50 protein-coding genes (1 of these 50 running past the window's edge) are annotated in these 57,671 nt (G+C 54.1%); 28 read left to right on the forward strand and 22 right to left on the reverse strand.

All coding sequences use genetic code 11. The features are described from left to right. Window positions 1-348 precede the first annotated feature (348 nt). Both AB9F29_RS10350 and AB9F29_RS10355 read left to right on the forward strand, forming a co-directional pair. Window positions 349-645, forward strand: coding sequence for a hypothetical protein (locus AB9F29_RS10350; RefSeq protein ID WP_369755615.1), 297 nt, complete (start codon window positions 349-351; stop codon window positions 643-645). Between the two features lie 29 nt (window positions 646-674). Continuing rightward, complete coding sequence (locus tag AB9F29_RS10355; protein ID WP_369755616.1) at window positions 675-1,310, forward strand: DUF3047 domain-containing protein; 636 nt, start codon at window positions 675-677, stop codon at window positions 1,308-1,310. Between the two features lie 425 nt (window positions 1,311-1,735). Here the strand turns inward: AB9F29_RS10355 and AB9F29_RS10360 are convergent, their stop codons facing one another. The 3 genes from AB9F29_RS10360 to AB9F29_RS10370 all read right to left on the reverse strand — a co-directional run bounded on the left by AB9F29_RS10360 (window position 1,736) and on the right by AB9F29_RS10370 (window position 3,787). Beyond that, complete coding sequence (locus tag AB9F29_RS10360) at window positions 1,736-2,227, reverse strand: fasciclin domain-containing protein (RefSeq protein ID WP_335586885.1); 492 nt, start codon at window positions 2,225-2,227, stop codon at window positions 1,736-1,738. A 290-nt stretch (window positions 2,228-2,517) separates the two neighbouring features. Further along, window positions 2,518-3,300 (reverse strand): tyrosine-type recombinase/integrase, encoded by a 783-nt coding sequence (locus tag AB9F29_RS10365; RefSeq protein WP_369755617.1) that lies wholly within the window; start codon window positions 3,298-3,300, stop codon window positions 2,518-2,520. Continuing rightward, the gene (locus AB9F29_RS10370) at window positions 3,233-3,787 is read right to left on the reverse strand and encodes an Arm DNA-binding domain-containing protein (protein ID WP_369755618.1); all 555 of its coding nucleotides are present in this window, start codon (window positions 3,785-3,787) and stop codon (window positions 3,233-3,235) included. The genes AB9F29_RS10365 and AB9F29_RS10370 overlap by 68 nt, the downstream gene beginning before the upstream one ends. Window positions 3,788-4,466: 679 nt before the next feature. On the opposite strand from AB9F29_RS10370, the gene AB9F29_RS10375 reads away from it, so the two are divergent. Continuing rightward, on the forward strand, window positions 4,467-5,141 hold the full coding sequence (locus tag AB9F29_RS10375; RefSeq protein ID WP_369755619.1) for a gamma-glutamylcyclotransferase: 675 nt from the start codon (window positions 4,467-4,469) through the stop codon (window positions 5,139-5,141). Window positions 5,142-5,296: 155 nt separating this feature from the next. Here AB9F29_RS10375 and AB9F29_RS10380 read toward each other — a convergent pair whose 3' ends face one another. Both AB9F29_RS10380 and AB9F29_RS10385 read right to left on the reverse strand, forming a co-directional pair. After that, window positions 5,297-6,073 (reverse strand): methyltransferase domain-containing protein, encoded by a 777-nt coding sequence (locus tag AB9F29_RS10380; RefSeq protein WP_369755620.1) that lies wholly within the window; start codon window positions 6,071-6,073, stop codon window positions 5,297-5,299. A 3-nt stretch (window positions 6,074-6,076) separates the two neighbouring features. Beyond that, complete coding sequence (locus AB9F29_RS10385; protein WP_335586890.1) at window positions 6,077-6,376, reverse strand: hypothetical protein; 300 nt, start codon at window positions 6,374-6,376, stop codon at window positions 6,077-6,079. A 592-nt stretch (window positions 6,377-6,968) separates the two neighbouring features. On the opposite strand from AB9F29_RS10385, the gene AB9F29_RS10390 reads away from it, so the two are divergent. Continuing rightward, on the forward strand, window positions 6,969-7,415 hold the full coding sequence (locus AB9F29_RS10390; RefSeq protein ID WP_369755621.1) for a hypothetical protein: 447 nt from the start codon (window positions 6,969-6,971) through the stop codon (window positions 7,413-7,415). Between the two features lie 262 nt (window positions 7,416-7,677). Here the strand turns inward: AB9F29_RS10390 and AB9F29_RS10395 are convergent, their stop codons facing one another. Then, window positions 7,678-8,586 (reverse strand): LysR family transcriptional regulator, encoded by a 909-nt coding sequence (locus AB9F29_RS10395; RefSeq protein WP_369755623.1) that lies wholly within the window; start codon window positions 8,584-8,586, stop codon window positions 7,678-7,680. Between the two features lie 90 nt (window positions 8,587-8,676). On the opposite strand from AB9F29_RS10395, the gene AB9F29_RS10400 reads away from it, so the two are divergent. Continuing rightward, window positions 8,677-10,023, forward strand: coding sequence for an MFS transporter (locus AB9F29_RS10400; protein WP_369755624.1), 1,347 nt, complete (start codon window positions 8,677-8,679; stop codon window positions 10,021-10,023). Between the two features lie 71 nt (window positions 10,024-10,094). Here the strand turns inward: AB9F29_RS10400 and AB9F29_RS10405 are convergent, their stop codons facing one another. Beyond that, on the reverse strand, window positions 10,095-11,255 hold the full coding sequence (locus AB9F29_RS10405) for a WD40/YVTN/BNR-like repeat-containing protein (RefSeq protein WP_369755625.1): 1,161 nt from the start codon (window positions 11,253-11,255) through the stop codon (window positions 10,095-10,097). A gap of 518 nt (window positions 11,256-11,773) precedes the next feature. On the opposite strand from AB9F29_RS10405, the gene AB9F29_RS10410 reads away from it, so the two are divergent. Then, window positions 11,774-12,676: an alpha/beta hydrolase gene (locus tag AB9F29_RS10410; RefSeq protein ID WP_369755626.1), complete on the forward strand. Its 903-nt coding sequence runs from the start codon at window positions 11,774-11,776 to the stop codon at window positions 12,674-12,676. A gap of 21 nt (window positions 12,677-12,697) precedes the next feature. Here AB9F29_RS10410 and AB9F29_RS10415 read toward each other — a convergent pair whose 3' ends face one another. Next, complete coding sequence (locus tag AB9F29_RS10415; protein WP_369755627.1) at window positions 12,698-13,651, reverse strand: GlxA family transcriptional regulator; 954 nt, start codon at window positions 13,649-13,651, stop codon at window positions 12,698-12,700. 141 nt (window positions 13,652-13,792) lie between these two features. On the opposite strand from AB9F29_RS10415, the gene AB9F29_RS10420 reads away from it, so the two are divergent. From AB9F29_RS10420 to AB9F29_RS10460, 9 genes are all read left to right on the forward strand, one after another. Continuing rightward, the gene (locus tag AB9F29_RS10420; RefSeq protein ID WP_369755628.1) at window positions 13,793-14,716 is read left to right on the forward strand and encodes a 3-keto-5-aminohexanoate cleavage protein; all 924 of its coding nucleotides are present in this window, start codon (window positions 13,793-13,795) and stop codon (window positions 14,714-14,716) included. After that, window positions 14,713-16,161, forward strand: coding sequence for a carnitine 3-dehydrogenase (locus tag AB9F29_RS10425; protein WP_369755630.1), 1,449 nt, complete (start codon window positions 14,713-14,715; stop codon window positions 16,159-16,161). The genes AB9F29_RS10420 and AB9F29_RS10425 overlap by 4 nt, the downstream gene beginning before the upstream one ends. 95 nt (window positions 16,162-16,256) lie before the next feature. Then, window positions 16,257-17,843 carry an ABC transporter substrate-binding protein gene (locus tag AB9F29_RS10430; protein WP_335586040.1) on the forward strand — a complete coding sequence of 529 codons (1,587 nt, stop codon included), beginning with the start codon at window positions 16,257-16,259 and terminating at the stop codon, window positions 17,841-17,843. A 9-nt stretch (window positions 17,844-17,852) separates the two neighbouring features. Beyond that, on the forward strand, window positions 17,853-18,809 hold the full coding sequence (locus tag AB9F29_RS10435; protein ID WP_039003659.1) for an ABC transporter permease: 957 nt from the start codon (window positions 17,853-17,855) through the stop codon (window positions 18,807-18,809). Beyond that, window positions 18,806-19,624 (forward strand): ABC transporter permease, encoded by an 819-nt coding sequence (locus AB9F29_RS10440; protein ID WP_369755631.1) that lies wholly within the window; start codon window positions 18,806-18,808, stop codon window positions 19,622-19,624. Before AB9F29_RS10435 ends, AB9F29_RS10440 begins: the two co-directional genes overlap by 4 nt. Then, entirely contained in the window at window positions 19,621-21,258 is a 1,638-nt protein-coding gene (locus AB9F29_RS10445; protein ID WP_369755632.1) for an ABC transporter ATP-binding protein, read from the forward strand. The genes AB9F29_RS10440 and AB9F29_RS10445 overlap by 4 nt, the downstream gene beginning before the upstream one ends. Window positions 21,259-21,467: 209 nt before the next feature. Further along, window positions 21,468-22,598, forward strand: a complete 1,131-nt coding sequence (locus tag AB9F29_RS10450; RefSeq protein ID WP_369755633.1) for a TauD/TfdA family dioxygenase — start codon at window positions 21,468-21,470, stop codon at window positions 22,596-22,598. A gap of 146 nt (window positions 22,599-22,744) precedes the next feature. Continuing rightward, window positions 22,745-23,860, forward strand: coding sequence for an exonuclease SbcCD subunit D (locus AB9F29_RS10455; RefSeq protein WP_369755634.1), 1,116 nt, complete (start codon window positions 22,745-22,747; stop codon window positions 23,858-23,860). Further along, window positions 23,857-26,514: an AAA family ATPase gene (locus AB9F29_RS10460; RefSeq protein ID WP_369755636.1), complete on the forward strand. Its 2,658-nt coding sequence runs from the start codon at window positions 23,857-23,859 to the stop codon at window positions 26,512-26,514. The genes AB9F29_RS10455 and AB9F29_RS10460 overlap by 4 nt, the downstream gene beginning before the upstream one ends. On the opposite strand, the gene AB9F29_RS10465 is transcribed toward AB9F29_RS10460, so the two are convergent. The 5 genes from AB9F29_RS10465 to AB9F29_RS10485 form a co-directional block, all read right to left on the reverse strand. After that, a complete protein-coding gene (locus AB9F29_RS10465) occupies window positions 26,511-27,488 on the reverse strand; it encodes a sensor histidine kinase (RefSeq protein WP_369755637.1) in 978 nt (325 codons plus the stop codon). The two genes, AB9F29_RS10460 and AB9F29_RS10465, sit on opposite strands and share 4 nt — an antisense overlap. Beyond that, window positions 27,485-28,159 (reverse strand): response regulator transcription factor, encoded by a 675-nt coding sequence (locus tag AB9F29_RS10470; RefSeq protein ID WP_369755639.1) that lies wholly within the window; start codon window positions 28,157-28,159, stop codon window positions 27,485-27,487. The genes AB9F29_RS10465 and AB9F29_RS10470 overlap by 4 nt, the downstream gene beginning before the upstream one ends. Window positions 28,160-28,199: 40 nt before the next feature. Beyond that, window positions 28,200-29,678: a DUF4153 domain-containing protein gene (locus AB9F29_RS10475; RefSeq protein ID WP_369755640.1), complete on the reverse strand. Its 1,479-nt coding sequence runs from the start codon at window positions 29,676-29,678 to the stop codon at window positions 28,200-28,202. Window positions 29,679-29,818: 140 nt separating this feature from the next. Then, on the reverse strand, window positions 29,819-30,694 hold the full coding sequence (locus AB9F29_RS10480) for a lysophospholipid acyltransferase family protein (RefSeq protein WP_335586048.1): 876 nt from the start codon (window positions 30,692-30,694) through the stop codon (window positions 29,819-29,821). A 182-nt stretch (window positions 30,695-30,876) separates the two neighbouring features. Beyond that, window positions 30,877-31,083 (reverse strand): cold-shock protein, encoded by a 207-nt coding sequence (locus tag AB9F29_RS10485; RefSeq protein ID WP_039003630.1) that lies wholly within the window; start codon window positions 31,081-31,083, stop codon window positions 30,877-30,879. A gap of 371 nt (window positions 31,084-31,454) precedes the next feature. Here AB9F29_RS10485 and AB9F29_RS10490 point away from each other — a divergent pair, with 371 nt between their 5' ends. Continuing rightward, window positions 31,455-31,922, forward strand: coding sequence for a hypothetical protein (locus AB9F29_RS10490; protein ID WP_369755641.1), 468 nt, complete (start codon window positions 31,455-31,457; stop codon window positions 31,920-31,922). A 177-nt stretch (window positions 31,923-32,099) separates the two neighbouring features. Here the strand turns inward: AB9F29_RS10490 and AB9F29_RS10495 are convergent, their stop codons facing one another. The 4 genes from AB9F29_RS10495 to AB9F29_RS10510 all read right to left on the reverse strand — a co-directional run bounded on the left by AB9F29_RS10495 (window position 32,100) and on the right by AB9F29_RS10510 (window position 37,740). Beyond that, the gene (locus AB9F29_RS10495) at window positions 32,100-32,789 is read right to left on the reverse strand and encodes a L,D-transpeptidase (protein ID WP_335586050.1); all 690 of its coding nucleotides are present in this window, start codon (window positions 32,787-32,789) and stop codon (window positions 32,100-32,102) included. Window positions 32,790-33,374: 585 nt separating this feature from the next. Then, the gene (locus AB9F29_RS10500) at window positions 33,375-34,238 is read right to left on the reverse strand and encodes a DMT family transporter (RefSeq protein ID WP_335586051.1); all 864 of its coding nucleotides are present in this window, start codon (window positions 34,236-34,238) and stop codon (window positions 33,375-33,377) included. Beyond that, window positions 34,222-36,561, reverse strand: coding sequence for a PIG-L family deacetylase (locus AB9F29_RS10505; RefSeq protein ID WP_369755642.1), 2,340 nt, complete (start codon window positions 36,559-36,561; stop codon window positions 34,222-34,224). Before AB9F29_RS10505 ends, AB9F29_RS10500 begins: the two co-directional genes overlap by 17 nt. 12 nt (window positions 36,562-36,573) lie before the next feature. Then, window positions 36,574-37,740, reverse strand: coding sequence for an ROK family protein (locus AB9F29_RS10510; protein WP_369755643.1), 1,167 nt, complete (start codon window positions 37,738-37,740; stop codon window positions 36,574-36,576). 105 nt (window positions 37,741-37,845) lie between these two features. On the opposite strand from AB9F29_RS10510, the gene AB9F29_RS10515 reads away from it, so the two are divergent. The 6 genes from AB9F29_RS10515 to AB9F29_RS10540 are packed head-to-tail and all read left to right on the forward strand — an operon-like array spanning window position 37,846 to window position 44,309. Next, window positions 37,846-39,105 (forward strand): extracellular solute-binding protein, encoded by a 1,260-nt coding sequence (locus tag AB9F29_RS10515; protein ID WP_369755644.1) that lies wholly within the window; start codon window positions 37,846-37,848, stop codon window positions 39,103-39,105. Window positions 39,106-39,165: 60 nt separating this feature from the next. Beyond that, a complete protein-coding gene (locus AB9F29_RS10520) occupies window positions 39,166-40,053 on the forward strand; it encodes a carbohydrate ABC transporter permease (protein ID WP_039003638.1) in 888 nt (295 codons plus the stop codon). Then, window positions 40,053-40,922, forward strand: a complete 870-nt coding sequence (locus AB9F29_RS10525) for a carbohydrate ABC transporter permease (protein ID WP_369755646.1) — start codon at window positions 40,053-40,055, stop codon at window positions 40,920-40,922. The genes AB9F29_RS10520 and AB9F29_RS10525 overlap by 1 nt, the downstream gene beginning before the upstream one ends. Further along, window positions 40,919-42,397 carry an argininosuccinate lyase gene (argH, locus tag AB9F29_RS10530; RefSeq protein ID WP_369755647.1) on the forward strand — a complete coding sequence of 493 codons (1,479 nt, stop codon included), beginning with the start codon at window positions 40,919-40,921 and terminating at the stop codon, window positions 42,395-42,397. The genes AB9F29_RS10525 and argH overlap by 4 nt, the downstream gene beginning before the upstream one ends. A 2-nt stretch (window positions 42,398-42,399) precedes the next feature. Continuing rightward, window positions 42,400-43,458: an ABC transporter ATP-binding protein gene (locus AB9F29_RS10535; RefSeq protein ID WP_369755648.1), complete on the forward strand. Its 1,059-nt coding sequence runs from the start codon at window positions 42,400-42,402 to the stop codon at window positions 43,456-43,458. After that, the gene (locus tag AB9F29_RS10540) at window positions 43,455-44,309 is read left to right on the forward strand and encodes a carbohydrate kinase family protein (RefSeq protein WP_369755649.1); all 855 of its coding nucleotides are present in this window, start codon (window positions 43,455-43,457) and stop codon (window positions 44,307-44,309) included. Before AB9F29_RS10535 ends, AB9F29_RS10540 begins: the two co-directional genes overlap by 4 nt. A gap of 24 nt (window positions 44,310-44,333) precedes the next feature. On the opposite strand, the gene AB9F29_RS10545 is transcribed toward AB9F29_RS10540, so the two are convergent. Further along, window positions 44,334-44,972, reverse strand: a complete 639-nt coding sequence (locus AB9F29_RS10545; protein WP_369755650.1) for a hypothetical protein — start codon at window positions 44,970-44,972, stop codon at window positions 44,334-44,336. A 275-nt stretch (window positions 44,973-45,247) separates the two neighbouring features. Between AB9F29_RS10545 and AB9F29_RS10550 the strand changes: the two genes are divergently transcribed. Next, a complete protein-coding gene (locus tag AB9F29_RS10550; protein WP_369755651.1) occupies window positions 45,248-46,012 on the forward strand; it encodes an SDR family NAD(P)-dependent oxidoreductase in 765 nt (254 codons plus the stop codon). 4 nt (window positions 46,013-46,016) lie between these two features. Here the strand turns inward: AB9F29_RS10550 and AB9F29_RS10555 are convergent, their stop codons facing one another. The 3 genes from AB9F29_RS10555 to proC form a co-directional block, all read right to left on the reverse strand. Continuing rightward, on the reverse strand, window positions 46,017-48,824 hold the full coding sequence (locus AB9F29_RS10555; protein ID WP_369755652.1) for an AMP-binding protein: 2,808 nt from the start codon (window positions 48,822-48,824) through the stop codon (window positions 46,017-46,019). 227 nt (window positions 48,825-49,051) lie between these two features. Beyond that, window positions 49,052-50,332: a glutamate-5-semialdehyde dehydrogenase gene (locus AB9F29_RS10560; protein WP_369755654.1), complete on the reverse strand. Its 1,281-nt coding sequence runs from the start codon at window positions 50,330-50,332 to the stop codon at window positions 49,052-49,054. Between the two features lie 38 nt (window positions 50,333-50,370). Continuing rightward, window positions 50,371-51,150 (reverse strand): pyrroline-5-carboxylate reductase, encoded by a 780-nt coding sequence (gene proC, locus AB9F29_RS10565; protein ID WP_335586064.1) that lies wholly within the window; start codon window positions 51,148-51,150, stop codon window positions 50,371-50,373. Between the two features lie 273 nt (window positions 51,151-51,423). Here proC and proB point away from each other — a divergent pair, with 273 nt between their 5' ends. Beyond that, a complete protein-coding gene (gene proB / locus AB9F29_RS10570; RefSeq protein WP_039003646.1) occupies window positions 51,424-52,584 on the forward strand; it encodes a glutamate 5-kinase in 1,161 nt (386 codons plus the stop codon). Between the two features lie 71 nt (window positions 52,585-52,655). Here the strand turns inward: proB and AB9F29_RS10575 are convergent, their stop codons facing one another. Beyond that, window positions 52,656-53,540, reverse strand: coding sequence for a sulfotransferase domain-containing protein (locus AB9F29_RS10575; RefSeq protein ID WP_369755656.1), 885 nt, complete (start codon window positions 53,538-53,540; stop codon window positions 52,656-52,658). Window positions 53,541-53,835: 295 nt separating this feature from the next. On the opposite strand from AB9F29_RS10575, the gene AB9F29_RS10580 reads away from it, so the two are divergent. From AB9F29_RS10580 to AB9F29_RS10595, 4 genes are all read left to right on the forward strand, one after another. Next, entirely contained in the window at window positions 53,836-54,852 is a 1,017-nt protein-coding gene (locus tag AB9F29_RS10580; RefSeq protein WP_039003648.1) for a substrate-binding domain-containing protein, read from the forward strand. A gap of 89 nt (window positions 54,853-54,941) precedes the next feature. Continuing rightward, window positions 54,942-56,474 carry a sugar ABC transporter ATP-binding protein gene (locus AB9F29_RS10585; RefSeq protein WP_369755658.1) on the forward strand — a complete coding sequence of 511 codons (1,533 nt, stop codon included), beginning with the start codon at window positions 54,942-54,944 and terminating at the stop codon, window positions 56,472-56,474. 2 nt (window positions 56,475-56,476) lie between these two features. Beyond that, window positions 56,477-57,472, forward strand: coding sequence for an ABC transporter permease (locus tag AB9F29_RS10590; protein WP_369755659.1), 996 nt, complete (start codon window positions 56,477-56,479; stop codon window positions 57,470-57,472). An 11-nt stretch (window positions 57,473-57,483) separates the two neighbouring features. Continuing rightward, window positions 57,484-57,671, forward strand: the 5' end (the start) of a protein-coding gene (locus tag AB9F29_RS10595; protein ID WP_369755661.1) for a sugar-binding transcriptional regulator. The gene runs 793 nt beyond the window's last position; 188 of the gene's 981 nt are visible here — the first part of the coding sequence; it begins with the start codon at window positions 57,484-57,486; the stop codon falls past the right edge of the window.

The raw sequence follows: 57,671 nt of genomic DNA on the forward strand, positions 1-57,671 counted from the left end.
ACCGATCCCAAATCTCAGCACGCTGTTCAGTTGAATAATAAATCCTACGACGATATTTCATGGCAAACACTCCATCTCTTCCTAAAGATTAAAGTGTTGCGTCGACCAGTTGAGGCCACCGCGGAATGCGGCCTTTCGCTGCAATTTTCGTGAACGTCGGCTTTGCTAAAAGAAGCGCATGCAACTCCGTACCCCCACAGGCTCTTGGAGAAGCCACATTCCTTGATGATTTTAAAAGTGATCCGAAAACGCTATTTGCCCGTAATATAGATGAGTTCAAATTTTAGTCAGAAAGTTTTAATTAACGGTGTTCAAATTCAGGAATGCCTAGATTGGAAGGTAAGTAAAATGAGACAGTTACTGGTCAATGGATGGAACTTCATATTTAATTCTGAAGTAAGTCCGCTTCGTCACATTTCAGATGTCTCGACACGGCATTATGTTCTGCAAGCGTTGGGGCTAATGTGGGCCGCTGCTTTTGCCGTCGCAATCGGAAGCTACACGGTATTTGCTGCGAGCATTATTGGACATACAGTATTGATAGGGGCCGCAGCGATTACGGTCGCGACTTATACCGCTGCAGCGACGAAACCGAATTTATTCACAAAGGGTTCAGGTCGCCGCTCTGATGGTGAGCACGAGTAAATCCTTGGATCACAAATAGGGCGGGGTAAATGAAGGCAATACTCATTTTTGTTTTGGCGTTTGGTTTGACCGCTACTGAAACACACGCCATGTTTTTTGGAAACTGGATTGAACAGAAGTTTTCTCTTTTCTCCAGCAACAAGTGGACTCAGTCGCGCCAAGGCGTAAGGGTGATATCGGACGGCTCAGTATCGCTGCTATGGACTCGACTGCCCGCCTCGGACAGTAGCGCAGTCACTGCGAAATGGAATTGGTCCGTCGATAACAGTGTTCCTCCCACGACGCTCTCGAAAAAGGGCGGTGACGATCGCAATCTTGCGCTCTACTTTGTGTTTGTGCCGCCTGAGGTTGCTGAAAAAAACCGAAATTCCAATATTCGAAAACTGCTAAAGGTGAATGACGCTCGTATCTTGATGTATGTTTGGGGGGGCAATTACGCACGGGGCGACATTGTTCCGTCACCCTACTTGGGAATGCGCGGGAAAACGATCATACTTCGATCCGCGGGGACTGGTGAATTTGGCGAAAGCGTAAATCTGGCTGCAGACTATAAAAGGGCTTTCGGTGAGCCAAAAACCGTTCTGGTCGGCCTCGCCGTGTCGTCCGACAGCGACGATACAAAGACAATGGTGCGCGCACGTCTGCAAGACCTTCGTATCGAATAATAAAGTCTTCCGATGGCGATTTTTTCCTATCTTGTCTTGTCATACGGGCCCAAAACCCGAGTATCACTTTTTCTTGGTAGCGAGCGCTTGCCTTAATGAGCGAGGAGTTTCAGTTAGATAAAAAGGCTGGGGGCCTAAGAGCAGACCACGTCGCCCTGTGTCTGCGAATGCAGCATTCGAAAATAAGCGCAGTACAGGTTGGTCCCCGCTACTTTTCGAAGGGCACCTTTGATAAAGACGGATTTTCCAGAACCGCAGGACCAGTAATAATTGTTCTCTCATATTTTGAAACAAATCCAAACGCAAAATTCTCGTTGTTCAAAGGATTAATTCCTGTAAATCGACGCTCTATGAAATTGAAAAACGAATGCAAAAAAAAAGCCCCGAAAACCATCGGGGCTTCCACTTCAAATTGTAGTTGCCTTTTAGGGTAAGAGCACTTTGTCTATCGCGTGGATCACTCCATTGGACGCAGGAACATCCGCAATAATTACAGTCGAGTCGTTGATTTTAACTCCGTCCAACCCGTTAACACTAATTGTGCCACCCTGGACCGTCGTCAAAGGTCCATTGCTCCCCGAAAGAGCGCTTGCTGAGTAATACCCAGACACAACGTGGTATGTCAAAATGGAGACAAGTTGATCCCTATTCTCTGGTTTTAGAAGGCTTTCAACTGTACCAGCTGGCAACGCTGCGAATGCTTCGTTGGTCGGAGCAAAAACAGTAAATGGTCCGTCCCCCTTAAGTGTTTCGACGAGTCCAGCTTCCGAAACCGCTGCTACAAGAGTCGTAAAATCACTGTTAGATGATGCAACATCAACAATGTCATCGCCCTTCATATTTCCGGTCGAGCAGCCTGCTGTCAGCGCAATCAGGCCAACTGCGGCAATCGATTTCAGCGCATTTCTTCGTTTCATAATCTATCTCCCATTTGTTTTAATGTATGGGTTACGCATCGCATCCAAAAATGGATCATTTTTATATTTTAAATTTTGATGAGCGCTCTCCAACAGCTTCGAACGGAGTCTCGAAAAGTATTGTTAGTAAACGAACAGTCAGGCTTGGCAGTAAAAAATTGCAAAGGGTTTCGCAGAAATCGAGGAAAGCTCTGATCTGGGTATGAACTTTGAATTGGATGTTACGCAAATAGGCGGCACTGTGGCATACATTGCCTAGCACGATGAAACGGCGGGCAATATTTATACCTTCACGGCAACTCGACGCGCTGACCAACATCCGAGCGGCGATGACCGATTAAGTCAAATCCATATAAGAAACAAAAGGTCCGTGGACGTTGCCAATCTCGCCCATTGTTTCCACAGCAACAGCCAACTAGCCGCCATTTGTCGCAAATCTGCCCAACGGCCGCTTGGGGCCGTTCGCGACATTCAAACCGACCAGCCGTCCTGCATTCGCCGCATGACGGCCGAAATCGACATATCCGATAGCATGCCGCCTTGGGGCGCTTAAAACAAGGTGTGTCATTGAACCGTGGCAAAGCATCAAGAAGGGTTACGGCTTCTTCTGTCAGCGGCACACGATGCAGCTTGCCGTTTTTCATGCGAGCGGCCGGAATGCTCCAAACAGTGGGCATGCTAGAAATAGCGTCTTCGCCGATATCGAGTTCATCCCACGTCATTCCACGCACCTCACCTGAACGTGCAGCGGTGAGCGTAAGAAACCGTAACGCGCGTGCAGCCATCCCGTCGCGCTGTCCAAGGCTCACCCACCAGCGGGGTACATCACCTAAGGCCAGCGCCGGTTGGTGATTGGAGTTGGCGACCTTTGTGGGCTTGGGACGGATTTTTGACAGGTTGCCCTTCCAGCGCGCGGGGTTGTTTCCAGACCGGTGTCCGGCCACAGTCGCCCACGATAGGACGTTCTCGATCCGCCCGCGCAGACGTGTAATGGTTTCCGTCTTTTCAAGCCAAATCGGTTCCAGAACGCGCAACACATCCTGTACGGTGGCCTCCAAAACCTGCTTCTGCAAAGGTAAAAACCTTGCGGGTTTTGCGCTTGTCGGCCAAAGGGTTTCCCCTGGGCATGGCTTTGCCGCGGTTTTTAAATGCAAGCTTGCGTACAGTCGCTAATGACACTGCGGGCAGGCTGCCCAACCCAATTTCACATCTTTTACGACGAATGGTGATGCGCTGCACCCATTGCCGCGCACCGTTTTTTGCCACGCAGAGAAACAAGCCTTGCCCATCGAAATATTTGCCCGGTTTGTTCACGGTTTCGACGAACCTTGGCGACAATGCTTTCTCGGGTCGCCTTAAGTTCTTTTGTGGCATTCTTAAAATACCCCAAAACGTCCCCCACCTAAACGCGGAATTCCTAAGAATAAGACGGAACATACTGTACAAGGGAAGGCAGGAATACTGGCTGCGAGCTAGATCGGCAGGGATTTGAGTTACGTCTGCCCTTGCCCGACGACGATACATCACCTTTGACTTGTACACGTCGGAGCAGAAACACATAGAGTGTTTCCCCTGAATGAACTGTGGCGGCCGTGCCTTGCAATTCTTCGTACTTGCCGTCGTCAGGATCGCTTAATCATGTACCATTTTTGTGACCCGACCATCCTATCTAAATTGAAGTTTTTATTCTTGAAAATGGCAAACATAGTCTAAACCCGTCACTCCCGACCATTGATAAATGGCAAGCCATCTTCGCGTGGGTTTCTACGTTTTGGCCCCCTACAAGCGTTTCCATAGCCAAAAATCTTACAGCCCGTTCAATGGCTAAGGAAACCCTGTCCGGCGTGAGGGTGATGTGGGTGAAAAGGCTGCAGGCACCTGTTGCATGAGTTGGCAGATATTCAGGAGTGCCCTCACCAAGGAGGAATTACCTCAGGAAATCTGGCCCAGCGCGAATGCGCCTCTGCCTAATCCAGACCAATGCGTCAATGTATTTGGAGCAGAAAAAATGTTGCCAGATTCTGTTTAAGGCATACAATAAGAGAGATTACGCGGCATCGCTTCACTCTATTTGCAAAATAGCTTTCGGCGAGAGACTCTGACTAAACTTTTGTCATCAGACTGTTTTAGCTGCGGCAGCAAAGAGGGCGCGACGGTATTTATGGCCGTCTTTCCCCCGATTTCTAATACGCGAAGTTGTGACAATAAAATGGAGTAACAAGCAATGGAGCCCCGCCAGATGGATTTGACCAAGGAGCTTGTCTCCCGCGTTCCTCCGTTTGAAGGAGAGAGCGGAAAACTCTCCTCACGGGACGATTTGCCGACGGACGTAGATTATGCAGGCGCTGTTGAGGAATTGTTGGCCGGCGCACCCCCTTCAGGTGAGGTCTGGATCTTTGCCTATGGTTCGCTAATCTGGAGCCCAGAATTTGATTTCGTGGAAGAGCGATTGGGCACACTCGCTGGCTATCGACGTTCTTTTTGCCTCGGATGGGTGCGGATCTATCGCGGCACTCCAGAACGACCCGGCATCATGTTGGGCCTTGAAAGTGGTGGATCTTGCCGCGGTGTGGCCTTTCGATTGCCCAATGTGACCCTCAGAGAAAATCTCGAACGAGTAGTGCGCCGTGAACACCCGATCCAGTGGGAGAAATTGCATATGAAATGGGCCGACGTCCGCACCGACAGCGGCCCAATTCGCGCCCTTATTGTCGTGCTTGATACGTCGCACCCAGCTTATCTTCCAGACCTCGCGGAAGACGTAATTGTCGAGGCGCTTGCGACGGCGGCCGGGGAGCGCGGATCAATGGCCGAGTACCTACGCAGCACGGTGGAGCATTTGGAAGATCGCGGTATTCATGATGGCTATCTTTGGAAGATGCAGAAGTTGGTGGCCGCACGATTGAGCCGCTGACCACCCCGCAATGTGTAAGCGGACCAAAATCTATGCTGTTGAAACTAATCGAGGGCAGGCAGTAAGGGCAGGGCAAAACATCGTGCTCTCGAACTGTGGCGACAGCAATTAAAACCTAAAAACGTCCAAACGGAGGTTTAGCGGACGCGTTGACCTTAAGGCTTTCGCGCGCAAATGACGAAATGCGTGATCGAAAAGAAAAAGCGACCCTTTTTTGCAAGAGCGTGTTGTTCCTCTCTCCATAAGCGACCCTCATTTTCAGAAATGTGGCCTTGGCCTACGACATAGGCTTCCATGACGTGCATCATCAAATTTGCCAGCCCGTCTGTTTTTAAAACATAATCGCAGACGGTCACGGGCTTTATCTCGTCGACGACAAATCCGGCCTCCCGTAAAAACGAAGGCAGAACCGCGGGGATACGCCGCTCCACAAAATGGTGGTCCCAAGCTGCAATCATCCGCGCCATGCGATCTGGTTCATCACTGTGCCAGATCAGACTATCGAGATGGAGAACCCCAATCGCCAATCGTCCCCCCTTCCGCAATACCCGAAAGACCTCTTTTGATGCGGCGGGCAAATCCTCCACATATTCGAACACCTGTATTGAGGCCGCTTTGTCGGCGCTCCCATCCTTCATCGGTATTCCGATGGCTTGAGCATCCAAAATATCGACGGTTTCAAACTCTTTGCACCGCGCAATCGCAGCCGTTCGCATATCAGGGCTTGGATCAATACCGACCACTTTTCCCGCGGTTCCAACAGCCCGCGCTAACTCCAATGTTAGAAGACCATTGCCACAGCCGATATCCAGAATGGTTTCGCCAGGGGCAGGTTGCAGGGCATCAAAAGACGCTTGGCGTCTTCGGGTGACATCCGCCCCTTGATAGGCGACTTCCAGCAATCGGGTTGTTTTGGCGTCGAACTCCAACATCGCTTAGCCCGCCTCAACGAGGTCGTAATGCGTTATCCTCCGAGTTTCGACCAATTCGGCCTCGGCAGGATCAATATGGGGGCTCTGATAGTCTTCACCGGCGAAGGCTTTTAATGCGTCCAGACTGTCCCAAACCATCACAAAACTAAATTCCCTTGGAGAGTCCGGACGAGGGGCGCCGGGCAACACTTGGACGATGCCTTTTGTTGCGCGCATCATTGGGATCGCAGTCTCGTGGAAGAATTTACTAAACTCCTCCTCTTTACCCGATCTCGCAACCACTTGAAATATTCGGATGATCATATCGCAAGCCTCCCAATCGCCGTCTTTGCCATCAAATACCTACCAACTTAAGGTAATATAGCATATTTTTAGGACTAAGTCAGCTTGAGGGGCCTTCGCCGTTGCTATCGTGGCGCAGAGTAGAGCAACTGCGACAAAAGCGATCGGTCGCGCCGAGTTCGAATTGCGGAGTTACGCCAATCATTTGCCGATATATTTGAATATGAAAATCAATGGGCGCTCTGAACTGTTTTTAATCCTCTTGTCTGGATTATGCCCTAATCCGCGGCGTATTTTATCCCCTAGTTCACGGTGATTTCAGGGGTTGAAGGAGGCAAGGCAACGCTCGGGCCGTCGATGGCTTACATGCATTTTTCTAGGTGGGGCTCCTTGCCGATTTGAGCGGTCGCCGCATGTCGGCCAGTTTGAAAGGGGCATCGTTCTGCGCGGGGGGGAAGCCAGTGCGTAAACATTTCAACAAAGACTTTGAATAGGCTAAAGTGTGGGTATTACAAGTATCGAGGGTCTGTTTCGGTCATAGAACCATTACTTTTGATGTCGTTGGACCCGTCTGAATTAAACTTGGCGAAGATTTAAACCTAGGAGAAAACCTGTGTTCAAAACTGTACTTAAAATTTCATCTATAACGGCCCTTTCTACAGTGCTGCTATTCGCTCAATATTCGGTCGGTATGGCACACGGCGGCGGCGGACATGGTGGCGGCGGACACGGAGGTGGTGGGCATGGCGGCGGCGGACATGGTGGCGGCGGACACGGAGGTGGTGGGCATGGTGGTGGGGCGGATCATTACCATGACGATCACCATGATGACCACTATCAAGATGATCATTACCACGATGTCGATCACCATTACGATCATCACACCGATGCCGCGAGAATCGCGCTCGGGATTGTCGCAGGAATGGCAATTGGTACCGCGTTAACGTCGGAACCTCCAAGCTGTGCTGTGGAAGTGGTTCAGGGGGTTCAGTATTGTTATGATGGGTACAATTGGTACCAAATTGAAGCTGGGACATATGTAGTTGTCGAGCGGCCCTAAGAGAGACATGCGCTTGTTCAAAAAACCACCACTTCAGTCATAACTTGGCGCTAAAGTCCCCTTTTTGCTCACGTGGGAAAAGGGGACTTGAAGTTCGACGACCAATTGAAATCTGAATTCATCGTTCGTTGCAGTTACGGCGCGCTGACGGGCGCGAAACTACGCCCATAGGTTTTTCTGAACTGTGAGTTCTACCGTTTTGAAATTAAACGTTTTTGGTGTTGAGTTGCCGCTAGATAATTGGCGTGCGACCCACTTCGAGCTAAACGAGCAATTTTTCCGAAGCCGTCGTCTGCAGAATCTGAACCTGTGATCGAGCTAGATTTAAGAAAGCCGATACCGCGGGGTTATTTTGGGCCAGACATGAAGGTTTGAGCGCAAAATACCGGTGCAAATCTTCTTTTAACGGCAGAACCCTTATGCCGCGACGGTCGGAGGGCAGGGTGGGTTCTGGCACCACAGTGACGCCCAATCCTTCGCGCACGAGGGCGAAGGAGCTGATCCAGTCGCGCACCTCCATCCGAACGTCTTGCAACCCGCATCCGAGGGTCTCAGCAAGGCTTCCCGCGTGGATAGTGCACCCGCCCGTCGCCAATATAAATGGCTCATTTGAGAGGCGCGCCAAAGAGACGCTGTGAATAGGAGCCGTCGCGATCGCGTGGCCGGAAGGCAGGACGGCCACCCAGTCGTCTTGCCCCAGCGGGAATTGGGTGGCGCTATAGCTTTCGACGGCGGTCACCCCGAGGTCCACCGTGCCCGCGGCGAGCCAAGCTTCGATTTCGGTATCACTGGCTTCTAATGTCACGACCTCAATGCCCGGATGTAATTCCTGAAAGCGGCGCAGAAGCGGCGGCAGAAGTGTGTGAAAAACAGACGGAAACGCCGCAAGCCGCAGGCGCCCCTGTTCAACGCCACGGGCCAAATCGGTGGCGCGTTTGATCCGGTCAAGACTGGCAAGCACATCACGCGCTTCTGCGAGAACCTCGTCGCCAATCGCCGTTGCTTCAGCACCGCGTTGTGTCCGAGATATGAGCATGACCCCAAGATGCGTTTCAAGTGCCGCCAAGGCTTGGCTGACACCCGATTGTGACAGGCCCAACCTCTGGGCGGCAGCGGTGAGGCTACCTGTATCCGAAACGGCCACGAGCACACGGATTTGCGATAAATTCATACTATAAGCTGGCCTTATACCAACATTCTATCTCCATAAGTATCACTTGTTCGATCGTTGTGCCAGTAGAACATGGAAAAGGAGACAGCCATGACCACTCGTACAGTTGAAACCACCCGCAGTTTACCCCCCGCCGTTGCGATTGCTGCACTTGGCGCGAGTTCGTTCATGATTACGCTGGACGCGACGGCCTTGCATGTGGCTTTGCCCACAATTGCAGAGGAGTTGGGCGCTGGGTTGTCAGCCCTTCAATGGATCACCAATGCTTACACGCTGGTCTTTGCTGGTTTACTCCTGTCCTCGGGGGCGCTTTCTGACAGGTTTGGCGCACGCAGGGTCTTCCTAGCGGCGCTCCTCTTTTTCTTGGGAGCATCGACGTTGTGCGGCCTTGCGCCCTCGACTGAAGTTTTGATCGCGGCACGGGCCATTCAAGGTATCGGGGCCGCTGCGATCCTTCCAAGTTCTATGGCACTCCTTGTGCATGCGTTTCCGAACCCAAAAGACCGTGCGTACGCCCTTGGAACTTGGAGCGCGATTTCGGCCGTGGCGCTGGTGGCCGGGCCTTTGCTGGGTGGCTTTCTTGCCGGAACTCTAGGGTGGCGCGCGATCTTTCTTTTGAACCTGCCTGTTGGGCTTTTGGCTTATATTGCGGCTTCAATGTCTGTTGGAAACCCCGACCAGCAGCGACGTGCGTTTGATCCGCTTGGTCAGACATTTGGCATGGTGGCCCTCATCGCACTGGTTTTCGCGGCCACGGAAGGTCAGGAATTGGGCTGGATGTCGTTTCCCGTGCTGGCGACGGCGGTCGTCGGTGTGGTGGCCGTCGCGGCCTTCGTGATAACAGAGCGACGCCACCACGATCCCATGCTGCCATTCCAGCTTTTTAGATCACGCGCCTTCACTGGTGCGATCATGGCCGCGTTCCTCTACAACTTTGCCTACTACGGCGCATTATTTTCGCTATCTATCATCCTTCAGGCTGATGGGGCCGCGCCAGTTTCTGTCGGACTTAAGTTCGCCCCCATGACAGCCACCACAGCCATCGTAGCCTTTGCAATTGGCCGTATGGTCGCAAAGTTTGGGGCGCCCCTTCCAGGAATGGTAACCTTGAGCATTGGCGCGGTAGGCGCGGCGCTCATGGTTTTCGGAGGCTTTACGTCGACAATTTTCCTGCTTGGTTCCCTGCTGATCGGAATTGGCGGCGCGACACTGCCTGCCATCGTGGCCGCAGCCCTTGAGAACGTGCCGTCCGCAAGAGCGGGCGTCGGATCCGCCGTGCTTAACACCGCGCGTCAGGCTGGCGGTGCTTTCGGAGTGGCCGTTCTTGGAACTCTGATTGCCACGGCATCGCCAAGCGTGGCATTGGCAACAATCAGCGCAAGCTTCCTCCTCGGTGCCATCGCGATGAAGGTCAGTTTGAACCCTGCCGTGAAATGAAGGGATAATTTTCATAGCAAAAGCAATGCTCCGCAAGCCATCCTATTGCAGGAGCAAGGGGACCTAGCTCTTTATGGGCCGTCTAAGATTTCCACCGAAAGTATTGTCGGCAGATGTCGCGCGATCTCTTGCCATGTTTCGCCCTCGTCGGAACTGGCAAAGACCGAGCCAGAGTTTGTCCCGAAATAGACCCCCGCTGGGGTGCGGGTGTCCGTGGCCATGGCCTGTCTCAAAACGGTGAAATAACACGCGTCTTGCGGTAATCCCTGACGCATATCCTGCCAGCTTTGCCCACCGTCCTGCGAACGCCATACCGCCGCTGAAGCATCGGGCGGGAAGCGTCCTTTGCTGTCGCCATTCAAAGGGAGGGTCCAGACCGTGTTGGGATCGCGCGGATGGACCGCGATCGGGAAGCCAAAGAGCGACGGTAGGCCGTTACTAATGTCGTCCCAACTACGCCCGCCATTTGAGGAACGCCAGACCCCGTGATGGTTCTGCTGATAAAGCACATCTTCGTGCCCCAGCGCCCGCACCATATTGTGCACGCAATGCCCAAGTTCACCGTTTTGGGGCGCGGCGGGATGGTCATGCCCCTGACACGCTTCAGCGTTTGAAAGGCGAATGCGGCGCTCCCACGTGGTACCGCCGTCCTCGGTGGCGAAGACACCTGCGGCGGATATGCCGACCCAGAGTTTCTCCGGGTTCGACGGCTCAGGCACGATTGTATGCAGCACCAATCCCGCGGCCCCAGGTATCCACGCTTCAACGGAAGGATGATCCGTCAGGCCTTCAACCTTGGTCCATTGTTCGCCGCGATCCTTACTTTCCAACAGGTTCGCAGGTTTGGTACCCGCGTAGAGCTTGCCGTGACTGAAGTTTAGCGACCATATCTGGGAAAAGTCCTCAGAAAACGGCAGCGCCTCATCGGTCCAGCCTATCATCTTGGCGAAGTCTGGATCGTTGGCGGCCCATTCGTCCATCTTGCCTTTTGATAAGCGGGTGACCTGCCAGCTTTCACCGCCATCGGTTGAGCGCCAAATGCCCGCTCCGTGCCAATCACCTCCACCGCCAGCCCACAGCGTCCCAGTTTTGGCATCTCCCACAACGTGGTTAATTGGCCAGCCGTCACAGTAAGGCCCGCGCACCTTCCAGCCCTCGCGGTTGGTGCCGCCAGACAATAGAAAAACACCCTTGGTCGTGCCAACAAGTACATTGATATTGTTTACAGACATGAGATTTACACTCCCTGGAACTACACACATAATAGCAATCACGCCCCCAAGCGCCTAGTGTGAATTTGTCGTCGTACCCGTCTCGGACCGCGCCAATGATGCGCGATATGTGTGAAATTGCGGACCCAGTAACTTTACGGAGTAAACTCCGTTTGATTCACCTCTAGGAGATGAGAAGTCGCCAAGAACTCAATAGAGGGAACACTATGTGCCAGCATGCCGCGCAACCGAGATTAATTGTCGACACTGCGCTAAGATTTGGTGATGATTATGCACTGAACGTCTCCCGCGATGGGAGACATTAAAGGTGGGGTAAAAAAGGAGCGTGTGCGTTTCGTTATTGACACGCCTCACCTTGGAATAAAGACCGATAACCGCACTGGATGATTGTTGTCGTCAAAGTTTAGCATTCTATAGTCAGAGCCAACGCGGATCGGCATTGTGTGACGCAGTAAATCGCATTGTAGAGCGCGAAAGCAGACTTCGCGCGGCACCTAAATGAAAAGAAATAAGCGCTGATGGCACAAGTCACCGACCCAGAGGTTTTAAAATTCATCGCAGAGACCGAAGCTGCATACCCGTCCGAGGCCAATCTGGCCACACCGGAGGAAAACCGCATGTATTATGATGCCATGTGCGCGGTATTTTGGGCGCCGCATCCCGAAGGTGTCACGGTTCTAGATATCGAAGTTGGCGGTATTCCTGTGCGCCAATACCGATCGAAAACTTCCGGCAAGGGGGCAATACTTTATACGCACGGCGGTGGTTTCGTCGTGGGGTCGTTGGACAGTCACGATGACGTCTGCGCGGAACTTGCGGCGGCGACGGGGGTCGAGGTTTGGTCCAGTCATTATCGTTTGTGTCCGGAACATAGCTATCCGGCGGCGTTGGATGATGTCGAAACGGTTTGGCGGAAATTAACCGCAGATGGGCGAGGAGCCATCGTTGTTGGCGATAGTGCGGGGGCGCGACTTAGTGCGGCGCTGTGTTTGCGTTTGCGCAGGGTCGGGGGGCCAATGCCACTGGCACAGATCTTGATTTATCCGGGGCTTGGCGGCGACAAGACGTTGCCTTCGTTTGTGGATAACGCGGAGGCTCCGCTCCTTCGGACTGTCGATTTGGCGCATTATGAAACCCTCTATAAGGGCGATTGTCAGGATGAAGACGACCCCGAACTCTCTCCTCTTCGGGCGCGGGATTTTGCCAATTTACCGCCTGCCTTTGTCGTAACGGCGGATGTGGATCCCTTGCGCGATGAGGGGCCTGCCTATGTTGAGAAATTGCGCAGCGCGGGCGTAGAGGCCACGTGGCGCAACGAGCCGCAACTGATCCATGGGTATTTACGGGCTCGCCACCGAAGTCAGAGGGCGCGCGACAGTTTTGCCGCGATCATTGCGGCGGCGCGGGTATTTCTTGCCTGAACAGCCCCTTCGCACTGGTATCTAAAGAACCTGTTTTCGTTTACGCACGGAACTGATGCGCATTTTATAGTGCATGGAAAAGGCGCGGCTAAGCGCTGAAGCCGAAGAAAAGCCCGTCAGGAGCGAAATCTGAATTACCGAGAGGTGTGTTTCCACCGCCATGTCCCGCGCACGCGTTAATCGCAGAAGCTGGTAGTATTTTCCGGGCGGCATTTGCAGCTCATTTAAGAAAATGCGGTTCAAACTTCGCAGGGATGTCGAGGTAGCAGCCGCAATATCCGAGAGGGAAACGGGGTGCTCAATATTGTCTGCCATAGTGTTGACGGCTGCGCGCAGGGCAGGTGATCCCGCGGTTTTCATCAGCCCAGCCCCTTGGTTGATCCCAAACTTCCAGTTCACATCAAACACAAACATATTTGAGACGTCAAAGGCGAGGGCGGCCCCATATTGGTCCTGAATGAGCTTCAAAATCATATCCATGACGGTGGAGGCCCCGCCACATGTGATATGGTTTCCCGATTGCACGAAACGGTCCTCAGAGAGCGTTACATTGGGGAACCTTTCGCCAAATGCATTCATTTCCTGCCAGTGGATGGTGGCCTCGTGACCCTCTAAAAACCCTGCCTCAGCCATGAGCCAAGCGCCGGTATCAATTCCAACAATATGACGTGTGATGTTGCGAAGCTGATGCAGCTTTAAAAACACCTCTGGTGTCGCGTGTTGGCGAACCCCATAGCCACTGACCAAGATCAAATAATCGACGTTTTTCACCTCCGCCAAAGCAAGGCTCGGTGTGATCTGAAGGCCACTGGAGCTTTGAACGGGTTGATCAAAAACACTCGCCGTTTCCCATGTGAAATCCGGCCCCGTGGGAAGACCATGCGCCACGCGCAGCGGCTCAAGAGCGCTGGCGAGCACCATGTTTGAGAATCCATCAAACAGTAGGAAACAGAAGGTTGGTGACTTATCCGGCATGATTCGTACATATTATGGCATTTTATGTAAAGTATCTGCCCTATTGCACCCTTTAGAATTCTTCCTAAGCATCGGCACCCTGCAAAATCTGCTTTGGGGCGGCTTCTATGCCATGAAATCTGATCGAAGAGGAAGGCATCCATGCCTCTAACTATGAACCGCGACGTTTTTATTACCTGTGCTGTAACGGGGGCGGGCGCGACCCAAGATAAGTCCCCGCATGTCCCGCGCTCCCCTGAACAAATTGCCAAAAGCGCGATTGATGCGGCAAAGGCGGGGGCCGCTGTCGTGCATTGCCACGTGCGCGATCCGCAAACGGGCGCCCCTTCGCGCGACTTGAACCTCTACCGCGAGTTGACGGATCGCATCCGTGACGCCGAAGTCGACGTCGTTTTGAACCTGACGGCGGGCATGGGCGGGGACATCGTTTTTGGCTCGGCGGAAAGCCCGTTCCCGCTAAATGCTGCGGCAACCGATATGGTCGGCGCAACCGAGCGCATGGCCCATATCACCGCGTGTTTGCCAGAGCTTTGCACCCTTGATTGCGGGACGATGAATTTCGCAGAGGCCGACTATGTGATGACGAATTCTCCGGGAATGTTGCGTGCTATGGGGCAGATGATGACGGACTTGGGCGTCATGCCAGAAATCGAAGCCTTTGATACGGGGCACCTTTGGTTCGCCACGCAACTGGTGAAGGAAGGCATTCTGAAATCACCCGCCTTGGTACAGCTTTGCATGGGGGTGCCTTGGGGCGCGCCCAATGACATGAACACCTTCATGGCGATGGTGAACAACATCCCAGCGGATTGGAATTGGTCCGCCTTCTCATTGGGCCGCGATCAGATGCCTTATGTGGCGGCTTCTGTTTTGGCGGGTGGCAACGTCCGTGTCGGACTTGAGGACAACCTGTTTTTGGAGCGCGGCGTCCTCGCCACCAATGCGCAGCTGGTCGAAAAGGCCGTGGGCGTGATTGAGGGAATGGGGGCCAAGATTATGGGTCCGCAAGAGGTTCGGGAAAAACTGGCTCTGGTAAAACGAGCACCGAAAGGGGCGCGCGGATGAAAGCGACGATAGTTGGTGGTGGGGTGATTGGCGGAGGCTGGGTTGCCCGTTTTTTGCTGAATGGATGGGATGTTTCTGTCTTTGATCCTGACCCAGATGCGGCACGAAAAATTGGGGATGTTCTAGCCAATGCGCGGCGCAGTTTGCCATCGCTTTACGACAGGGCGCTTCCGCCGGAAGGGGTGCTTACGTTCCATGAGACGATGGCTGATGCGGTTTCAGGGGCCAATTGGATCCAAGAAAGCGTACCCGAACGCCTTGATTTAAAACACGCGATACATAAGCAAATACAAGAGCATGCGCCCCATGACGCGATCCTAGGCTCGTCAACCTCAGGGTTTAAACCCTCCGAATTGCAGGATGGCGCTCATCGCCCAGCACAGATCATCGTGGCACACCCGTTTAACCCCGTTTATCTGCTGCCCTTGGTTGAGGTCGTCCCCTCGGCCTTGACGCCAAGCACACTCACGGAACGGGCGCGAGACATCCTGATATCGATCGGCATGAAGCCCCTCATCGTGCGCAAGGAAATTGACGCACATATCGCGGATCGTTTGCTTGAAGCTGTTTGGCGCGAAGGACTTTGGCTTGTCAGCGATGGCATCGCCACCACCGAGGAAATCGACGACTCCATTCGCTATGGCTTTGGCCTGCGTTGGGCGCAAATGGGTCTGTTTGAGACCTATCGCGTGGCGGGCGGCGAGGCGGGAATGAAGCACTTCATGGCGCAATTTGGCCCCGCGCTGAAATGGCCGTGGACCAAATTGATGGACGTGCCGGAGTTTACCGATGAGTTGGTCGATCTCATTGCGGGTCAATCAGACGCCCAATCTGGCCACATGTCGATCCGCGAGCTGGAACGCCTTCGCGATGACAATCTTGTTGGCATGATGCGGGCGCTGAAAAAATCAGGGAGCGGGGCAGGCGGGACGATTAATTCCCATGAAGCGACGTTGCCAACACCGGATTTTGTCGACCTTCCGGTAACTGTTTCGCGCCAAGTTCCGCAGAGCTGGACCGATTACAATGGCCATATGAATGAGGCCAAATACCAAGAAGCAAGTTCACAGGCGACGGATCGATTCATGGAAATGATCGGCGTTGACGCTACGTATGTCGCGTCTGGCGGCAGTTATTTTACCGTAGAGTCCCACCTGCGTTTTCTTGAGGAGGTTAAGGAAGGCAGCGTGTTGAAAATAAAGACGCAAGTGCTCTCAGCTGCGGGCAAAAAAATGCATTTATTCCACCGGATGTATAAGGATCAGGGGGAAACTTTGGTCGCGACATCTGAAACTCTGTTGTTACACATGGATCTAAATGCTAGAAAAACAAGCCTGCCTTCGCGCGCGGTCGCAGATTGCCTCGCGGCATTTGTGCAATCCCACTCAGGGATGCCACCACCAGAAGGCGCAGGTCGTTATGTCGGTCAATCAGATCGCAGCTGAAATACGTCGCCGGACAACGGTGAGAAAAGGGACCTCGGACGAAAACACGAAGATGCGATTTCTATCAATCACTCAAAAAAACTGGGAAAACAACCATGAACGATGAACTGAAATACCTTCTGGCTCGCACCGCACAAGGCAAATACAATCGCCGCGCTTTTCTTGGCAAAGCAGGCGCACTTGGCATTACCGCTGTGGCCGCGAACACGATGCTTTCCTCCGCGGCCCATGCCGCTGGCCCCGTTCGTGGTGGCACGCTGAGCATTGGTCTTGGTGGTGGTGAAAGTACCAATTCGCTCGACCCAGCGGCGGCAACCTCCCAAGTGATCTTCAACATTTTGCGCCAATCGGGCGAAAACTTGGTCAATGTATCCCCATCGGGTGAGATCGATTTCCGCCTTGCAGAAAGCATCGAGAGCACCGCCGACGCAAAGACATGGTCCTTCAAAATCCGCAAGGGTGTTGAGTTCCACAATGGCAAGACTTTGACACCAGAGGATGTTCTTGCGACGCTGGAACGCCACTCAAACGAAGAGTCAAAATCCGGCGCACTTGGGATCATGCAGGGCATCGAATCCATGCGGGTCGACGGCGATTCAGTTGAGGTCACCCTCACGACACCCAATGCCGATTTACCATTCCTTATGGCTGACTATCATCTGGTCATTCAGCCCAATGGCGGCATGGATGATCCAACGGCGGGTATTTTCACGGGCCCCTATGCGATCACCGTCAATGAACCCGGTATCCGCTATGTAGGCGAGCGTTTTGCGAACTATTGGGATGATAGCATCGGTCATTTCGACACCGTTGAAACTCTCGTGATCAACGACGCGACGGCCCGTAGCGCCGCGTTGCAATCTGGTCAGGTCCAGATGATTAACCAAGTCGATCCAAATGTTGCAGGCTTGCTTGATCGCTCGCCGGGCTTGAGCGTGCGCAACGTTTCCGGACGGGGACACTATGTCTTCATCATGCATTGTGACACGGCACCGTTTGACAATAACGACCTGCGCCTTGCGCTGAAATATGCGATCAACCGTGAAGAAATGGTCGAAAAAATCCTTTCTGGCTATGGCAGCATCGGCAACGATTTCCCAATCAACGCGGCATATCCCCTGTTCGACGATACCATTGCTCAGCGCACCTATGATCCTGAAAAGGCCGCTTTCCACTATAAGAAATCCGGCCACGACGGCAGCCCGATTATTCTGCGCACAGCCGATGGCGCCTTCCCTGGTGCGGTTGATGCGGCGGCATTGTTCCAGCAATCTGCGGCAGCGGCGGGCATTCCGTTGGAAATCAAGCGTGAACCAAACGACGGTTACTGGTCGGAAGTCTGGAACAAACAGCCGTTCTGTGCGTCTTACTGGAGTGGCCGTCCTGTGCAGGATCAAATGTATTCCACAGCTTATACGACGGGCGCTGACTGGAATGACACGCGGTTCTTCAACGATACCTTTGACGGTATTGTCTTAGAAGCACGCTCAGAATTGGACCTTGTGAAACGCAAGGCTCTGTATAGCGAAGCAGCCATGCTGGTGCGCGATGAGGGCGGAGTGATCTGTCCAATGTTCAACGATTTTGTCGAGGGTGTACGCGACGATATCGCAGGATGGGAAGCCGATCCGAACCTTGAAATGATGAACGGATTTGCGGCTGTGAAATGCTGGAAGGCATAGTATCAGGTGATTCATCCTATTCTTAAACTGATTGCTCAGCGCCTAGCGCTGAGCATACTCCTCCTGTTCGCCGCCTCTGCGCTGATCTTTGTAGGAACACAAATTCTGCCCGGCGACGTGGCGCAATCAATCCTTGGCCAATCCGCCACCGAGCAATCCCTTGCAAACTTGCGAGAGGAGTTGGGTCTGAATGAGCCCGCTTTGACCCGCTATTTCAGTTGGCTTGGCGGGGTTATGCACGGAGATCTGGGAACCGCCCTGACAAACGGCGCGGATATTGCCACAAGCCTTGGTAGCCGCTTGAGCAACACGATGTTTCTTGCCTTCTGGGCGGCCTTCATCTCGGTGCCACTGGCAATTTTTCTCGGACTTCTTTCAGTGCGCTATCGGGATCGCTGGCCCGACAAATTGATTTCGGCCGTCACGCTGACCTCAATTTCGATCCCTGAATTCCTTATTTCCTATATTCTAATGTACTTCGTTTCCGTAAAGCTGGGCTGGTTCAGCTCTGTTGCCATGATCAATGACAGCATGAGTTTTGGCGAGAAATTGAGTGCGATTGCCTTGCCCGTCATTGTCCTGACCCTCGTTGTTTTGGCGCAAATGATGCGGATGACACGTGCTGCAATCCTGAACGTGATGCAATCGGCCTATATTGAAACCGCCGAACTCAAAGGGCTCAGCAGCTTTAATGTGATCGCAAAACACGCCTTTCCAAACGCCATTTCCCCCATCGTGAACGTGGTGATGTTGAACCTCGCCTATCTTGTGGTTGGCGTGGTCGTGGTTGAGGTGGTGTTCGTCTATCCCGGGATGGGGCAATATCTTGTTGACCATGTGAGCAAACGGGACGTGCCCGTCGTTCAAGCCTGCGGATTGATCTTTGCCGCAGTGTATATTGGGTTAAATCTGGTGGCCGACGTCGTGTCCATTCTTGCCAATCCAAAATTGAGGCATCCGAAATGAGCCGTATCCCCCTTTCTGCGGCCATCGGCCTTTTCTTCACATCGCTGTATTTCCTGATGGCGATTTTTGCCCCGTGGATCGCGCCGTATGGCATGTCCGAAATCGTCAGCAATGACATCTGGGAGTCCGCATCGGCCAAGCATTGGTTGGGCACAGATAGTATCGGGCGCGATCTTTTGACCCGCATGATTTATGGCGGGCGCACGACGATCTTTATCGCAACTGCGGCGACGGTTTTGTCGTTCAGTCTTGGATCGGTCTTCGGCCTGACGGCTGCCGTTTTGGGGGGCTGGGTTGATCAAGTGTTGTCGCGGTTTGTTGATCTTGTGATGTCGATCCCGACGTTGATTTTTGCGCTGGTTGTGTTGTCGGTTATGCCGGTGACGATCTTTGTTTTGATCATCGTGATGGGCCTGTTGGACGCGACGCGCGTCTATCGATTGTCGCGAGCGGTCGCGGTGGACGTCAACGTGATGGATTATGTCGAGGCCGCGAAACTGCGCGGCGAAGGCACGCGATGGATCATTTTTCGTGAAATCCTACCCAATGTTCTAAGCCCTCTGGTTGCCGAAATGGGCCTGCGGTTCATCTTCATGGTGTTGTTCGTTTCGACGCTGTCGTTCCTTGGTCTTGGGGTTCAACCTCCAGAGGCTGATTGGGGCGGCATTGTGAAAGAGAACAAGGAGGGGATCGTTTACGGTATTCCGGCCGCTCTTTGGCCCGCCTTCGCCATTGCGACCCTCGCGATTTCGGTCAACCTTGTTGCGGATTGGGTTTTGAACCGCACCGCGTCCCTTAAAGGAGGCCGAGGATGAACACACCACTGGTCAAAGTGCGCGGTCTGAAAATCGGCGCGACGGTTTTTCCTCCAAACGAAAAAGCCCATGACATCGAGATCGTTCACGGGTTGGATTTTGACCTAGAGGCGGGCAAAGTTCTGGGCCTCATCGGCGAATCTGGCGCGGGAAAATCGACCATTGGCTTGGCGTCGTTGGCCTATGGCCGTGGCGGTGTAAAACTCACCGGCGGTGAAGTTTGGGTGAATGGGCGCGACATCCTGCAGGCGCGACCACGCGACGTGCGCAAGTTGCGCGGGAGTGAGGTGACCTATGTGAGCCAGTCGGCCGCCGCATCGTTCAACCCCGCCAAAAGGATCATGGAGCAAGTCATCGAAGCTGCCGTGCATCATGGCAAATTCACGCGCCGAGAGGCGATTGCAAAAGCGGTGACCTTGTTTGACAAGTTGGGTTTGCCCGATCCCGAGACTATCGGAAATCGGTTTCCACATCAGGTTTCGGGCGGCCAGCTACAGCGCTGTATGACGGTTCTGGCCCTTTGCCCCGAACCCGATTTGGTGGTTTTTGATGAACCCACAACGGCCTTGGATGTGACCACGCAGATCGAAGTTTTGAAGGCGATCAAGGATGCGATCCGCGCCACGGGCGTCGCCGCGATCTATATCACCCATGATCTGGCGGTCGTGGCGCAGGTTGCGGATGATATCATGGTGCTAAAAATGGGTGAAATGGTTGAATACGGCAGCACCGATAAGATCATCAACCACCCCTCCGAAGACTACACCCGTGCGCTGGTTTCTGTGCGCTCGATCCGTCATGAAGAAAAGGCACCATCGTCTGAGCCTGTGCTGAAAGTTGAACAGATAACGGCGCGTTATAAAGGCACCAACTTTGATGTCTTGCGCGATGTGAGTATTGAATTGCACCCCGGTCAAACATTGGCGGTGGTGGGCGAAAGCGGGTCGGGGAAGTCGACCCTTGCGCGCGTCATTACGGGGTTATTGCCACCCTCGGAAGGGCGGATTGAGTTTGCGGGGCGCACCCTTAGCCCCGATTTGGCAAGCCGCGATTTGAATGATTTACGCGAAGTACAGATGATCTATCAAATGGCCGATGTCGCGATGAATCCGCGCCAAACCGTTGGGACCATTATTGGGCGTCCGCTTGAGTTTTACTTTGGGATGCGCGGCACCGAAAAGCATAAACGGATCATCGAGTTGTTGGATGAAATCGAGATGGGCGAAGAGTTCATCGACCGCTATCCAGCCGAGCTTTCCGGTGGGCAAAAACAGCGGGTTTGCATCGCGCGTTCCCTTGCGGCCAAACCCAAGGTAATCATCTGTGATGAGGTCACATCAGCGCTGGACCCCTTGGTCGCGGATGGCATCCTAAAGCTGCTTTTGAACCTGCAAAAGACGGAGGATGTCGCGTATCTCTTTATCACGCATGATCTGGCCACGGTGCGTGCCGTCGCGGATAGTATTGCGGTGATGTATCAGGGGGAGGTCGTGCGTTATGGCAGCAAAACAGAAGTGCTTTCGCCGCCGTTTGACGACTATACCGACCTGCTGCTTAGCTCAATTCCTGAGATGAAACTGGGGTGGCTGGAAGAGGTCATCGCGCATCGTAAAATGGAAAGTGCGGGCAATTGAAAAATGACCCAACTTACACGCATCCCGTTCTCGCTTGTTGAAACGCCAGAACTCACTTAGCGTCACTTTATGATTTTGGACTCCAAAAATTTCATGCTGGGGTGGCGCGCGATTGGCACGCCTTACGGCAAGACGCAGGAATGGTGGCCACCGCCCTGCGATTGATTGCTATTTCTGCGATCAATTTCCCAAAATGAACTGGATTTCCTATGACTGTATCTGACCTTTCGGTCCGTGCTGACACGCTTGTCGTGACTTGGCTGGACACTACGTCGACTTCTTTTCCAACCATCTGGCTGCGTGATAATTGCCCCTCGGGGCTGCATCCACAAACCCACGAACGGTTGCTGGACCTTCTGGCGCTTGACGCGTCCCCTGTGCTTTTGTCGGCGCAACTTGACGGTGACACCGTTGCGTTACGCTATGAGGACGATCACGTAAGCCACCTTCCCGTGGCATTGCTGAGCGCCCATCGACCGGGCCAACCCGCAGCAGACGCGGGCGTGATTGCGCCCAAGCTTTGGCGAGCAGATATAACCGCAGCAGGCATTCCGCGCGCCCCAGCCGCCCCGATTTTGGTGGATGATCAACACCTGAAATCTTGGATGGGAAACCTCGCCGCCTTCGGCCTCACGATTGTTGAGCAGCTTGAAGACAGGGTCAGCGCCGGAATCGACGTGGCCCAGCGGATCGGTTTTCTGCGAGAAACCAATTTTGGCACAACCTTTGACGTGATCAATAAACCCGATCCCAACAACCTCGCGTACACCTCGGTCGCTTTGCCCCTTCACACGGATTTGCCAAACCAAGAGGTCCCTCCGGGCTATCAATTCCTGCACTGTCTGGCCAATGAGGCGACAGGTGGAGGCTCGCTGTTTGCGGATGGGTTTGCCATGGCCGAGGATTTGCGGGAAGACGACCCCGAGGCCTTTCGACTGCTCTGCGAAGTGCCTATTCCCTTTCGTTTTCACGACCGTGACGCTGATATCGCTGTCCATGAACCCGTGATCACATTGGACCGCGCGGGCGACGTGATCGAGATCCGCTACAATGCGCATATTGCGGGGGTTTTTGATATGCCTGCCGAGATCATGCCCGCCTATTACCGTGCCTATCGCGCCTATATGGCCAAAACGCGAGACCCAAAATATTGCCTGACCTTAAAGCTGAAAGCCGGCGAAATGGTGGTCTTTGACAATCGGCGGGTGCTGCATGGTCGCGAGGCTTTTGATCCGTCCTCAGGCTTTAGGCAGCTGCGAGGCTGCTATGTTGATCGCGGCGAATTCACCTCGCGCCTGCGTTTACTTTGCCGCGATATCGGCGCAGTAGACGCAGAATAATCGCCGTATTTGAACGCATAAATCCGCTCCTGCGCAAAATGCGCGGGAGCCTTTAGCGGGCTTCAAAAAAAGATAGGTGCATCCGTTTACAGTTGGTGACTTCGAGGGCAATATGCTTCCATCAGGTTTGGGGAGCGCTAAGAATAATGCGATTTGTGCATGTGGCTGATTTCCACCTTGGAAAACCTTTCGGAAATTTTGATGAAGACACGCGGGCTGCATTAAAAGCCGCGCGCCTTGACGCGTTGCAGGCAACCGGCGCGCTTGCAGTCAGCCGCAACGCGGATTTCGTGGTGATCGCAGGCGACACGTTTGATGCCGAGGCGCCGCCATCAAGGCTCGTGAAACGTGCACTGGACGCGATGGCCGCCTTTCCTGATCTAACTTGGATTTGGATGCCCGGAAATCACGACTCGCTGGCGGCCGTTGATCTATGGGAACGGTTGGAACGCGACAAGCCCGCCAATGTGATTTTGGCGACGTCCGCTGAAGTTATTGAGATCGGGCCCGATGTGGCGATTCTTCCTGCGCCTCCCTCGGTGAGGGCCTCAGGGTACGACCTGACGGAATGGATGGGAGCTGCCAACACAGGCACACGCATCCGGATTGGTTTGGCGCATGGGGGTGTGACGGATTTCGGATCAGAAGACGGCGGTTTGGCAACAATTCCACCAGATCGCGCAGAGACCTCAAACCTTGATTATCTCGCGTTGGGCGATTGGCATGGTCAAATGCGTATCACGTCGCGGACGTGGTATGCGGGGGGACCAGAGGCGGATGGTTTCAAGGGGCACGCGCCTGCAGGTGCTCTGGTGGTTGAAATCGACAAGCACGGCGAGGCGCCGCGTGTAGAGCAAGTTCCCTTGGGGAAATACACGTGGCACCGCATTGAAGTCGAATTCTTTTCTGGCATTGATCCCGTGACAATTTTGGAAGAGGCGCTGCCAAACACGGGTCGTGACTTCGCCCTCGTGCGGTTCATCGGGACAGGTCGTTTGGGTCTGTCAGACCTCGCGGCCCTGCGTGCGGCCTGTGAAAAACTGGAGGATGAATTCCACTTTTTCGAAGCAAACTTGGTGAAAGTGGGTATCGAGCAAAATGTCGACGACCTGAACTTGATTGCGGAAGCGGGGGCGCTGCGTGTGGCCGCAGAAAGCATTTTTGAGGCCACGTCACTTGAGGGCCGCACCGAAGAAGACGCGCGCGTGGCCCAGATGGCCCTGTCGCATCTGTTCTTTCTCGCGCAGGAGACAGCGACGTGAAACTACGCAAACTGACCTTGCATAATGTCCGTCGCTTTGCCGACAAAACGGCGGTTCTAGGCCCGTTCGGTGATGGTCTAACAACAATCACCGCCGAGAATGAAAGCGGCAAAAGCACCTTTTTTGGAGCCCTTCACGCGCTGTTTTTCTATGAGTATGGGTCAGGAAAGAAAGAACTGAAGGACATGCAGCCCTATTCAGGCGGGGCGATGCGGATATCGGCCGAGATCGAACTTGATGGGGCTGATTACCTGATCGAGAAGGTTTTTAACCTGAAAAAGGCGGGGTCGTCTGCGACGGTTACAGCCATGGCGAGCGGCACGATCCTGAAGCAGGCTGACGATGCTGAACAGTGGATTCAACAGAATATCCTGAATGCAAACAATGGGCCTTTCGGGTTGCTTTGGGTCCGTCAGGGGAGCGTTGGTGTTGATGCCAGCGCAGATGGCATTGAGACGCGCCGAGATGTGATGTCGAGCGTCCGTGGCCAGATTGACGCGGTGACGGGCGGGCGTCGGATGGATAGTATCGTCCAGCGCTGCAAACAGGACCTTGATGCCATCAGCACCAAACAAGACAACCCGAAAGCTGGTAGTCCGTGGAAAGAGGCCGTACTCCGAGTGGAACTTCTTGGCGAAGAGCAATTCAAACTTGCGAAGTCCGTCGAAGCCCTTGGCCACGATCTGGGGTTGAAAAAACGTGGGACAACCCGCCTGCGGGAGCTTCAGGCGCCAGAGCTTCGCGAGCAAAGATCAGCCGCTATCAAAGAAGCGTCCGAACATCTGACCGCGACGCGGGAACAGGACCGCAAAATTCAGGATGCACAGAAGGATATTCAACTTCTTTGTAGCGCCGAACAGGACTTTGAACGCGACATCAAAACCATTACTGACGCACAAGTTCGGCGCAAGACGACTGCGATTGCGATTGCAGAAAAGGGAACCGCCGCGGGCAAGGCGACAGAGGCCAAAACGATCGCCCAAGATGCCATCGGGGCGCTACAAGGCTCGATCAAAGAAAAGGAGGAACAGCGCCGAAACCTTGCAGAAGCATTACAACAGGCGCGTCAGGATGAACGCGAGACGGCAAAACGGGTTCGTTTGGCGATCCTGTCTGATGTATCGGAGCAATTGAAGGCTCCGAAGGCGCAACGGGCTAAAGCCGACGCAATCTTACGCGGAGACGAGATAACAAAGGCCGCAATCGACAGGCTGTCGGACCTAGAGCGTCGCCGCGATATCGCGATCGAGACCCGTAAAATTCATTTTGCACGGTTTATCGTGGCCGCAGATACGGCGCATGCAACTATAAATGGCGTGGATATACCCAACGCCGAACCCCGCCTGATTGACCAGTCTTTGATCGTAACCTTGCCTGGGTTTGGCACGATAGCCCTGCAACCAGCAGAGGGTGTGGGGCAGGGCATCGCCGACCCCGTAGCGCTCCAATCGGACCTAGATACCGACCTGAAAACATTAGGTTTTGACACAGTCGTGGCTGCGCAACAGACCTTTGCGGCACAATTGACAGCCCTTCAGGATCGGCAGACAGCCCAAACGCAGATCAGGGCGCTGGCTCCTGATGGGGTAGGTGCATTTGAAGCGGAATGGGGTGCGCTTTGCGCCGAGTTAAGCCATCCAGCGGATGAGCTTGCTGATTTTGTGGCCGAGGGCGGCGACAGGGAAAAACCGTCGGAAGCCAAAGAGCGAGAGATTTCCAATCTTGATGAAGACCTTACGCAATTGCGCGACGCATTGCCCGCTCTTCAAGAGGGTTTGACCCATGCCGTCAGCGCATTGACTGAGGTTGAGGTGCTTTTGGCCCGATTGCGTCAAGATGAAGCCGCGCTGGCGGTGACTGCGGATGAAAATGCGACGTTGCAAGCCTTGGTTCAGGCCAAGACAGACAAGGACGTCGAGATTACAAAAGCCCGCACAGCACTTGCAGAGTTACGGACGGCGGGCTCTGATCTAGCGGCGGCGATCGCCAAGCATGAACGCGCGGTTCAAGCGGACGACGAGGACCGAAAAGAAATCAACCTCCTTGAACGAGAGTTGGCGCGGTTGGATGGGGTCATTCACACGCAATCGGAGGGGGCCGTCGAAGAAAAACTGGCGGAGGTCGAAGGTAAACTAGAACGTGCCGAGGAGCGGGCTGCACAATTTGCCAACCACGCGAGAGCTCTAAAACTGCTTATCGCGCACCTAGAGGCCGCCAGAGCAGACGCGCAAGAGACCTATTTTGAGCCTGTGCGCAATGAGTTGTTGCCCTTGCTACGGCAATTGCATGCCGGTGCAGAATTCCAAATAGACCCAGACAAGCTTTTGATTGAAACGATTACGCGCAATGGCGTGACGGACAAAATCGAAGTGCTTTCTGGCGGGGCGTTCGAGCAAATTGCGATCCTCACACGTCTCGCTTTTGCGAGGTTGTTTGCTAAGCACGGCAATCATGTGCCGATCATTTTGGACGACGCGTTGGTTCACACCGATGACGAGCGCATTTCGACAATGTTCAACATGTTGGCCCAAATTGCTCGGGATCAGCAGATCATCGTTTTGAGCTGTCGAACACGCGCCTTCTCCGACCTTGGCGGCGCGCGAGCCTTCATCACTACAATCAAGGACGCTGCCGAGGACCGCCCAATAGGTTAGGCCAATCGTGGGAAAGCAATCTGAAACTGTGCGCCGCTGTCAGATGCTTTGCATGTGATTTTCCCGTTGTGGGCGGCGATGACATTTCGGGCAATGGAAAGGCCCATTCCTGTGCCACCGCTTTCGCGTTTCGTGGTAAAAAATGCATTGAATATTCGGTCTGCGTTGCCAGCAGAAATACCCGATCCATTGTCCTGGATTGTGATGTGGATTTCGTCCGGAGTTTCTTCAGCAGCAAGGTTGATCTGAGACGCATTTTGCTCAACGGCATTTTGAAGTAGCTGTTGAAGAACTATATGCATCCCATTAGAAGATATCGGAATTTTTGTATGTTCCCCAGAGAAGTGGAAACCTAGCGTGGGGAAATTTGCAACGACGGCATCTCGGATATCTACCAGTGTACACGTGCCCAAATACCGTGTTTCGCGGGCTTGCACGGCACGACGCAGGGCATCCAGTTGGGTTTGGATTTGTGCCTGAGCCCCATCAATTTCCTGCACTATTTTCAAGTCTTCTGCACTCAACATTCCACCGTCTTCAAGCAGTTCGACCGCAGCCCTGATTGCGGCAACGGGGGTTTTGATCTCATGGGTTACGTGATCGGTGAAACTGCGAATTGTGGCTTCTCGGTCGCGCAAAGTCGTGGCCATTCCGATGACACTTTGAGAGGTGTGATGGAGTTCGCGTGTGCCAAAACGAACGGGAGCGTCAACCTGTGAGGTACTGTCAAATCTGACTTCCGCGGCGTAGCGTTCGAGCGCCAAAATAGGGCGCAAGATGAGGCGTAATAGCAGCCAACCGAGGACAGCAGTGGCGCAGGTGATTGCCACGCCCAAGACTATAGCCGCGTTGCGAAAGCCAATTTCCGGACCGAGATAGCGAAGCGCGACAATCCCCGCAAAGGACAGGGCAAGGGTGCCGGAAAGTCCGCCAGCCAGCACAAGAATGAGGGGAGGGCGCCAGTGTTGTGTCACAGGATTTCCCTTAAGCGCATACCCACGCCATGCACGGTTTCAATGGCGTCTTCGCATCCGGCGCTCGCCAATTTTTGACGCAAATTGCGCAAGTGACTGTCGAGAGTACGATCGGAAACCTGACTATGATTGCCCCAAACGACGGCAATGATTTGGGCGCGCGTGCGGATCTGATTAGGCTGCTGCAACAGGCATTCAAGGATGCGAAATTCAGTTGCAGTGAGCGCGATTTGCACATCATTCACGCGGCAGATATGCGCGGTACAATCAAGGGACAGGATACCATGGCGCAAGCTGTGTTGCGTGGTGGCTTGACCGCTGCGCTTTAAAATCGCTTTGATACGAGCGACCAATTCACGGGGACTAAAGGGTTTTACAACATAGTCATCCGCCCCCAATTCGAGCCCCAGAATTCGGTCAATTTCTTCGTCACGGGCCGTCAGGAACACAATCGGCACATCCGAGTGGGCGCGGATGCGGCGGCAAACGTCAAATCCGTCCATTTCTGGCAGGCCGACATCCAAAACGATAAGATCCGGCGTGCTACGCAGGGCACACGTGAGCGCCTGTTGCCCATCGGCGGCAGTTGAAACTTGATATCCTGCCCGTTCAAGCGACAAGCCAACGAGATCACGCAGGCGGGGATCATCATCAACGAGCAAAATTTTCATGGTTTAATGTCCTGTTTTACCAACCCGCGCGCCTATCGATTTACACGTGCGTGCGCCACTTGCGTACCCCCCAATCACGCCATCCGTCAATGTTATGCTGCTGGAAACCGCACGCACGGGTGTTCCAAATATAATCTGGTTGACCTGTGGCCTTGACGGCATCCTGAATGGCGCGAGCCGCCGTTGGTCCGAAATCACAAAGGTAGTTTGCATTTGCTTTGTCGTTCATAATATTCACCGTGGCAATCAGCGCGGCAAAATTCACGAAACAGCAAATATAAAGCACGCCAACAGCCAGTGATGCACAGCGCAGAACCAGCCAACGATTTGAATAGGCCTTAAGGATTTGCCACGCCGTCAGGGACAAGCCAATCGCGACCACGCCCATCCAAATGAGCGCCCGAATGCGCAGATACGTCAGCCCGTATGCCTCTATATACAGGTCCAAACGTAACCCAGCAGAAAAGCAGAGAACGGTGTTTTGAAGCAGCCAAAGCATCAGTAATGGTTTCAACCAACGATGCTCCCCCAAAAAGGGCCGCGCAGCAATGGCGAAGGCCCCAGCGAGCAGGGCGGTGACCACAAGCGGATAAGCCCCACGGTGAGCATAGCTCGCATAGGTCATGCCGTCGGGAAGGGCGGTTCCCCCTGTGAAAATAGATAAATCCAAGAGGGTCTGTACGCCAATCAGCAGGTTAAACATAACCAGCGCACGTAATACGGACCCCGCGTTAAGGCCAAGGTTGGGCAGGTTTTTTGGCGTCGCGAGAAAGGCAAATTCGCGGTCATCGAACCTTATGCCCTCAATCAGAGGCCAGATTAGCAGGCCCATGCCCAGCCAAAAAAGAACGCGATTGATCGACGGCACAAAATCGAGGTCTAGGGAGAGGAGTTGTGCAAAAATCGGATTTGCATCCATCAATAACGTCAGAAAAACCAAAGAGCCGCCAATGGGAAAGGCCCAGTTGCGGGCAATCCGCTTAACGGTTCGCGCGTTGTTGCCTTTGGTATCGGCGCGAACGGATTTGAACGATCCAAGCAAGGCACGCGCTCCAAAAAACGGGATCGTAATGAGCAACCGATAAGCGGAGGCGATATATTTGGTAGCTTGGGTTTTAGGCCCGTGCGCCCAAACTAAGGCCACAAGCAGCGCCGCGCAAAGGAAGACCAAAGACAGCAACTGCACATATTCCACAACGGGCAACCCGCCAAGCAAAAGCAAAACAGTTGGTCGTATACGTTGTTTTGCTGGCAAATTGAGGGTCGAGACGCCAAATATTGCGAACGCATAGAGCAGCAAAGACAGGCCTAAATTGTGCTGCCAGAACAGGAAGTCCGCCAAGAGGACCAATAAAAAGGCCGCAAAAATGGGGAACAAAGGTTTTCGCGCTATATTGAAATGAGCTGGATTTTTGGTCTCGACGTCTTGGGCAGGTAAGGCGCTTGTCGAACAATTCAGCCACCAGCCATCCATCGCAAGGGATGTGGGAACGCCCCGAACCGTAAAGTGATTTTGCATAATATACTCCGTTAATGTCGGAGCGGTTATCGCGCAATAATCTGCAGATTTTGCTTAGGAGGTGTGCAGAAAATGTGCAGATGCAATTGGTTAGGCCTAAGGTTGGGGGCTGCCCGCGCAAAAAATTACTGCACAATAATTCACGAACCGTCCCAACGTCTTAACATCCAATACCACTGTTCTGGGTCTGCTTTGATGCGCGCGGAAAGGCTGTCATTAAAGGCGCGGGTCATGGTGGTGCTGTCGGTATGGGGGATTGGAGCTTCGAATTCCACGTTAAATGCGTTGCCGTCGCGAATGCGAATACCATAGGCGGGGATCATCGGCAGATCATATTTAAGCGCAAGCTGGGCGGCAGACAGGGATGTGAGGGCATCAAGGCCAAGAAACGGTAGGCGCACGCCCTCCGAGTATTTTTCATCCAACAAAATGGAAACAATACCGCCATCGCGCACATGCCGCACGAGGGCTTTTGTTCCTACACGGCCCGTGGCAAAAATCGGCTTCCCGCCAGCCTCAATACCCGCGAGGATACGCCGTTCATAATGGCTGTTCTTTTGGGGACGATAAACGGCTCCGCTCTCAAGTCCGTGCATTTTGATCACGGCACGAATGGCTTCCCATTGGCCAAAGTGACCGGAAACGATGATCGCGCCTTTGCCCGCCGCGTTCGCCTCTTTAAGGGCGGCAAGGCCGGGGCCTGAAACGCGAAATTTGTGGTGTTGGGTTTGAAATTCAGCATCGTGATAAATTTCAAAAAGCGTGCGCCCCATGTTTCGGCCCATATTCTGGCCTAAGGCGGCGCGGGCGCTCCGATTCATTTCGGGGTATATGCGTTTGGCTTCGCGATCAAATCGGCGTCTCGCAGGTGGAAACCAACGCATGAGGATGCCAAACGTGGTCCCCAAGCCACGGGACCGCAAATCAAACGCACGCCAGCGCAGAGCCGTGAGGGCCGACCACAACGGGAAGTACCTAAAGTAGTGCAAAACCGATTTCAGAGAAGTTGACAGCATAGCGTCGTATGATCGGGTTTCGGTGCAATGCCAACCGCAAACGCTTAGGGCGTATTGCCTCAGTTCATCTCTAGTGTCTCTTTTATCCACAATCGAGTCGGGAGAGAACGCAAATGGGCGCACCGTCACCGATGCGCCCACTTAAAACCTAGAAGGTTTTGCTTCCGATTAAAGGATAACCTTTAAGCCAGAACGATGTTTGTCGCGCTTTCGCGGCCATCGCGGCCTGGTTCAATATCGAAAGTAACTTTTTGATCGTCGTTAAGACCAGTAAGGCCAGCTTGTTCTACTGCAGAAATGTGAACAAATACGTCTTTGCTGCCACCATCTGGTGCAATAAATCCGAAGCCTTTAGTCGAGTTAAACCATTTAACGGTTCCAGTAGCCATTGTCGTTCTCCTTTTAAAAACTGCCGCGAAATGCAACAGTGAAGCTAAGTCAGTTCAAGATCGAAAGACTGTGCCAAAAGGAGCAGTATAGCCGATAGTGGTAACGTCGCACGCATCACATGGGGCTAAACGCGCAAAATTACAAGTAGTTTTATCAACAGATTTCGATCAAGAGGTGCAAATACTACGGTGAATGCATCAAAATGTACCTAAGGATAACAAATTGTCTCAGACTGCAAACGTTAATCCCCCCCGACACGCGAATACTCGTGCTTCTTTTGGTAGCTATAGGTGGGGTAGCGTTTGCTGTTGGGCAAAACCCAGAGGAGCCAATAGATCGTTCGCAACTTGAAGGAGAGCTTGAGAAAGACTTGAGCGCGGCAATGTATTTGGTGAATGGCTCATTTTTGGAAGTTAAGAACTGTCGGATTTACCAAAAAACAGTGCCTCAACTGGCCTGTGCAAACGGTGGAAACACTGATTTCAGTGAAAAATTGATTGATTTACGAGAAGTCGAATTAATAAAAGAGTTTTCTCCAACGGGGCGTGCGCGGCTGGCGTTTTATTTTTCCGAGGAAACAGCGTCGACAAGAGCTGATGTGAAAAAAATTCTACGCAGTGATGAGACGAACGACATCAAAATAGCGCGAACGCTTTCGCTCTACCAAATGAAAGGGATCACCTCGACCAAGACATATAAGCAATGTGATGGTGCGGTTTTGCCGTCAATTGGCTCCCCAAAAGACATGCGCCTTTTCTTTCCCGAAGGTCTGGATGCAGAGATGGTTTCAAAACTGTCCAATCTGCATGATCTGTGCCGATCCCTTGAGGCTTATTAGTCGCGATAGGTGCTAAGGTTGGTGGGTTTTGAATGGACTTCCCGCTCTATTGAATGTGCGTCAAGGCGTTTACCGTGCTCTCTCAGACGAACGGGCGGGCCTATCAAGCCCGCCTCTTTACTCTAACGGCGCCGACTGTAGGGAGCACTTTTACTCCCTACAGGGTGATTTGGCCCGTCAATACAGGCCCGAAAGGCCCTCAGGCATCATCGATGGCAGCACGATCACAGAAGCGCCGTGAATGGCGCGATTGTTCAGGTCGATCACATCCTGATTGAGCATCCGAATACAGCCCGACGAGACCGCTTTTCCAAGTTCCAATGCGGATGCATCGCCGTGAATGCGGTAAAGTGTGTCGACGCCGTCCTTAAAGAGATAGAGCGCACGCGCGCCCATTGGATTTCCCGGCCCCGCATCCATGCCGCCATTGGCAACGGAGTAGGGTTCCAGTTCAGGCCGTCGTGCAATCATAGATTCCGGTACATTCCAGCGTGGCCAATCGCGCCAAAACTGAAGCCGCGCCGTGCCTTTCCACTCAAAGCCCGCAGCCCCAACGCTGACGCCATATCGCATCGCTGTTTCGGGAGACTCGACGAAATGAAGAACAGCCCTGTCGGGGTCAACTATGATCGTGCCGCGTTCGTAATTTGGCCACGGATTGGCAACCTCCTGCCGCCAGAGTTCAGGCTTTATGACACCTTCCCGAACGGCAGGAATTGGAAAGCGTTCATCGGTAATCGCCCCATAAAAGGCGGGTAGTGGCGGGATCACAGGTGCGGGTGGGGGAATTGGCACTACTGGAGGTTTGGCACAAGCCGCGAGGCCAGCCATTCCACCGAAAGCGACGAAGGAGCGTCGGGTAAACATGAGGTCTTCCTTTTACGTTCTGAACGGGAGTGTGACGCCATGCGCCGAGGAGCCAGTCAGAACAGGCGAGGAGGGGCCCGTGGCGGAGCGATATCCCGCCCTCGCGCGCGCCAAACAGTGAAGTACATTGCCTGGGTCGGTTGTGAGAGCTTCAGCGAGGTTTTCGTGGCCTCCGGCAGCGCACGATCGTGCCCACAATGGGATCCCGTAAGGGTCGCGGTGCGGCATTTCTTCTGAACAGAGATCTTTGCGGGGCTTGGCAGCCAAACCACCAGCGTCTGCGCGGTCGAATGGCCAATTTTTACCGATGATAATTGATGCTTATATGGCGTAGGCTTCGAGGCCATAGCGCCGCCCGCATATGCGCCCCAAGGCAACATAATCAGCATCAACAATAATGATAAAGAGGTCCGAGCCATCTGCATACGCGCCTTATCCTCAATCCATCGCGCATTGTCCATGTGCTATCAAACGATCAGCATAACAAATCGCTCTCGTTTCCGTTACTTTTAAGGGCCGTTTGGCATCATTCCGCCGACAGCGTCCTTGCGCGAAAGTTGAAAGCAGGCGGACGGGTTTTACCCACTATTTTTGGTGCCGCCGCATCGTGATCCATAATGTGGCGGCGATAATCAGCGCGGCACCGGCCCAAAATGCAGGTTTGGGTATCTCGTCAAAGACCAGATACCCGACCGTCGTCGAGAACACCAAACTGGCGTAGGAAAGAACCGATAAATACCCCGCTTGCCCATAGCGATGTGCGCGGAGAAAGCAAAACTGTGCGGATTGCGCGAAGACACCAATTGCGAGGAGCAAGGGCCATTGCAGCAGGGGCACGGGTTCCCAAGCCAGAACGGCGAAGGGCGCGGTGATCACGGTCAGGCCTGCCGTGTAGAAGGTCATCATCACCACGGTCGGCGCGGCGACCAGCCTGCGGGTGGTGATCACCGCACCCGTTGCGGCGAAAACCACCAAGACTTGCGCGGCCAGCCCCCAGTTGCCAGAAAACCCCGACGGATCAACGGCGATGAGAACGCCAACAAAGCCAATGGCTGCGGCGATCCAGCGGTCACGGGTGATGACTTCGCGCAACAACCACGCGGCGGCAAGCATTGTTAGGATCGGCCGCGTAAAGCTTACTGCAGTGAACAGCGCCAGCGGCAACCGCGTGATCGCAAAGAAACTCGCGGTGAGGGCTGTGGCGGAAAACGCCACCCGCAGCGCATGCAGGTGGAGGTCTTGGAGGCCGATGAATGCCCGTCGATAGCGCCAAATCCACGGCAGCATGAGTAGAAGTCCGACTCCTGCGCGCAGAAACACCAGTTGAAACGCAGGATAGCCAAGCCCCAAGGCCTTAACGATCGACAACGCCCAAATATTCAGCGCCATATCCGTGAGCAACCAGCCCGCGGCTAGCCCGTTGCGGGAGTGTTCAGCTTCGTTTGGCAAGAAGGTTGGCCATCAATCGGAACCCGCCAGAGGTTAGTTTTTCCATCTGGTGATGCAGTATGAGCGAGGTATGCACGTGCCGCCCCAAACCAACATCGGCCACAAGGATTGCGCCTTTTAGCGGCGCTTCGCCGGCGTCATTCATGGCGAGGAGCGGAGTATAGGCATCGTCCCAGTTCTTGGCGAAATACAGCCCGCGCTCCTTGTGCCAATCGGCCCAATCCGCGTCTTCAATGCGGTTGGGGTGCTGCAACAGCGGGTGATCGGGCGCGAGCACGGTGACGGCAGCGGTCTCGTCCGTGACCCGCCAGCGCAGCGAAGGTTGGCCGACTTCAAGGCGATAGGGCGCTGTCGTCTCGGGGTCCCAATTGTCCCAAGGGCGGTGATAGAGCGTGACCAGCGTGCCGCCCGCGCGGACCCAATCGTGGATGCGGGGCATGGCCTCGGCCAGCCCAGCGCGGAACTTCATCGCGAAAATACCGATCACCAAAGTGTCGCAAGCGGCGAGGGCGGCATCGGTGAGCGGCACATTGGACAGGTCCGTCACCTCAGTCCCCATGCGTTCCAGCCATGTAGCAACGCGATCATTGCCGCCGCCGATATATCCGACCCGCACATCCGGCAGGGCCGCATTCACAACACGGATTTGGGCGATTGCAGGGCGCACCAAGACGCGTGGTGCGATATGGTCATGACGGATATGGCGCACACTGCTGGCCTCTAAGCCGTCGAGCGTCAGGGTTAAATCGTAGAGTCCAACCGCAACATTTTCAGGAACCGTGACGGTGAGGCGCCCTTCGCTTTCGCTCACGTGCCAACCGTCAGGCACGCGCAATCCTGCCTGCGCTGAAGGCGGGGAAATATCGCTAACGTCAATAACAAAAGACCTGCGGCTATGGGCTAGATTGATCACATCTGTTTCGGGTGACACGGCGGCCGAGCATTGCGGCACAACAACGGGCGGCACCTCAAACGGCAGGCTTGTTGTCGTAGTGACGCCATGTGTCGTCAGGGTCACGTCAACACAAGGGGCTGCAGGTTGGTCGGGCAAATAGATGGCGGGGTAGGGATCGCTGATGGACGCGTCGTTTGCCAGCGTCACGGTCGCGCCATCCAAGCTCCAGCCTTGTGGGAGCCTTGGGGCAAGCGTCACCTCGCCCGTGTCGGCGGAGAACTCGCTGGATATAGTCGTGCTCGCACCGGGGTGGAGTTTTTCGTCCTGTAGCGACGCGCGCGCGTCGACACCTGCCGCAAGTTGGATGACGCGGGAAAGTTGTTGGTCTTTGCGGGTTAGCTTGTGGCCGAATTCGGACAACTGTGCAGGAGAGGCATTTTCCGAAGCGTTGCGAAGGGCTTGTAAGGCGAGGCTCGCGTGTTTTAAAACCTCAGACGCGTTTGGGAAGGCAGCCAAAGCGGCATCGCAAGCGTCTTGGGCGGCAGTCAAATCAGCCCCGCCCAGATCGCGCAATGTTTGGGCCAAGCCAGAGGCGAGGTCCGCATCTGGCCCCGCCACGTGCGTATGCGCCAAGTGCAAAGGGAAATCGGTTTCTGTGCCGTTTGGCACCCAGCGACCCATGGCTTGTGTGGCGTGTAGCATGCGGCTTTGTTGGCCGATCCGTGCATAACTCCAGCCCGTGACGGGGTCTTTGCCCGTTGCGGCAATTGTGAGGGTTGCGGGTGGCGGCGGCAAGTCGTCGTCATAGGCTTGCCCAGCGCCTGACCACGCGGGGAGGTACATTTTCTTGACCTGCCAGACGGGCAAATCGCTGCCCGCGAATTCAGGTTCGGCAGCAAGGTCCATGACCAAATGCGCGGCTTCGGTCATGGCGCGGTGGTGGCCGTGTTGACCGGGGACATCGAGGAAGGTGGGGCAGATTATATCGGGGCGTTCTGTGCGGATAATATCAACAAACCGCGCAAGGGTGCGCTCGCGGCCCCATTTCCCCAGCGTTTCAACGCCTGATTTGGAGAAGCCGAAATCGGTGATTGGATCTTCGGGACTGGTTGAATGCCAATACATCCGTAGATCAAGACGGTCGCAAGCGGCCTCCATCTCGGCGGTACGTAGAGTACCGAGAGCGGCGGCGGTTTCGGTGCCGATATCGTTTTGGCCGCCCTCGCCACGGGTCGAGCAGGCGTATGAGATATCCACCCCGTCGCGAAACCGCATCGCGGCCAGCATCGCGGAGGTTTCATCATCAGGATGCGCGCCTGTGTTCATAAACGACACTGTGGATTCTAGCGCGGTGAGCGCCTGCCACAGCGCCACGATACGGGGGCGATCTCGTTCGGCGGCAATACGCGCCTGATTGGATAATGGCATGGTGCGCGTCCTTTAGTGAGCGTGAGAAAGAGGCGAGCTGAGCGCTCTGTTTAAAATGAGGGCCGCCGCACCCATTGTCGCTGTCATCCGCCCAGAGGCACCACGCATCAAACGGGTGTGCGGCGCATCGGGACGGTTCGAAACCGAGACCTCGGGCAGGGGCGCATGTGCGACCAGATAATCAAGAATGCTATCCGGCATCGCGCCGCCCAGTACAACGGTTTGCGGATCAAATAAGTTTTCAACAATGGTGATCGCGTGGCCAAGGGTTAAGCTGGCCGTTTCCAGCCACGCCATCAGGTCGGAATCGTTTTGTTGAAAGAGGCGATCCAGCGCGTCGATATCATGGGCGTCTTTGCCCGCCTGTTGCAAGTGGCGCTGTACGGAATGGCGGCTCAAACCGTCCTCAAGTTTGCCGCCGTGGCCATTGATCGGGATGTGCCCGATTTCGCCAGCGTTGCCATAAGCGCCGCGAACAAGTTGCCCGCCGTTGACCAGACCGAGGCCCAAACCAGCCCCAAAATAGAGATAGGCAAAGGACGCAAAATCCTGTGCGACGCCATTGATGCGCTCGGCCATCGCGGCGGCGTTGGCGTCATTGCTCAGAACGACTGGCAACTTCAACGCATAGGTAAAAAGCGCCTCCGCGTCGACTTCCTGCCAGCCCGTGAGATCGGTCCCCATACCCGTAATGCCCGTCACACCGAAAGGGCCGGGCATAACGACACCAGCGCCGAGCATCCGTCCCGTGGCCGTCGGTACTTGGGCCAACGCGCGGGCATAGAGATCGGTTACATGCGCGATGACAACATCTGGTTCGGTCTTGGTAAGGGCGATCCGCTCGGTAGTGACGGCTTGACCGTTCAAATCCAATAACGCGGCAAATATCGCATCGGGGCGCACTTCAACTCCAAGCGCATATCCGCCCTGGGGATTTAGCGTATATTGCATCGCAGGTAGGCCGCGCCCGACGTTCAAGCGGCCGTTTTCCAAAAGCATCCCATCTTGCAACAGCTCTGCGATAATGTTGCTGACAGTTTGGGTTGTGAGCGACAGGGTGCGGGCAATTTCGGCACGCCCTATGGAGCCCGCTGTGCGCACTTGCCCCAGCACTGCTTGACGATTTCGGAACCGTGACCGTTCGGCATTGCTGCCTTCTTGAAAGTTTAAAACTACCATGGAATGGACTTAACTCAATTCATTTGAATTATCAATTGATTTGAGTTAAGCCTGATGCATGAGTTCAAAAAATGGACCGCTACAGCCACCAATGGGAGACTAAAAATGAATACACGTTTGAAAGGCCTAGTATTTGCAGGGATGATGTCATCTGCGGCATTGTTCACGAGCACGGCGAGCGCCGTTGAGATTGAATATTGGCAATATTTCTTTGACGCACGCGTTGACGCGATGGAGACGCTGATCACCAACTTTGAGGCCGCAAATCCCGACATTACGGTCACGATGAACCACTTCCCCTATGACAGCTACCGCACCAAGGTTGCCGCCGCTATCCCTGCGGGCGAAGGCCCCGATGTGGTTCAGTTGTTTTACGGTTGGTTGAACGACTATGTTGAAGCAGAGTTGATCCAGCCCTTGCCTGCGGATGTGTTCCCAGCGGATAAAATCGACGCGGAATTCTTCCCGATGGTTCAGGCGATGAAGGATGGCGATCAATATTGGGCGCTGCCAACGGCCGTTCGCAGCTTGGCGCTGTTCTACAACAAGCGCCTGTTTGAAGAGGCGGGGATTGAAGGTCCACCAGCCACGCTAGATGAATTGCTTGAGACCGCCAATGCCCTAACAAAACGCGACGGCGCGGGCAATCTGACGACGGTTGGCATTACCGCTGGCATGACCGCGCAAGATCACCACTGGTGGCGCGAAGGTCTGGTACGTCAGTATGGCGGCGAGCCATATCTGGATGATTACAAAACCGTAAACTACAACACTGAGGCGGGTCTTGCGGCGTTGGATTACTACACCAACTTGTTTATGAACGACTCCGCTGTGACCTCAATCGGCTTTATGGACGAGCCTCAGGCGGCGTTCAAAGCGGGCCGTGCTGGTATGCATATTGACGGGTCTTTCCGTATCGGCTCGCTTGCTGATCAACGCGGACTTGAGTGGGGCGTGGCGGAGTTGCCATCCGGTTTAGATGGGGCGCAATCAAACTATTCCTCCTATTGGGTGAACGCGATCACGTCCAAGGCTGAGGGCGAAAAGTACGATGCTGCGGTCAAGTTCATGGAGTATCTCACCTCTGATGAGGCCATGCAAATTTGGCTTGATGTCGTGGGCGAACTGCCTGCGAAACCTTCCGTTGGTATGACCGAAGCGAATGCGAATGATCCGGTCTTTGGTCCGTTCATCCGTGGGTTGGAATACGCGCACACTACCAAATTTGTGAACGAATCCAGCCAGCGCCAACTGCTTGTTGAGATGGTGGAGCGGATCCAGCTTGAAGGCATGGCGCCTGCGGAAAGCCTCGCGATTGCAGCAGAAGCCGAACAAGTCATGCTCGACGAATATTACGCCAAGTAAAATCGAAACATCCGCCCCGATATATCCTGTCGGGGCGGATTTTAAGAAGGTAGGGCCCCCATGTATCGCAACCTCACTATTCGCCAAAAACAGATCGTATGGGCTTGGGCGTTTTTGGCAATTCCCGTGCTTTTCTATAGCATCATCCGTTTCTATCCGACGGGAAACGCGATTCTGATTAGCTTCCAGAATTGGAACTTACTGGGCAGTCGCACGTGGGCTGGCCTTGATAATTACGAGAAGCTTTGGAACGACGCAGTGTTTTGGAAAGTGTTCCAGAATACCTTTCTTTACCTGTTGCTTGGCACCCCGATCAGTCTCGTACTCTCCTTTATCATTGCCTACCATCTTGATAAATTGCGCTTCATGCATGGCTTTTTGCGGATGCTGTATTTCCTCCCATTCATGACCTCTGCGGTAGCGATGGCGTGGGTTTGGCGCTGGTTTTATCAGGACGTGCCGATTGGACTATTCAATAATATCCTCGCCGGTTTTGGCATTCCCCAAATCAGCTTCCTAAATTCAACCACCAACGCGTTGCCTGCCGTTTTGGCGCCTGCCGTTTGGGCGGGACTTGGGTTTCAGGTGATCATTTTTATGGCGGGCATTCGGTCGATTCCGACCAGCTATTACGAAGCCGCCAAGATCGACGGGGTAGGCTGGTTTACCGTTCTCACACAGATCACCCTGCCGCTCCTGCGCCCGACGATTGTGTTTATTGTTGTCTTCTCGTCCATCGGGTTTCTGCGGATTTTCGACCACGTCTTTAACATGACCACTAACAATCCGGGGGGGCCGTTGAATGCTACGAAACCGCTGGTGTTGATGATCTATGACACTGCATTCAACGGTTTTGACATGGGATATGCCGCCGCGCAAACCGTTGTTTTGTTCACGATCCTGCTGATCGTCTCGCTTATTCAACTCCGCCTGCTGAGGAGCACATAATGTCTCATATCGCTCCCACCGCCGAGAATCTTTTGACGGCGCAACCTACCAAACGCCCGCGCAATATGGGCCAAATCATCCGTTGGCTGCTGTTGTTCTTTGGTGGGATTATCATGGTGATGCCGATTGCCTATATGATCTCGACCTCGCTGAAATGGCCGCATGAAGTTTACAACATCAACCTGATCCCAGATGAGCCGACGCTGGATAATTACGCCTATGTTCTTGAGGACGGGCGGTTTTATTGGTGGTTTGTGAATTCGACCATTATCGCCACAATCACGACGATCTGTAATCTGCTGTTTGACAGTCTTGTCGGCTACACTCTATGCAAATTCCGTTTTCCGGGGCGCACGATCGTTTTTATCGCCATTCTGTCGACGCTGATGATCCCCACTGAAATGTTGGTGATCCCGTGGTATCTAATGTCGCAATCGTTTGGTTGGTTGGACAGCTATTGGGGCATTATGTTCCCCGGTTTGATGACCGCCTTCGGTACCTTCCTAATGAAACAGTTCTTTGAAAGCGTCCCAGATGATTTCATCGAAGCTGCCCGCATTGACGGGTTGAACGAGCTGCAAATCTGGTGGACGGTCGCCATGCCTTTAGTGAAACCCGCGCTCGCCGCCCTTGCGATCTTTGTGTTCCTCGGCAATTGGACAGCTTTCCTTTGGCCGCTGATCGTCACCAATTCGGTTGATATGTACACCATTCCCGTCGGCCTGTCCGGCTTTGGCGACGAGGCGGATGTGGCGTGGGAATTGATTATGACCGGGGCGGCGATTTCGACGATCCCGACGTTGATTGTGTTCCTCATTTTCCAGAGATTTATTATCAGAGGCGTAGTAATGGCGGGGCTAAAAGGATGACAGACACATCGATTTTCCCCGACCCAACCTACAAAGACACCGTGCTTGCACCGCTGTTTGAGGGGGTCAAAACCCACTATGCAGGCCATATGGCGGCGATCAACCGCGCCCATTTGGTGATGCTGGTCGAAACCAAGATTTTGTCGGCACAGGACGGGCGCAAAATCGCGCAGGCCCTAGCGGCGATTGACGCGGAAACCGATATTGCGGCCCTAACTTATACGGGCGAATACGAGGATTATTTCTTCTTTGTGGAGGCCGAGTTGCGCCGTCGGTTGGGTGACCTTGGCGGGGCGCTTCATACAGCACGATCCCGCAACGACATGGATCACACACTGTTCAAAATGGCTTTGCGTATCCGTGCCGAAGCAATGTTGGATCAGCTAACAACCTTGACCAAAGCCTTGATCGAAAAAGCCCGCGCCGAGTCCGACACGTTGATCGTCGCCTATACCCACGGTCAACCGGCGCAGCCAACGACATTTGGCCACTACCTTGCCGCCATGATCGAAGTGTTGAGCCGTGACGGCGAGCGCCTATCTGCAGCAATCGACAACCTTGGTCACAGCCCGATGGGCGCCGCCGCGATCACCACGTCTGGGTTCCCTATCGACCGCACTCGTATGGCGGAGTTGCTTGGATTTGAAGGGCCTCTGGTAAACTCCTACGGCTGTATCGCCAGTGTGGATTACGTCACGGGGCTCTATTCCGCCGTTAAACTTGTGTTCCTGCATCTGGGGCGCGTGGTGCAAGATCTGGCGTTCTGGTCCAGCTTTGAAGTAGCGCAACTCTATGTGCCCAACGCGCTGGTGCAGGTCAGTTCGATCATGCCGCAAAAACGCAATCCGGTGCCGATTGAACATATGCGCCACCTCGCGTCGGTCACTTGTGGACGCTGCGATATGGTGGTGAACACGATGCACAACACGCCATTCACCGATATGAACGATAGCGAAGGTGAGGTGCAACAAGCGGGCTATGCGGCCTTTGAAAGTGGCGGTCGGGTGCTGGAGCTTTTGACGGCTTTCCTCCCCGCGTGTTCAATCAATGCCGCAAAAGTGCGCCGTAATACCGATGCCGCGAGCATCACGATCACCGAGCTTGCCGATACGCTTGTGCGCGACGAGGGGCTGACCTTTCGTCAAGCCCACGAGATCGCGGCCCATGTGGCCCGCAACCTTGACGGCGCGCCGCTTTCCGAGGGGTTCACCACGTTTCAGGCGGCATTTCAAACCGCGACAGGCCGCGCAACGGTAATGGACGACACAGCGTTTCGCACGGCAGTTAGCCCTGAAAATTTCGTGGCACTGCGGGATCGCATCGGCGGCCCAGCCCCTGCGGCACTAGCAAGCGCGCTGGATGACAGTGCGCGCGCCACGCAAACCCTCTGCACCTTTGGCGACGTGCGAAAACAGCGCATTTTCACCGCCGATACCGCTCGCACCAATGCCTTCACTCAACTGCTGGAGATCTGACCTTGGCCAATCTTGCCCTGCGTAACCTAACGAAATCTTACGGCAAAACAGAGGTGCTGCATGGCATCTCTCTGGATGTTGCCGATGGCGAATTTGTGGTCTTTGTTGGCCCTTCTGGCTGTGGTAAATCGACGACCCTGCGGATGATCGCGGGGCTTGAGGAAACCTCCTCAGGTATCATCGAAATCGGCGGGCGCGAAGTAAACAATCTTGAGCCCAAAGAACGCGATATCGCGATGGTTTTCCAGAACTATGCAATCTATCCGCATATGTCGGTCAAAAAGAATATCGCCTTTGGTTTGCGGTCCTCCAAAATGCCGAAGGCAGATAAAGAGAAGCGTATTCAAGAAGTTGCAGAAATTCTTGATATGGTCAATCTGCTTGACCGCAAACCCAACCAACTGTCTGGCGGCCAACGCCAACGGGTTGCGATTGGGCGCGCGATGGTCCGTGATCCCGCCGTGTTCCTGTTTGACGAACCCCTCTCGAACCTTGATGCGCAACTGCGTACGCAAATGCGGCTTGAGATCAAAAAACTCCACCAACGGGTTGGCAATACAATTATTTTCGTGACCCACGATCAGGTCGAAGCCATGACCATGGCCGACCGGATTGTCATCATGAAAGACGGGCATATTCAGCAGGTCGGAACCCCCGCCGAGGTGTTCCACAAACCCGCAAATACCTTTGTGGCACGCTTCATCGGTGCGCCCTCTATGAACTTGTTGGAAGGGAGAATTGACGGCACGGTCGTGACGCTTGCCTCTGGTCAAACCGTCAATGTGCCGACGCTCACCGCGACCAAAAACCAAAGTGTTCTTTTGGGTGTTCGTCCAGATGATCTGCATCCTGCTAGCGCAAATCCGATCCTCACAGGCAAGGTTGTTCTGCGCGAGCCTTTGGGGTCGGAGACCTTGATTTATGTCGAAACACCCTCCGGTGAAATCATCGCCAAAGCAGATGGCAGAACGCCGCCCGAAGTCGGGGAAACGGTGCACCTTGGTGCGGATGCCGAAAACCTGCATGTCTTTGACACCGAAAGTGGAGAGGCGCTGACATGAAGAAGCCGATCATGTGTGCCGGTAGGCTCTACTGTGATCTGGTTTTCGCAAACACGCCCCGTCTTCCAACAGCAGGAACCGAGGTTTTTGCGCCGAAACTGTCGCTGCATGCGGGAGGAGGGGCCTTCATTACGGGGGCAACTTTGGTTGCTTTGGGGCATCCGGTTCGGCAGTTTTCGACCCTTCCTGCGGCGCCGTTCGATGCGACCGTTTTGGCGGATATGGCCGCGCACGGGATTGCCGCAAGCGACTGTAAACGCGCCGCTATTGGCACCGATCCACAGATAACCGTCGTGATGGCCAACGCGGAGGATCGCGCCTTTTTGACCCGCGCCGATGGTCCTGCCACCCCTGATCCGGCGGTGGTTGATTTTACTGGTTTCTCTCATCTGCACATCGGCGAATTAAGTACATTACGTGAAACGCCCTCTTTGCTGGACCACGCGCGGGCCGCAGGGCTTACGGTTTCGCTGGATTGTGGTTGGCAGGACGTTTTCGATGCTGATGTTGCCGAATTAATCGCCGCCGTTGACGTATTTTTGCCCAGCGAAAGCGAAGCGGCCGCCCTAATCGCCATCGGTGTGCCAGAAGTCTGCGCGCCTCTCACCGTTGTTAAGTGCGGCAAGAATGGCGCCCGTGCGCGGGCCTTAACAGACAGTGCTTGGACCCAAAGTTCCACTGCCCAAGTTGAGGTCATTGATGCCACCGGCGCAGGCGACTCGTTTAACGCGGGTTTCTTAGCGTGTTGGCTAGAGCAAGCCCCGTTGAACGAATGCTTGACCAAGGGCAACGCCTGCGGGTCTGCAGCGGTGCAATCCCTTGGTGGCGCCAGTTATTTAAAACGACTTTAAAACGCGCGCAGCCCCTTACTACAATCAACGGGCCGAAGGGTTGGTACCGAGTGTCGAGATAAGTGAAACCGCCGCAAAAATAACACTGAGATAGGCCAATAACTCGAAGACCTCCTCAAAAAGCTCATGCGGTTCGACACCAAATAGGTTTTCCTCAAACGCCGCCCCAATAGCAAACAAAATAAGCCCACATGAAATCCAACCCATCGGGCGGGACGTAATCAAGTTCCTCAGGGAAGTTTTGGTGTCTTCGAAGTGCGTAACGACCAGTGTTACGGCGGTAACAAACAACAGGATCACGATTACCGCAGACGTCATCATAAAGAAATTCACAGTTGCAGGGGCCAGTCCGTAAATTGCGCCCCAAGTTGTTTCGCGCCCAACCCCCGCAAAGGAAACGGCGGTGAACGTTAGGCAAATGGCCACGATGCCAGCGCGAAACTCGACATGGCTTCGCTCGGCCTTCACTGCGGCAATGGCCCAGGCGAGCACCATGCCGATAATGACGATCAACTCCGCCGCCTCAATAAAGCCATCCTCACTTGTATTTAAGGGGAAGATTTGGTTCGCAACTCCGACCACCACGACAGCCATTCCCATCGCAAATGCAACGCGTAGCCAATACCATAGGCGGCGGCTGTTACCGGACAAAAAAGTGTACATCGGTGGGGGCTCAATTATTTGATATCAAGGAAGCGGCCACCACACATAATTGTAACAGTTCGATAAACAAGGGATGCGACCTTTCGGTAACGCATTCGTGAGCAATGTCGATTTTGTAGCCTCATTGTGCGACAGCAATCAAATATCGCGCGGCATCGTGGTTGATGCAATACCCGCCATTTTAGCAAGCTTATTCGTTGATTGAAATTTACCGTCTACCTCGACATAAGACGAAGGGCGACCAATCGTGCAACGACGAATAGGCGGAACGAGATATGAAAAAAATTGCGATCATCAGTGGTGGCCTGTCAGGCATGGGCCTTGCGATTGCCAAGCGGTTGCATGCCTCTGGAACGGTGGTTTGCATTGGGGCGCGGCGCGGTGGCGATGCCGAGGTCGTGGCGAAGCTACATGCCGCGGTGGGTGCGCCAATTCACGTTGCGCCGCTTGATGTGCGCGACAGCGAAAGCGTTGCTAAGTTTGTAGGGGACGTCGTGGCCTTGCATGGCCAAGTGGATATTCTGGTCAACACGGCGGGCGTCTATGAAGAAGCGGGCGTCATTGATCATTCCGACAAGCTTTGGGACGATACGATTGACACCAACTTGACCGGCACGTTCAAAATGATCCGCGCGGTGATGCCATTGATGAAGGCACAAAACTGGGGCCGGATCATAAACCTCGCCTCTGTCGCGGCGCACAATGGCATGATCGACAATGCGGCTTATTGCGCGTCCAAGGCGGGGCTTTTGGGCTTGGGACGCTGTGTCAGCCTTGAGGGCGCGGCGCATGGGATTACCTGCATCAGCATCAGCCCAACTTGGGTTGAGACAGAAATGCTCAAACATTTTGTCGATCAGGAAGTGGCCGAAACGGACGCCACGCGCGCTGAGGTACAGGCGAAATATGAAGCCTCCAATCCACAAGGCGCGCTCGTACAACCCGAAGAGATAGCCGAGCTTGTAGCCTTCATTGTGAGCGATGCTGGACGAGCGATCACCATGGAAGACATTCAAGTTAACGCGGGATCGCTTTGGTAGGGTGTTAATTCACTGATTTCACGCGAGGAATAACCCGTCGGGCCAAAAGTTCGGCGGGGCTAGAAAGAGACGCAAACGACTGCTCCGTTATGCCCTCCCACATTTTTTGTGCGGCGTCGTGGGTCAGGGTTGCTGTTGCTTTTAGTGCTGTGAGGTCCGAGGCAATGAGGGCCCGTTCCGCATCGGACAAGGGCGCTGCGCGCAGCCAATTCTCAACGGGGATCACGGCAATTTCTGCGACCTCTGGCAATAGTGCCGTTGTGGCGTATTGATTTGGCGTCAGGTTAAAATACCGCGCCCCATCGGTGGGGATCAGATCGGCGAGAAACCGTGCCGCCGCGTGAACATCGATCATTCGAAAAGCAAAGCCTTCGGGAACGGCCTGGATTTGGGCACAAGCGGCCATAATGACCTCATAGATGTCTTTGCTGTTGGGCGCGTCCAGATCATACAAAGACGGCAACCGGACGATGGACGCCGCCACGCCTGACTTGGCGATCTGATGTTCTGCCTCGATTTTGGCCGCACCATATCCTGAGCACTGTGGATAAATCGCCGTCGCGGCCTCATCGTAAGGGCCACCTGTATCGGCAAAAACCGCTGAAGTGGACGAGAACCGCAAATCCGCAGAAGCATCGCGACAGAACTGAAGAATATTGGCGATGCCAGCCTGTGACCATACCTCCATATGATCGCGATCAACCGCAAGATTCACCATCGCCGCGCAATGAATCACGCTGCGAACGCGGGATGTGAGGGTTGCATAATCAGCGTCATCTAGGCCGAAATGCACGTCTTCAAGTGCTGCGGGAATAAGGACCAGTCGCGCGGGATCCACGCCCTGTTCGGCTGCAATCGCGTGCAATCGGTCGATTGCGTCGCGGCGTTTGGGGCGGATGAGGCAATAGATGACATCACCGTCCGGCAAAGACCGCGCGGCGGCAGCCATCACGCGACTGCCGAGGAACCCCGTGGCCCCCGTTAGCAAAATACCCGACCGCTCGAAGCTGCCGTGCGCCTGTGGTCGGGTTGCAGATGACGAGAGAATGTCGTGCAAACGCCCCAAGGGAACGTTCAGCGCAAAGTCGAAATCGACGCGACAGCCATAGGCGGCCTCAAGAGCGAGGAGGAGATTCACCGCCATCAGGGAGTCGCCGCCTTGGTCGTGAAACGACAGGCTGGGATCGAGGGTTGCGGCGGGACAGCACATAATTTCAGCGGCTTTTGCGACCGTTGGCAAGACATTGGTTGTGGCCGTATCTTCGGCGACGATTGCGTTGATTTTGGGCAGGGCTTTGTAATCGCATTTTCCCGAGACCGCATTGACGGGCATAGTATCAAGCTGCACCAAAAAGCTTGGAATACAGTAGAAAGGCAATTCCGCGCGCAGGGCTTGGGAGAGCGCGGCAGGAAGCCGATTATCGCCCGCCTCAAGTCCCCATTTCGCACGGTTTTCGTCTGACTGTGCGGGGTTGGCGCAATAATAGAGCACGAGAGCTTTGCCTTGACCATCTATCTCTTGAATCCATGGCACTCCCTGCGAAAAGGCCACGAAACTATGCAGCGATTCCGTCAGATCGCGGGTTTGTATGCTATGCCCCCGCAGCTTGAGCATATGCGCCACGCGGCCCATCACATGTATGCTGCCATCCGCGGCTATATATCCTTGGTCACCCGTATCATAAAGGCGCGTAAACTGGCCATTGAGGGTCAATTCGCGAAACCGCAGCGCCGTTTCCTCAGGGCGGTTCACATAACCGGGGCCGAGCATCCTTGGGCCTTCGAAATGCAGCAATCCAGGTTGCCCCGCGGCACAGATTTGATCGTTATCATCCAGAACCACCGCCTTGATATGTGGCATCGCAACGCCCACGGAAGCAGCCCCCGCACGGCCTTGCGGCCCCGACACTTTGGTCATCGAAATATCGTGGGTTTCGCAAATGCTATAGAGGTTCCAGAGCGTGACGTTTGGCAGTTTTTCCCGTACCGCCGCAACCAAATCATCGCTCACAACTTCGCCATTCAAAATCACCCGTTGCAGGGGCACATTTTGGGTCACCTCGGCGGTCGTGGTCTGGAGGATTTTTTCAAGCGCGGAGGGGGTAAAAAGCATCTCGGTCACGGTGTGACGGGTCAGGAACGCCGCAAGATCATCGGGGTTCAGGAGTTCATTAAAACGCGGAAAACAGAGTTTCGCGCCATCCCGCAGGGGGCGAAACATTTCCCAGATCGCAAAGATATAAATGCCGACGGTGTGCTGTGGCTCATAGGGCGTAAATTCATCGCGCCACTCATACGACAGGTGGGCAGATTGATGTGTCACGGGGATGCATTTCGGCTTGCCCGTGGTGCCTGATGTTGCAACCACATAAATTATATCATCTGGCGCGACATCCGCCGCAACGATCGATTGTGGCGGCCTGTTTGCGGGGGTTTTCAGGATTGTTAGCGCGTCGATACTCTGGCAGGTCGCGGGCAATTGGCCAACCTTCGGCGCTTGGCACAGGAACACCACGTCAATCGCAAGTTCGGCGACGATATTCGTTAAAACATCGGTAGGCATCGCGGGGTCCAGATGCACAAAAGGACGCCCCAGAACCACGCAAGCCGTTGCAACCGCGCCGAAATTAACGGAGGGCTTGCCAAAAATTGCAACGGTGCCGTTTGACTGAAGGTGAATTGCCAGCCGATCAATGCAATCCGCCAATTGCCCATAACTGAGGGTAAGGTCGCAGTCCACAAGGGCCGTCAAATCGGCATGATCCTGCAGCGCTTGCGCCAGTTTTCTCGGGACTGTTGTGGTCTGGGTCAATGAAAAATCCAAGTCATTCGCGAAACAAGAAACGACCTTATTCGTCCCATATGCGACATAAACTTGGTATCTTGATTTTGGACAAGAAGGTCAAGATGCCAAGCGATTTTAAATCGTTTGGGACGCGACTATCGATGATGCCCGCGTGAAACGGATTGTTGCTGCGATTGCCCCACAGATGCGCAACCTGCGCACCCTTTTGAGGTGGCGCAGGTTCCTTAATGCCCTCAGGGACGTTGCTGTCCATTGCCGAAGACGAGGTATTTGAAGCTCGTGAGCTGCTCTGCTCCGACGGGGCCGCGCGCGTGCATTTTGCCCGTTGCGATCCCGATTTCCGCACCCATGCCAAACTCGCCGCCGTCCGAGAATTGGGTCGACGCATTATGCATCACCACGGCGGAATCCACAGCGGTCATGAAGGCCGTAGCGGCCGCCATGTCATCGGCCACGATCGCATCGGTGTGACCCGAGGAGTGCGCCTGCACAAAGGCGATGGCGTCTTGCAAATCATCGACAATTTTCACCGACATGATGTTGCTCAAATACTCGGTGTTCCAGTCCTCATCCGTCGCGGGGATTAAGTCCGGCAGGATTTTTTTAGCTTCAGAATCCCCACGCAACTCACAGTCAACGAGGGCTTGCGCCAAGTGGGGCAGGACCCTTGTTGCGACATTACGGTCGATCACCACACATTCAGTTGCGCCACAAATTCCCGTCCGACGCATCTTGGCGTTTTGGACAATGCCTACCGCCATATCAAGATCGGCGCTTTCGTGGATATAGGTGTGGTTGTTGCCATCGAGGTGCAGCAACGTCGGTACCCGTGCTTCTTTCTGCACCAGTGAAACCAGCCCACGACCACCGCGCGGAATAACAAGATCGACAGTATCGATGCTGTGCAACAGAAGTTTCACCGCCTCACGATCCCGCGTGTTCACCAATTGCACGGCGTCCTCGGGCAGGCCCGCAGCCTTCAACCCCTGCGCCAAACAGGCAACGATCACGCGCGAGGAATGCAAGCTTTCCGAACCACCGCGCAGAATGACGGCATTGCCGGACTTCACACAAAGCGCCCCAGCATCAGAGCCCACATTCGGGCGCGATTCATAGATCATTGCAATGACGCCAATGGGCACGCTGACTCGGTTGATTTTGAGGCCATTGGGGCGATCAAACGTCGCGAGGGTACGGCCAAGCGGGTCGTCTTGGGCGGCAATCGCATCGAGCGCGCCTGCCATGCCTGCCACGCGGTCTTCGGTCAGGGTAAGGCGGTCGACGAAGGCTGCGTCCTTGCCGCTATCACGGATACTGTCGACATCCTTGGCGTTGGCTTGCAGGATCTCGGAGGCGCGGGCGCGTAAAGCTTTGGCGGCCTCTGTGAGGGCTAGATTGCGCTGATCTGACGTTGCCATCGCGAGGCCGCGTGCCGCAGCCTTGGCGCGCTGGCCAAGGTCTGCGACGAGGGTTTCAACGTTCATCTCTTCCGTAGGTGTGCTCATGTCATCCATTCTCGTGTCTCCTTAAAACGGCGGCTCGAAGGCCGTTTCTATTTCAGTTCGGCGGCGCGGCGATAGGCGGCCTGTACGGTATTCTCGAAAAGCGCGTGCAGCTGGCCGTCGTGCATCAACGCCTCTAGCCCAGCTTGCGTTGTACCGTTTTTACTGGTCACCGAATTTCGCAACTCTTCAAGGGAAGACTCCGACTGACGGGCCGTTTCGACGGCGCCAGTGATGGTGTCAAAAACCAGTTTTTCTGCGGTTTCTTGATCAAACCCTACGGATTTCGCGGCGGCAACATAGCTGCGCATTAATTCGAAAACATAGCCCGGACCGCTACCACTGACGGCGGTTAAACGATCGATCTCGTCCTCGTTGGCCAGTTGCACACAGCTACCTGTTTGGGCGATCCATGCGGTCACGTCCGTAACTTGCTGTTTGGAACAGGCGTCATTGGCGTAAATGCCAGAAACGCCAAGGCCAACCATCGCAGCCATATTTGGCATGACGCGAATGATCGCCGCATCGCCCACAATTTTCGCGACCGTCTCGATGCTGCAGCCCGCAGCGATGGACACAAAGCATCCACCCGTTTTCAACGCATGCACATAGTCGGGCAGCACATCCACAATCATCTGTGGCTTGATCGCGATTAGAACCACATCAAAGACACCGGCGGGCACATCTGCTGCGTCCGTCACATGGGTAACGCCGTCTGGAAGGCCGGTGGCGGCAGGGTCGGCAACGGTAAACTGGTTCTCATCTCTGGCGGCCCACTGGCGCAACATCGCGCCCCCCATTTTGCCGCATCCAATCAGAAGTATGTTCATCTGTGTCTCCCTTTACGTGGGCTGGCCCCGTGCATCCGTCGCGCTGCATTGCAGCATGCAGATGTCGGCCCGCCCAGTTTTTCATCCCATCGCTGAACGTCCATAACGCGCCTCTTTGGGCGGGCTAGAGCAGCGACCTGTTTGCATTCTCATGTTGCGGACGTGGTATAACGCACCGAATCAATGAAAGGGTTAGTGCTACAGGTCAGCGTCGCAAGACGCAAACCGTTCACATTTTATCCTTTCAAAACAAAAAGATATCGGAGACCTACCATGGCGAAGAAAAAGAAAATCGTTGTTAAAATCGGATCTAGTCTACTGGCAAACAGCGAAAAACTGACCCTGCGCTATGCTTTCTTGAACGGATTATTGAGCGATCTTGCCCAACTTCAAAAAGAAGGTCACGACATTATTCTGACGTCCTCTGGGTCAGTGGCGCTTGGGTTGAATATGGTCGGTAAACGGCCCGAAGATGCGGGCATTTTGGACAAGCAGGCGGCCGCCGCCTGTGGGCAGCCGCTCTTGATGAATGCCTATCGTCAGGTCGCCTCCGAGCATGACATGGAAGTCGCGCAAATGCTGGTGACGGTCGAGGACATGGAAGAGCGGCGCCGCTTCCTAAACATCAAAAACACCATGCTGCGGTTGTTTGAAAACGACATCATGCCGATCATCAACGAAAACGATTCCGTCGCGACGCGTGACTTGCGGGTGGGGGACAACGACCGTCTTTCTGCCAAAGTGGCCCAAATGGTTCAGGCCGATCTTCTGGTCATCCTCACCAGTGTCGAGGGGCTTTATGACCGTGATCCTTCCGATCCAGATGCCGTGTTCATCTCGGAAATTGAGGATGTCACCGAGCATCTAGAGTCCACCACTGGTATTAGTGCATTGGGCAGCGGCGGCATGTTAACCAAAATGCAGGCTGCCAACATGGCACAGAACGCAGGTGTTGAAACAATCATCGCCGAAGGGATTATTGAGCGGCCTGTCTCCTCTGTCCTGAAAAACGAGCGTCGCTATACACGCTGTCTTGTAACTGGCGAGAAGGCCTCGCCGCTCAAAGTTTGGCTCAGCAACCGTCTGCAGGTCGCAGGGACGCTGGTTATCTCAAACGAAGTGGCAGCCGCGGTAATTGCCGGTGACTGTGGGATCACCCGCAGCGACGTGATTTCGATCCAAGGCGATTTCACCAAGGGCGATGTGCTGCACGTCTACACCGAAGACGGGGATGAGGTGGCCCGTGGCCTCACGAACTTCTCGTCCGAGGAAACCATGCTGGTGGCCCGCCATTTGGATATGCCCGTCGAGGACCTGATTGGGTACAAGACCAAAAGTGACATCATCGCGGCAGAAAACATACTGGTTCTCGAAGAAAACCATCTCCAGCATGATGCGCCCGAGGATGACCAGAAAATCGTCGTGCAATTGTAACCCTTAGGGCTATTTAGACATAGAATTGGGCGTGGCATTGGGTTGCCGCGCCTTTTTGCTGCCAAACAGGCCTATCCCTTGGAGCCGAATTCGAACCACGCTCTTTCCTTAGGTGTGAGAAACTCCTTCATTTTGGCGTCATACAAAGACAAGTTTTCGGCGCTCAGAATACCTTCCCACTTATTGCTCGTACCGCTTTCAAAAAACTGGGCGTTGTCTTTCCAAATCCCTCTGTCGGCAGACGGCGCAAATTTGTCCGCATTCTTTTTCATGCTAGAGAAGGTCGCGGCCTCCACAATGGCGTCAATCAAATCGTCGTCATCGTTGCACTCCAATATTTCCGACAAATTCGAGACCGCCCCCCTAAGGTCGCGGACCATATCTGCATAGTGAAACATGTGAATGTTGGCGCACGCATGCCCGTTGTGGAAACTTTTGAAGTGAAGGGCCAATCCTTCGAGGGATTCCCCGCCATTTTGCAACGGTGAAAACGGGGTTTCCACAAAGGTTCGAAAGCCTTCGTTGATATCGTCTGCGATAAATTTATCTAGGGTGCCGTTGGCCATATTTTTGATGTGGTTTTGCGCCGAAAAAACAACATCGATCGGATGCCGGTGCACCGACAAATAGGTGCAATTCTTGTCGTAAGTTATGCCATCCAGCGGCGTGTGGGTCTTGATATAACGGCGATGCTCCTGTGCCTTCAGGGTGTCCATCAATTCTTTTTCGTCGTTGAATTTACTGTCCAACCATTTCGAAATCGTGCCAATGCCCGGATTTACATCAGGGTCGCCAAATATCAACATACCACATATCGACTGCATCCATGTCGTGCCGCTTTTTGGGGGGGTGCAGACAAAGACATCGTCGGGGCGGTTTTCAAAACGCGACCATATATCCGAATTGCTCACATCGGAGTTGTAAACTTGGCTTGGACCTGGAAACTGATCACGCATTTCTCAATCCTCTTTTTAGACAAACAAATCAGGAATTCAAAATCATCGAGGCCGCAATTGCGCCCTATATACCCGAAATCGGGTGAATTGTCACAGCTTAACAACGGTGAGCAATCGACGTGATGAAATAAATTTCAGTTTACGCGTTTATTCCCACCCTTCGTTGACGAATCGAGGTGCGGGCGGGCAAATGGCTTACCAAAATAAATTTTGGTACATGAAATTTCTTGCCGACACGGTGTATTTCATGTCAACCTAGTGGTCATTTGGCCATTTTGCCTTGGGAGGGGATAATATGAAGAGAATGAGTACAAAAGGTTTGATCGTTTCAGGTGTAATGGCGCTCTGTGCCTCTACATCGTCTGTGTCAGCAGAAGGTACATTGGCCTGCGAACCCGGCGAAACCTATATCATGAACGTGATGGTTTCGAGCCACCCTTATTGGGTCCCTGTCTATCAAGGCTTCAAACAAGCCGCAGCAGCGTTTGGTTGTGATACGGTTTTCTCAGGCACACCAGACTACGATATCGCCAAACAAATCGCGTCGTTTGAGCAGGATATGGTAAAGGCTCCCGCCGGTATTCTTGTGCATCCCATGCAGTCTGACCCGTTCATCGAACCTATCAACCGTGCGATCGAAAACGGCACTCAAGTTGCGACATTCGCCGCGGATTCACCCAAATCAAACCGCACCGCCTATATTACGTCTGACAACCTTGCCGAAGCCAAATTCGCGGCAGAAGAAATCGTCAGCCAAATTGGTGCCGAGGCTGAATATGCAGTGCTTGAAAACCCAGGCCAATCCAACCACGATTTACGGGTAACAGCGCTTATTTCCTATATGGAAGAGCACTATCCCGACATGAAATTGGTCGGTCGTCAGGCAACCAACCAAGACAGCAACGCGGCCTATCGTGCCACGGCGTCCATCGTGCAAGCCAACCCAAATCTCGGCGCGATCTGGATCCCTGAAGCGGGCTCCGCAGAAGGCGCAGTTGCGGCGATCCTAGAAGCCAAAGCCGATGTCTTGATTATGCATGCCGATGTTACCCCAGCCACGCTGGAACACATCAAAGCGGGCAACATCCACATGGCGCTCAACCCAAATCAAGGCATGCAGGGTTTCATGGGTTTTATGGGTGTATTTTTGGCCGCACATGACGGTGTGTTCGATCCGTTCAACGATTACAAAACGTCGGGCTTCAATCCCGTGCAAATTCCCTTCGTTGACAACGGATTTGCTGTGATCACCCAAGAAAACGCCGACAGCTTTGACTTGAATGTCTACATGGAAGGTCGCGATCCGAAGTAATTCGGACTGCACTTTCTATTGGTGGCGCCGGAAAACAACGGGCCTCTGGCGCCACCCCCTTAAATCCAACTCAGGTAGTAGCAAATTCCATGACCGAAGAACTGCTTCTTAAAATCTCAAATGTCACCAAGTCTTTCGGGCCAATACGGGCTTTGAAGGGCGTGAATTTCGACCTGCGCAAGGGTGAAATTCATGCATTGGCGGGCGAGAACGGCGCTGGGAAGTCGACATTGATGAACATCATCGATGGGATCCTACAGCCAGACAGCGGCGAAATCCTGATTGACGGAAAAGCCGAAATAATTACGTCGCCAACACGTGCGCAACAACTCGGTATCGGGTTTGTGCATCAGGAAATTGCCCTCTGTCCCGATGTAAATGTCGCCGAGAATATTTTCATGTCTGCCACGAATATGAGTTCGTCTTTTTTGATGAATTACAAAGAGTTGCACGACAAAGCTGACAAAGTGCTTTCACAACTTTGTACGATATCGCCCTCGACAATGGTGCGGGACCTGTCGATTTCAAACCAACAGCTGGTGGAAATTGCCAAGGCGCTGACACTGGATTGTCGGGTTCTAATTCTGGATGAACCCACTGCCGCGTTGACCGAAAAAGAAGCGCAAATTCTGTTTGGAATTATGCGCAAACTTGCAGATCAGGGCATTGCTATTGTCTATATCTCGCATCGCATGGTCGAAATTTTCGACAATTGCGACCGCGTCACTGTCTTTCGCGACGGGGAGTTCATTGAGACCCGAAATGTCGCCGAAATTACACCCGGAGACGTGGTGAATGCCATGGTTGGACGGGTGATTGATACGCTCTATCCAGAGAAATTAGCCCCCGAGGAGGCCACAGACGAGATCATTCTTGATGTGCAAAACCTGTCGGATGGGAAGCGCTTTTTTGATGTGAACTTCCAACTCAAGAAGGGTGAGATCCTCGGGATCGGCGGGCTAATTGGGGCAGGACGCAGCGAAATTGCCAAGGGCGTTTGCCGTTTGGAAACCGAAGTGACGGGCGAAACGACGCTCAAATCTGCCCCGCTTAAACCAAAGGATTATCGCGAGAGCATCGAGGCGGGCGTGGTCTATCTTTCTGAAGACCGCAAAGGCGACGGAATTTTCCTTGATATGGCGATCTCGGCCAATGTCTCGGCACTCAATTTGACGCAAGTGGCCACGCCAGCTGGTATCATCAGTGTGCCCGCAGAAGAAAAACAAGCAGCCGCCTTGGGCAAGAAACTCAACCTGAAATACGGCCGATTGAGCGATCCAGTTTCCTCGCTTTCGGGGGGAAATCAACAAAAAGTGGCCATCGCCAAAATGCTGTCTGTCGACCCACGTCTGATCTTTTTAGACGAGCCAACGCGCGGCGTGGATGTGGGTGCAAAAGTAGAGATACACGCCATTCTGCGCGGTTTGGCGCGGTCGGGCGTCGGGATTGTTGTCATTTCATCGGAACTGCCGGAGCTGATTGGCCTTTGTGATCGGGTGATGGTTGTGCGCGAGGGCCGTATCAGCGGCGAAGTCACGGGCGACGAATTGACGGAAAAAAAAATCATGCGCTTAGCCTCTGTTTTAGACGCAAGCAGCTTGAACGAAAATAAGGGAAAATGACGGTGAAAACTTCCACATTAACAGAAACAGATATGCCTGTTACCCACGGTTTCTTGGGGCGGATGTTGCGCATGCGGGAAACCGGCCTGATCGGAATTATCCTCGTTATGTTTGTGGTGATGTCCTTTGCGTCGCCCTATTTCCTGACGTGGATTAACATGCGGGCCATGGTGATGGCCTTCGCCGTTGAGGGGATTGTGGTCATCGGTATGACCATTCTGTTGATTTCCGGCGGTATCGATCTTTCGGTCGGATCGGTCACGGCGCTAGCGATGGTTGTTGCGGGCTGGCTGTTCTTGGCGGGGGTTGATCCTTGGGTGGCCTCGGCGATTGCGATTGCGGTTTGTACCGGCATTGGCGCGATTATGGGGTTCTTTGTGACCCGCGTCGGTTTGCACCATTTCATTGTTTCGCTTGCGGTTATGGTGATTGCGCGCGGCGTGTGTTTGCTGGGCACGGGGGGGCGTCCGCTTGGCTTGTTCACCTTGCCGCCAGAGTTCAAATTCATCGGGCAGGGGTCTATTGGACCGATACCGTTAGTGATCATTATCTTCGTTATCACAGTGATTGTGTTTGATTATCTTTTGCGGCGCACAACTTTGTTTCGCAAGGTGTTTTACACCGGAAGCAACGAACGCGCCGCCGCCTATTCGGGCATTCGCACCAAGAAAGTGGTGTTCCTGACAACGACCCTTTGTTCCGCCCTATGTGGTGTTGCGGGTATCATTTATATGTCGCGCTTTGGGTCGGCCCAGCCCACATTCGGACTTGGAATGGAGCTGAATGTGATCGCTGCTGCTGTCATCGGGGGGGCCAGTCTTAACGGCGGCACAGGCTCCATTTTGGGCGCTATTCTGGGGGTGGTCTTGCTTTCGGTCGTGTCCAGTTCCCTGGCGCTTTTGGATGTGTCGGTCTATTGGCAGGACATTATTCGCGGCTCGATCCTGTTGGTCGCAGTCACCCTCGATCACTATATGAACAAAAACCGCAAACATTAGGAGCGTAGATTATGAATGCCTCTAGTCCCAATTATGAAACTGCGCGCCAAATCCAAGCGGTCCTTGTGCTTCATTTTATCGAAGGGCTCAAGCAATCCGAAATTGCAGCGCGCTTTAATCTCTCGACGTCAAAAGTGAACCGATTGATCGCGCAGGGCCGCAAAATGGGTATGGTTAAAATCGACATCGAAAGCCGGTT

The sequence above is a fragment of the Falsihalocynthiibacter sp. S25ZX9 genome (genome assembly GCF_041205405.1).
Lineage (GTDB): Bacteria > Pseudomonadota > Alphaproteobacteria > Rhodobacterales > Rhodobacteraceae > Falsihalocynthiibacter > Falsihalocynthiibacter arcticus.

Coding starts and splice junctions, on each gene's coding strand:
- AB9F29_RS10400 (WP_369755624.1), top strand. CDS start 8,677: ATGACCACTCGTACAGTTGAAACCACCCGCAGTTTACCCCCCGCCGTT.
- AB9F29_RS10450 (WP_369755633.1), top strand. CDS start 21,468: ATGACTGTATCTGACCTTTCGGTCCGTGCTGACACGCTTGTCGTGACT.
- AB9F29_RS10525 (WP_369755646.1), top strand. CDS start 40,053: ATGTCTCATATCGCTCCCACCGCCGAGAATCTTTTGACGGCGCAACCT.
- AB9F29_RS10375 (WP_369755619.1), top strand. CDS start 4,467: ATGGATTTGACCAAGGAGCTTGTCTCCCGCGTTCCTCCGTTTGAAGGA.
- AB9F29_RS10455 (WP_369755634.1), top strand. CDS start 22,745: ATGCGATTTGTGCATGTGGCTGATTTCCACCTTGGAAAACCTTTCGGA.
- AB9F29_RS10485 (WP_039003630.1), bottom strand. CDS start 31,083: ATGGCTACTGGAACCGTTAAATGGTTTAACTCGACTAAAGGCTTCGGA.
- AB9F29_RS10510 (WP_369755643.1), bottom strand. CDS start 37,740: ATGGTAGTTTTAAACTTTCAAGAAGGCAGCAATGCCGAACGGTCACGG.
- proB (WP_039003646.1), top strand. CDS start 51,424: ATGGCGAAGAAAAAGAAAATCGTTGTTAAAATCGGATCTAGTCTACTG.
- AB9F29_RS10385 (WP_335586890.1), bottom strand. CDS start 6,376: ATGATCATCCGAATATTTCAAGTGGTTGCGAGATCGGGTAAAGAGGAG.
- AB9F29_RS10350 (WP_369755615.1), top strand. CDS start 349: ATGAGACAGTTACTGGTCAATGGATGGAACTTCATATTTAATTCTGAA.
- AB9F29_RS10420 (WP_369755628.1), top strand. CDS start 13,793: ATGCCTCTAACTATGAACCGCGACGTTTTTATTACCTGTGCTGTAACG.
- AB9F29_RS10380 (WP_369755620.1), bottom strand. CDS start 6,073: ATGTTGGAGTTCGACGCCAAAACAACCCGATTGCTGGAAGTCGCCTAT.
- AB9F29_RS10475 (WP_369755640.1), bottom strand. CDS start 29,678: ATGCAAAATCACTTTACGGTTCGGGGCGTTCCCACATCCCTTGCGATG.
- AB9F29_RS10395 (WP_369755623.1), bottom strand. CDS start 8,586: ATGAATTTATCGCAAATCCGTGTGCTCGTGGCCGTTTCGGATACAGGT.
- AB9F29_RS10560 (WP_369755654.1), bottom strand. CDS start 50,332: ATGGATGACATGAGCACACCTACGGAAGAGATGAACGTTGAAACCCTC.
- AB9F29_RS10440 (WP_369755631.1), top strand. CDS start 18,806: ATGAGCCGTATCCCCCTTTCTGCGGCCATCGGCCTTTTCTTCACATCG.
- AB9F29_RS10445 (WP_369755632.1), top strand. CDS start 19,621: ATGAACACACCACTGGTCAAAGTGCGCGGTCTGAAAATCGGCGCGACG.
- AB9F29_RS10520 (WP_039003638.1), top strand. CDS start 39,166: ATGTATCGCAACCTCACTATTCGCCAAAAACAGATCGTATGGGCTTGG.
- AB9F29_RS10515 (WP_369755644.1), top strand. CDS start 37,846: ATGAATACACGTTTGAAAGGCCTAGTATTTGCAGGGATGATGTCATCT.
- AB9F29_RS10430 (WP_335586040.1), top strand. CDS start 16,257: ATGAACGATGAACTGAAATACCTTCTGGCTCGCACCGCACAAGGCAAA.
- AB9F29_RS10355 (WP_369755616.1), top strand. CDS start 675: ATGAAGGCAATACTCATTTTTGTTTTGGCGTTTGGTTTGACCGCTACT.
- AB9F29_RS10540 (WP_369755649.1), top strand. CDS start 43,455: ATGAAGAAGCCGATCATGTGTGCCGGTAGGCTCTACTGTGATCTGGTT.
- AB9F29_RS10425 (WP_369755630.1), top strand. CDS start 14,713: ATGAAAGCGACGATAGTTGGTGGTGGGGTGATTGGCGGAGGCTGGGTT.
- AB9F29_RS10580 (WP_039003648.1), top strand. CDS start 53,836: ATGAAGAGAATGAGTACAAAAGGTTTGATCGTTTCAGGTGTAATGGCG.
- AB9F29_RS10410 (WP_369755626.1), top strand. CDS start 11,774: ATGGCACAAGTCACCGACCCAGAGGTTTTAAAATTCATCGCAGAGACC.
- proC (WP_335586064.1), bottom strand. CDS start 51,150: ATGAACATACTTCTGATTGGATGCGGCAAAATGGGGGGCGCGATGTTG.
- AB9F29_RS10505 (WP_369755642.1), bottom strand. CDS start 36,561: ATGCCATTATCCAATCAGGCGCGTATTGCCGCCGAACGAGATCGCCCC.
- argH (WP_369755647.1), top strand. CDS start 40,919: ATGACAGACACATCGATTTTCCCCGACCCAACCTACAAAGACACCGTG.
- AB9F29_RS10550 (WP_369755651.1), top strand. CDS start 45,248: ATGAAAAAAATTGCGATCATCAGTGGTGGCCTGTCAGGCATGGGCCTT.
- AB9F29_RS10405 (WP_369755625.1), bottom strand. CDS start 11,255: ATGTCTGTAAACAATATCAATGTACTTGTTGGCACGACCAAGGGTGTT.
- AB9F29_RS10545 (WP_369755650.1), bottom strand. CDS start 44,972: ATGTACACTTTTTTGTCCGGTAACAGCCGCCGCCTATGGTATTGGCTA.
- AB9F29_RS10495 (WP_335586050.1), bottom strand. CDS start 32,789: ATGTTTACCCGACGCTCCTTCGTCGCTTTCGGTGGAATGGCTGGCCTC.
- AB9F29_RS10415 (WP_369755627.1), bottom strand. CDS start 13,651: ATGCCGGATAAGTCACCAACCTTCTGTTTCCTACTGTTTGATGGATTC.
- AB9F29_RS10370 (WP_369755618.1), bottom strand. CDS start 3,787: ATGTGTTTCTGCTCCGACGTGTACAAGTCAAAGGTGATGTATCGTCGT.
- AB9F29_RS10480 (WP_335586048.1), bottom strand. CDS start 30,694: ATGCTGTCAACTTCTCTGAAATCGGTTTTGCACTACTTTAGGTACTTC.
- AB9F29_RS10575 (WP_369755656.1), bottom strand. CDS start 53,540: ATGCGTGATCAGTTTCCAGGTCCAAGCCAAGTTTACAACTCCGATGTG.
- AB9F29_RS10470 (WP_369755639.1), bottom strand. CDS start 28,159: ATGAAAATTTTGCTCGTTGATGATGATCCCCGCCTGCGTGATCTCGTT.
- AB9F29_RS10360 (WP_335586885.1), bottom strand. CDS start 2,227: ATGAAACGAAGAAATGCGCTGAAATCGATTGCCGCAGTTGGCCTGATT.
- AB9F29_RS10585 (WP_369755658.1), top strand. CDS start 54,942: ATGACCGAAGAACTGCTTCTTAAAATCTCAAATGTCACCAAGTCTTTC.